The sequence below is a fragment of the Streptomyces malaysiensis subsp. samsunensis genome, assembly GCF_024519315.1.
Lineage (GTDB): Bacteria > Actinomycetota > Actinomycetes > Streptomycetales > Streptomycetaceae > Streptomyces > Streptomyces malaysiensis.
Genome location: NZ_JANIIC010000036.1, coordinates 1 through 54566 on the forward strand (window position 1 = coordinate 1; position 54566 = coordinate 54566).

Sequence of the window (54566 nt, forward strand, 5' to 3'; positions counted from 1 at the left end):
GGTGCGGTGTTCGCGACGGGCGGGGGGGGGCGGGGCGGGGACAGCGGCGCGGCGGGGGGCGCCATACGACTGACACACTGCGTTCATGGCGGCCGGGTGAGTCCGCCCGGGACGGGCCGGGCCCGGTTCGCGGCGCGGGGCGGGGCTTCCGGTTACGCCGTGGGGCGGGGCCCGGCTCACGGCGCGGCGGCAGGGGCTTGGTTCACGCCGTGGGGCGCTGGGTCAGGAAGTCCTCGATCACCTGGCGGAAGAGATCCGGCTCGTCGACCCACGGATAGTGGCCCACCCCGGGCAGCGGCCGCACCTGGCCGTCCGGGAAGGACTCGGCGACCAGCTCCCCGGCGCGCATCCCGGTCACCGCGTCCCGGTCGCCGGTGACCGCCAGCACCGGGCACGGCACCTCGCGCAGCCGGGCCAGCACCGCGCGCCGTCCCGCCTCGTCGACGCCCTGCCAGAAGCCGGCCCGCGCCACCGGCCCCAGCTGCTCGCCCTCGCTCTCGGCGTGGGCCCGCTGGGGCTCCTCCCAGCGGCCGTACGCCATGGGGGCGGCCTGGAGCAGCAGTCCGCGCACCTCGGCGAGGTCGGTGGTGTCGGGCAGCAGCTGGACGGCCGTGTACGCCTCCTGCCACCACGGCTCGTCGGCGCGGGACTCGAAGATCTCCCGGGCGTCCTCGGGGAGTTCGCCCTGGAGCCGCGCGCCCGGGCAGACCAGGATCAGCCGGCTGAGCGGCTCGGGGCGGGCGGCCGCGTACGCCTGGGCCGTGGCGGCCGCCGCGTCATGGGCGAGCAGCGGGAAGCGGGCGAGGTCCAGATGGCGGCGGAGCGCCTCGAGGTCCTCGGCGAGCCCGGGGAAGGCGTAGCCGCTGGGGTCGACGGCCGGTGGGGAGTCCCCGGTGCCGCGGCTGTCGGGGATGACGAGGGTGTGATGGGCGTTCAGGCCGCCGAGGTCGCCCAGATACGCGGCGTCCCGCCCCGGTCCGCCCGCCAGGCAGATCAGCGGTGGCCCGGCCGAGCCGTCCCGGGCCTCCAGGACGCGGTAGGCCAGCTCGGTTCCGTCGTACGAGGTGTAGTGCGGCATGGGGTCAGCTTGCCCCGGCATCGCCCTCTTGACCGTGCTCGACCCGGTGAGCTCGGGCACCGGTGTGGCGCCGCGACGTGGCACGGCGGCCCGGGTGACGGAAAAGCGCCGGTAGGGGTGATCTTGTACGGCCCCAAATCGCGCTTATGGTTTCCGTCCCCCTCTCCGTCTCTCCGTATGATGCGAACGTGTTCGATTCCCGGCACATCAAGACGTTCCACGAGGTGGTCCGCTCCGGCTCCTACTCCGGGGCCGCCCGCGCACTCGGCTACACCCAGCCGGCCATCACCCAGCAGATGAAGGCGCTCGAACGGGCCGTCGGCAGTCCGCTGTTCATCCGGGTCGGCCGGGGGATGCGGCTCACCGAGGCGGGGGAGACCCTCGCCCGTCATGCCGACACCATTCTGACCAGCATCTCCACCGCCCAGCAGCAGATGAACGCCATCACCCGGCTGCGCTCGGGCCGGGTGCGCGTCTGCGCCTTCCCCAGCGCCAACGCGACCCTCATCCCCGAGGCCATGGCCCGGCTCGCCGCCGCCCATCCGGGGGTGCGGGTGGAGCTGCTGGAGGGCGAGCCGCCGGAGTCGCTGGGGCGGGTGGTGCGCGGGGAGTGCGACATCACCCTCGCCTTCACCTATCCCGGGCTGCGCGAGGAGACCCCCGCCGAGCTGGTGGAGATCCCGCTGCTGGAGGACCAGCTGACGGTGCTGCTGCCGACCGGGCATCCGCTGGCCAGGCGGCGGGCGGTCAAGCTGGCGGAGCTGAGCGAGGAGCGCTGGATCGCCGGATGTCTGCGGTGCCGTGCCAACTTCCTGCACGAATGCGCCGAGCAGGGCTTCGCCCCCGACATAGCCTTCACCACCGACGACAATCTGGTGGTGCAGAGCATGGTCGCGGCGGGGCTCGGCGTGGCGATGATGCCGGGTCTGGTGCTGTCGTTCCTGTGCCATCAGAAGGTCACCGGGCGCGCCCTGGACCCCGCCTCGCGCCGCCGGGTCTCGGCGTATGTGCTGCGCGAACATCTGGGGATACCGGCCACCGCGCGGGTGCTGGAGGAGCTGAAGACGGTGGCCGCGAACCGGGTCGGATGCTGAGCGGCGGTGCGCCGACCGTTCGTGGCCGGACCGCCTATGCGCTGACCGTTCGTGCCTTGACCTCCCATGCCCTGACCACCTATCCATAAGCGGAGCTTGGGGACGGCTCAACAACCTGTCGTTGGACGTGATGGAGCGGGCGGCAGGACGCTGCCACCATGACCACCCCGACCGCGTATCCGTCCTCCCGCCTTCTCACGGCACGCCTCGGCGCGTTCGTCGGCGACGTCCGCGAGGTGGTCGGACGGGGCCTGGCACCCGATGTGACCGCCTATCTGGTGGGCGAGCGGCTCGCGCCCCACCTCGGCGCGGCCGATCTGCTCACCCCCGAACAGCGCGAGGGCGACCCCGACCGCTACCGCCAGCACATCCTGCATGCCGAGCCCGACGGCAGCTTCTCGATCGTCGCGCTGGTATGGCTGTCCGGCCAGCGCACGGCGATCCATGACCATGTGTCCTGGTGTGTCACCGGCGTCCACGAGGGCGAGGAGCACGAGCGGCGCTACCGCCTCGTCCCCGACGGTCCGGGCTCACGGCTGATCGCGGTCGAGGACGTGGTCAACCCGCGGGGCGCGGTGTGCGGTTTCGCGCCGCCCGGAGATATCCACAGGGTGTGGAACGCCTGCGGGACCAAGGCGATCTCGATCCATGTCTACGGGGCGGACATCGCCCGCCTGGGCAGCAGCGTCCGGCGGGTCTACGAGCTGCCGACGGCGGACGGCCAGTGACGCTGACCGCCGCGCCCGGCCGGGCGCGGCAGGCCGCCGGATGGCGGCCGCCCGCCACGTCGTACGGGCTCGGGCTCGCCGTGGCCGGGGTCGCGGCCGCCTGGGGCGTCCACCGGCTGCTCCCCGCCATACCCCTGCTGACCGCGGCCGTGGTGCTGGGCATCGTCGCCGCGCATCTGCCGGGGGCCCGCGGACTCGTCCGGGGTGTCTGCCGCGCCGGGCTCTCCCTCGCCGGGAAGCGGCTGATGCGCCTGGGCATCGTGCTGCTCGGGCTCAAGCTCAGCCTGAACGATGTGCTGGGCCTCGGCTGGGCCACCGTGGCGATGGTCCTGGGCGTGGTCGCCGCCACCTTCTGCGGCACCTGGTGGCTCGGCCGCCGGATGGGGCTGCGCGGCGATCAGCCGCTGCTGATCGCGACCGGCTACTCGATCTGCGGGGCGTCCGCGATCGGCGCGGTGAGCGAGGTGTCGGACAGCGATGAGCGCGATGTGGCCACCTCCGTGGCGCTGGTGACGCTGTGCGGCACGCTCGCCATCGCCGTCCTGCCGCTGCTCCAGCACCCCTTGGGGCTCGGCGACGCGGCGTTCGGCCGGTGGGTGGGGGCCAGCGTGCACGACGTGGGCCAGGTCGTGGCGACCGCGCAGACCGCGGGGCCGGCGGCGCTGGGCGACGCGGTGCTGGTCAAGCTGGTACGGGTGGCCCTGCTCGCCCCGTTGGTCGCGGTGCTCGCGACATCCGTACGGGCGCGGGGGCGCGTCAAGAGGACCGAGGGCGGCGGGGGCCAGGAGATCGGCGGCCAGGAGGCCGGGGGCCAGGAGGCCGGGGGCCAGGAGGCGAAGCGGCGGCCGCCGCTGGTGCCGCTGTTCGTCCTCGGCTTCCTCGCGATGACCGCCCTGCGCAGTACGGACGTCCTGTCCACCGCCGTGCTGGACACCGCCGCCACCGCCCAGGAACTCCTCCTCGCCGCCGCCCTCTTCGGCCTCGGCAGCGCCGTCCACCTCCCCTCGCTCACCCGCACCGGCGCCCGGGTCGCCGCGCTGGGGCTGTGTGCGTGGGTGGTGATCGCGGGGGCCTCGTACGGGGGCGTCCTGCTCACCACGTAGGGCTGCGCAAGGACTCACCGCGCAGGGCCATGGACGGACTCACCGCGTATAGCCACGGCCGGAGGAGACGCCGTCGATCGTCCGCGGCGCCGTCGTGGCGGCCGCGCCCACGCGGCGGAGCCGCATATCGACACAGCCGCATATCGACCGAGCCCGGCGCCCTTCGGGGCGCCCCTCGAACCGCGGTCGACTTCCGCCGATCTGCTTAGGGCCAACGGCCGAGCGCGGCTCCGTCCCGCGACAGGTGTGACATCCGGGAACGCCACTTACCCTGACGCCATGACCCCTCGTGACCCCCATGACGCCGACGCCGCCGTCGCGGACGGCGCCCCGCCGCCCCAGGCGTCCGCCGTCCCCGCCGTCCGTCCCGAGCCGGACGGCGGAGACCTGGGTCTGGAAGGCGGCGGCGACACCGTATGGGGGAAGCGCTACCGCGCCCTCACCCTCGGCATCGTCACCGTCGTCTCCCTCATCGCCTTCGAGGCGAGCGCGGTCAACACCGCGATGCCGGTCGCGGCCCGCGCGCTGGACGGGGTCGAGCTCTACGCGTACGCCTTCTCCGCCTACTTCACCGCGAGCCTGTTCGCGATGGCGCTGTCGGGGGAGTGGTGCGACCGCAAGGGGCCGCTGACGCCGCTGTTCACCGGGATCGCGGCGTTCGCCGCCGGGCTGCTGGTGGCCGGTTCGGCACAGCGGATGTGGATGTTCGTGGGCGGGCGCGCGATACAGGGCATAGGCGGCGGGCTGGTGATCGTCGCGCTGTACGTGGTGGTCGGCCGCGCCTATCCGCAGCGGCTTCAGCCCGCCGTGCTGGCGTCCTTCTCCGCCGCCTGGGTGCTGCCCGTCATCGTCGGCCCGCTCGCCGCCGGGACCGTCACCGAGCAGGCCGGCTGGCGCTGGGTCTTCCTCGCCATCCCGGTGCTGGTGGTGCCGCCGCTCGCGGTGATGCTCCCCGCGCTGCGCGCCCTGCCGCCGAGCGAGCGCTCCGCGGGCATGAACCGCCGCCGCATCCTGCTCGCGCTCGCCGTCGCGGTCGGCGCCGGGCTGCTCCAGTACGCGGGCCAGGACCTCAGCCGGCTCTCCCTCGTCCCGGCCGCCGCCGGTCTCGCCCTGCTCGTCCCCTGCGTACTGCGGCTGCTGCCCAAGGGCACCTTCCGCGCCGCCCGCGGACTGCCGTCGGTGATCCTGCTGCGCGGGGTGGCGGCGGGGTCCTTCCTGGGCGCGGAGAGCTTCGTCCCGCTGATGCTGGTGACCCAGCGCGACCTGTCCGCGACCGCCGCCGGGCTCTCCCTCACCGGCGGCGGACTCACCTGGGCCCTGGGCTCCTACACCCAGAGCCGCCCCCGTCTGGAGCCGCACCGCGAACGGCTGATGGGCCTCGGCATGCTGCTCATCGCCGTGTCCATCGCCACGGTGCTCCTGGCCCTCACCGACTCCGTCCCGGCCTGGATCGTGGCGGTGGCCTGGGTGATCGGCGGTTACGGGATGGGGCTGGCCATCTCCAGCGGGAGCGTGCTGCTGCTGAAGCTCTCCCGGCCGGAGGACGCGGGCAGCAACTCCGCCTCCCTCCAGGTCTCCGACGCCCTCGGCAACATCACGCTGGTCGGCCTCAGCGGCGTCCTCTTCGTCACCTTCGGTGGCGGCGACATCGCCGCCACCGGCCCCACGGCCTCCCACCAGCCGGCCGCCTTCGGGGCGGTCTACGTGGCGATGGCGGCGGTGGCGCTGGTGGGGGCGTGGGTGACGACGCGACTGCGGGCCGAAATCCGTTAGCACCGCTTGGTACCACGCGGTACCATCGGGTCATGGCGGCACTGAATCTACGCTTTACGGACGAAGAGCTCGACGCACTGCGCAAACGCGCGGAGGCGGAGGGCCGGAGTATGCAGTCGTTCGCCCACGACGCGGTGATCGCTGCGATCAATGAGCACTCCCGGCTGTTCAACGAGGCCGCCGCCCATGTGTTGCGGGCGAGCGAAGAGCTCAACCGGAGGCTCGCCTGATGCACTACCTCACCCTGCCCGAGTTGCTGAACCTCGCGGAGCGGCTCGGGGCCGACGAGGTGCGCGACTACGGGCTGCTGGAGTCCGCTCTGGCCCGTCCGCAGGCGAGTGTGTTCGGCCAGGACGCCTACCCGGACGTGTGGCAGAAGGCGGCGGCGCTGATGGAGTCGCTGGCCCGAAACCACGCCTTGGTGGACGGCAACAAGCGGCTCTCCTGGTACGCGACCTGGGTCTTCCTCCACATCAACGGGCATCCACTGCACGCGGACTTCGACGTCGACGAGGCCGAGCGTTTCGTGCTGAGCGTCTGCCAGGGCGAGCTGGACGTGCCGAAGATCGCGGAGGGGCTGACCCGGTTCACCAACGGAATGTGAGTCTGATCCCACCCTCGGGTGGGATCCCCGCGTACCCCGAAGCGTGAAGGACGGCACCGGTAGGCTGACGCGGTTCCCGATCGACCTCGCCGAGCCAGCCCGACGGAGACCGTGAGTACTACTGCCGCCTCCACCAGCCATCACCTCTCGCCCGCCTTTCCCGGCCGGGCTCCCTGGGGTACCGCGAGCAAGCTGCGCGCCTGGCAGCAGGGCGCGTTGGACAAGTACATCCAGGAGCAGCCGCGGGACTTCCTCGCGGTGGCGACCCCCGGCGCCGGTAAGACCACCTTCGCGCTGACCCTCGCCTCCTGGCTGCTGCACCACCATGTCGTCCAGCAGGTGACGGTCGTCGCGCCGACCGAGCACTTGAAGAAGCAGTGGGCGGAGGCCGCCGCGCGGGTCGGCATCAAGCTGGACCCGGAGTACAGCGCGGGCCCGCTGGGCCGCGAGTACCACGGGGTCGCCGTGACCTACGCGGGCGTCGGCGTCCGGCCCATGTTGCACCGCAACCGGATCGAGCAGCGCAAGACGCTCGTCATCCTCGACGAGATCCACCACGCCGGCGACTCCCGCTCCTGGGGCGAGGCGTGTCTGGAGGCGTTCGAGCCGGCCACGCGGCGGCTCGCGCTCACCGGCACCCCGTTCCGGTCCGACACCAACCCCATCCCCTTCGTCACCTACGAAGAGGGCAACGACGGCATCCGGCGCTCCTCCGCCGACTACACCTACGGCTATGGCAACGCGCTCTCCGACGGTGTGGTGCGGCCCGTCATCTTCCTCTCCTACAGCGGCAACATGCGCTGGCGCACCAAGGCGGGCGACGAGATCGCGGCGCGGCTCGGCGAGCCGATGACCAAGGACGCCGTCTCCCAGGCGTGGCGCACCGCGCTCGATCCGCGCGGCGACTGGATGCCGAATGTGCTGCGCGCCGCGGACCAGCGGCTGACCGAGGTCCGCAAGGGCATCCCGGACGCGGGGGCGCTGGTCATCGCCGCCGACCAGGACTCGGCCCGTGCGTACGCCAAGCTGATCCGCGAGATCACCGGCACCAAGGCGACGGTCGTGCTGTCCGACGAGGCGGCGGCCTCCCAGCGGATCGAGGACTTCAGCGGCTCCGACGACCGCTGGATGGTGGCCGTCCGCATGGTGTCGGAAGGGGTGGACGTGCCCCGGCTGGCGGTCGGGGTGTACGCGACCACCATCTCCACCCCGCTCTTCTTCGCCCAGGCCGTCGGCCGTTTCGTACGGTCGCGGCGGCGCGGCGAGACCGCGTCCGTCTTCCTCCCCACCATCCCGATGCTGCTCGGCTTCGCCAACGAGATGGAGGTCGAGCGCGACCACGTCCTGGACAAGCCGAAGAAGGACGGCGAGGAGGAGAACCCGTACGCGGAGGAGGAGAAGCTCCTCGAGGAGGCCGAGAAGCAGCAGGACGAGGACACCGGCGACCAGGACCAACTGCCCTTCGAGGCGCTGGAGTCGGACGCGGTCTTCGACCGGGTGCTGTACGACGGCGCCGAGTTCGGTATGCAGGCGCATCCGGGCAGCGACGAGGAGCAGGACTACCTCGGCATCCCGGGGCTCCTCGAACCCGACCAGGTGCAGATGCTGCTCCAGAAGCGGCAGGCCAAGCAGATCGCGCACAGCCGCAAGAAGCCGGACACGGAGGCGGATCTGCTGGAGCTTCCGGCGGAGCGGCGGCCGGTGGTCACCCACAAGGAGCTGCTGGAGCTGCGCAAGCAGCTCAACTCGCTGGTCGGCGCGTATGTCCACCAGAGCGGTAAGCCGCACGGCGTGATCCACACCGAGCTGCGCCGGGTCTGCGGTGGTCCGCCGAGCGCGGAGGCGACGGCGGGGCAGATCCGCGAGCGGATCAAGAAGGTCCAGGAGTGGGCGACGCGGATGCGGTGACGCGGGCGCGCTGAGGCGCGGGTCTTTCCCCTCCCCGCCCCTTCCCGAAACTGGGGCTTCGCCCCAGACCCCGGGCCCGGGGGTGGAGCCCTCGGATACTCCTTGGTGGGTTGGCGCGTCAGGGTGGTGGGTCTTGGTGGCTGGGGCGGCACGTCGGGTGGCTTTCTCCCCTCGCCGCGCCTTCCCGATCCCAGGGGCTTCGCCTCTGGGGCCCGGGGGGCTGGGCAAAGCCCGCCCGCGGGCCTCTTCCCGCTCCTTCCTGTGGCGTCTCCGCGTGGTGCCAGGGTCTGGGGCGGGGCCCCGGGTTTCGGGAAGGGGCGGGGAGGGGAGCGGCCCGCCGCAGGCGGCTCGTACTGCGCAACCCCCTTTCGAAAAATTTCATGAACCGGTCGCAGACCCTCCTCGCAAATCCGGGCGAACCGGGGTGATCTGGGGTGCGCAGATGTCGCACACTTTGGCAGGTCCGCTCGGATTCTGGACAAACCCTTCCGCAAAACGGACCGGCTCGCTAGCGTTCGGGCACGCACACGCCCCGTGGCAGCGCCGCCGCGGAGCGCAGCCGGTGCGTGACCACCGCGACCGGCGGCCTCTTCGCGCGCCGTCGTCGGGACCGGCGGGGCACCTCACGAAGGGCCGCCACTCATCACCGAGGAGGGGGCGTCGTGACCGCGGAGACCTCTCAGACGCTCGACCGGGGACTGCGCGTCCTCAAACTGCTCGCCGACACCGACCACGGGCTGACCGTGACCGAGCTGTCCAACAAGCTCGGCGTCAACCGCACCGTGGTCTACCGGCTGCTGGCCACCCTCGAGCAGCACTCCCTCGTCCGCCGGGACATCGGCGGGCGGGCGCGCGTCGGGCTCGGCGTGCTCCAGCTGGGCCGCCAGGTGCATCCGCTCGTACGGGAGGCCGCGCTGCCCGCGCTGCGCTCCCTCGCCGAGGACGTCGGCGCGACCGCCCATCTCACCCTGGTCGACGGCACCGAGGCGCTCGCCGTCGCGGTCGTCGAGCCGACCTGGACCGACTACCACGTCGCCTACCGGGCCGGATTCCGGCATCCGCTCGACCGGGGCGCCGCCGGGCGCGCGATCCTCGCCGCCCGCGCCGGCCGCCCCGACGACCCCGGGTACGCCCTCACCCACGGCGAACTGGAGGCGGGCGCGAGCGGCGCGGCCGCCCCACTCATCGGGGTGACGGGGATAGAGGGCAGCGTCGGGGTCGTGATGCTCTGCGACTCGGTGCCCGAGCGGGTCGGCCCACGCGTGGTGGACGCGGCCCGGGAGGTCTCGGACGCCCTGAGCTGAGCATGCGCCGTTGGTGCGTGAGGCCCAGGGCACGGCGGTGTCCAGGGCATGGCGGCGCGCCGGGCGACGAGGTACCCCGCGCCTGACGACCCGCGCGCCGGCGCTGGTCGGCGCCGCCGCGCGGGTACGGGCTCCCGCCGCGCGGCGACGGCGACGCCGGGCCTGCCTCGCCGGGCCTGCCTCGGGCGCGATCGGTGGTGGGTCCGCTGGGCCTGCCCCGCCCCGTGGGTCGGTGGGGCCACGGGGCAGGGGGCCGGTGGCCGGGTCCCCTGCGTCTGACGTCATGCGCTCCGGTGCCGGGTGCGACCTGCGCCGGTCTCCGCGGACCTCTGCCAGGTCTCTCCGGACCGCTGGGTCTGATCCGGAGCCGCCTCGCCCGTGCGGGTCGGCGGGGCCGCCGCCCGGCGCCCGAGAAGCGGGCGTCTGGCGCCCGGCGCACGCACGCGCCCGCGGTGGCCGGCCGGGCGCCGCGATCGGGTTTCGGGCGCCGTCCGGCGGTCCCGTGGGGCCGGGGCGGCGCCTCATGCGTCCCGGCGGTCAACTAGATTCGCACCATGCCTGCCGTCTCCCCCCGCGCCCGCGTCCTCGCGCTCTGCTCCGCGCCCGTGCTCGCCCTGCTCGCGGTGGCCGTGTTCGCGCCGCTGCCGTTCACCGTGGCCCAGCCCGGTTCGACCGTGAATGTCCTGGGTGCCAACCGCGGCAAGCAGGTGATCAGCCTCTCGGGGGCCGGCACTCGTAAGACCACCGGGCAACTGCGGATGACGACGATCCTGGCGACCGGCCCGGACGCCACCGTCCGGCTGAAGGACGTGATCAGCGGCTGGTTCGCCACCGACCGCGCGGTGATGCCGCACGACTCGGTCTACGTCGGCGGCACCACCAAGGAGATCGAGCGGCACAACGCCGAGGAGATGGAGAAGTCCCAGTCCTCGGCCACCACCGCCGCGCTCGGCTATCTCCACCGCTCCCCGCGCGAGGTCAAGGTCACCCTGCGCCTCGCCGACGTCGGCGGTCCGAGCGCCGGGCTGCTCTTCTCCCTCGGCATCGTCGACAAGCTGGACGGCGACGGCCGCGGCGGCGATCTCACCGGCGGCCGGACGATCGCGGGCACCGGCACCATCGACGCCAAGGGCAGGGTCGGGGCCGTGGGCGGGGTCCCGCTGAAGACGCAGGCCGCCAAGCGCGACGGCGCCACGGTCTTCCTGGTGCCGAAGGCCGAATGCGCCGACGCCACGGCCGAGCTGCCCAAGGGGCTGCGGCTGATCCCCGTCACCACCCTCAAGGGTGCCGTGACGGCTCTGCGGACGCTGCGGTCGGGCGGAGCCGTCCCGCACTGCTGAGCGATACCGCGGCCTCCTTGTTCACCGCAGCCTCCCTGCCCGTCGCCGTCCCCTTGTCCGCGGCCGCGCCTTCGTCCGCCGCAGCCCCCACGTCCATCCCGCGCCAGGCCGGGAAGACCAGCGGGCTGAGCGTGGCCAGGAAGTAGACGCCGCCCGTCACCAGGAAGGCGGCGGTCAGCCCCACCCCCTCCACCAGACAGCCGGCCGCGAGCCCGCCGAGCGGCATCACCACCCACACCCCCGCGGTGAGCGCTCCCGAGACCCGGCTGCGCAGCTCATCGGGTACGGCCTCGTACGTCACCGTGGTCAGGATCGGGTTGAGCATCCCCGCCGCGACCCCGCTGGCCGCCATCGTCACGGCGAGCGGCGACACACCGGGGACGAACGCGGCGACGAGGAAGCGCGGCATCCCGCACACCAGGAAGCTCACGGCGAAGACGGTCCGGCGCGGAAAGCGGTCGCCCACCGCCCCGTAGAGCAGCGCCCCCACCAGCGCACCGCCGCCGAACAGCGCGGTGAGCAGCCCCAGTTCCACCGAACCGCCCAGGTGCCGCTCGGCGTGGACGGGCAGCAGCACGGAGGACAGGCCCTGGTCGAGACCGTTGGTGACCATGACCATCAGCACAATGGCCAGCAGCAGCCGATGCCGCAGCAGGAAGCGGTACCCCTCGGCCAGCTCCGCGCGGTAGGCGCGGGCGGACACCGGTACGAGGGGCTTCCGTGGCGCGGCGGCGGGCAGCCCACGCAGCCCCGCCATGATCAGCAGCGCGGATGCCGCGAACGTCGCCGCGTCCAGCAGCAGCACGGCGGGCGGGCCGAGCAGCGCGATCAGCAGCCCGCCGAGCGCCGCGCCCATCATCCGGGCCCCGCGCGAGGCCCCGTCGTAGAAGCTGGCCGCACGGCTGAGGGTGGTGCCCGCCCGTTCGGCCAGCGCGGGGACGAGCACCTGGCGGGCGGTCTCGCCCGGTGCGTGGAGCAGCCCGGAGAACGCCATCAGCGCGCACAGCTGCCAGAACCGCAGCAGACCGGCGAAGTGCAGCACCGGAATCGCGGCGACGGCCACTCCGCACAGCGAGTCGGAGGCGATGGACACCCGTCGGCGGCCGATCCGGTCGATGACCGGCCCGCCGATGACGGCGGAGACGACCACCGGCAGGGTCGCGCAGAAGGACACCAGCCCGGCCTTGGCGGCGCTGCCCGTGGTTTCCAGGACGAACCACGGGACGGCGATCAGGGTGAGGGAATTGCCCGCGATGGAGACGGTGTTGGCGGCGAGGACGAGTAAGAGAGGTCTTCGGTCCCCGCTGTTCCGGCCCCCGCTGTTCCCCCGGCGCGATCTGTCTCCTCTGTCGTCGGAGTCCATGTCAGTGGTCGAACCGGGCGGTCAGACCGGATTGCGGCAGCCGTGGGGTGGCCAGCCGCAGCCCGACCTCCACCAGCGTCCAGCCGACCCGGGCGCGCAACACCCCGGCGCGGGCGGGGCGGGAGCGGGGCGCCTTGCGGGCCTCGCGGTGGAGTTCCTCGGCGCGTATGTGGTGCAGCCACAGATGGATGTCGTCGCCGTACATATGTGGTTCCCCCCAGGGATCGGTCAGTCCTCGTCGCGCGGGAAGGCGTGCAGATGGACGCGGTACGGGGCGGAGCCCTCGGTGTCCCGGTCCACTTCCTTCTCGCGGTAGCTCTCGATCACTTCGTGCACCCTGTCGCGCATTTCGCGGGCGAGTTCAGGGGTGAGGCGGATAGCGAAGTCGCTCATGTCCGAAGCGCTGCGCCAGGCCGAGGGCCAGTCGTGCATGGTGCTGAACCAGGTGGACAGGTCCTGGCCGTGGATGGTGGCCCACTCATGGAGCAGGGTGTTCATCGCTCCGCGTACGGCCGGGTCGGGGCTGGTCAGGAACCGGTCGGTACCCACCTGCACGCCCCGCTGTGCCGCCTTCCACCATCGCTCCCGCCCCTTGCCCCGCTCCGGGTCGTCCTTGACGAAGCCATGGGTGGCCAGCTGTCGCAGATGGTAGCTGGTGGCGCCGCTGGACTCGCCCAATCTGTCGGCCAGTTGGGACGCGGTGGCCGGTCCGTACTCGCGCAACGCACCGAGCAGACGCATTCGCAGCGGATGCGCGAGGCCGCGCAGGGAGCGTGGGTCGAGTACTCGGACTTCGTCGGACACAGGCTGTTCGTTCTCTGCCATGCGCGGCAGCCTAAGCATGCAAAGACTCAGTTGCAACATCTTCTTTGCAACGGAGTCTTTGGATCCGCTTCAAGGGTTCCCCGGACCTCGATGCTCAGTCCCGCGCCGCCTGCCGCACCAGGGGGATGATCCGCAGTGGAACCGGGTTCTCCATCACGATCGCCGTCGAGGCCCGGACGATCCCCTCGAACCCCACCACCAGGTCGATCACCCGCTGGAGGTCGGCGTTGGAGCGGGCCACCAGGCGGCAGAGCATGTCGCCGTGGCCCGTGGTGGTGTGCAGCTCCAGCACCTCCGGGACGGTCGCCAGATGGGCCCGTACGTCAGGCCCCTGCCCCTGTTTGATCTCCAGCGTCGCGAACGCGGTGACCGGATAGCCGAGCGCCGCCGGGTCCACATCGGGCCCGAAGCCCCGGATCACCCCCTGCGTCCGCAGCCGGTCCAGCCGCGCCTGCGCCGTACCACGGGCGACACCGAGGCGGCGCGACGCCTCCAGCACTCCTATCCGCGGTTCCTCGGCGAGCAGCTCGATCAGCCGGGCGTCGAGCGCGTCGATTCCCATGCGGTCCCCCCTTGGGCTCCGGGTTCTCCTGAGGCGTTCTCTGTGACGGTAGTCACCCTGTACAGGATGCGCTGTCGCGGCAGGCTCTACCTATACATACTGACCAGCGTTTTCGCGAAGTGTTGCGCACCTTGAGTCATAGGGGGACGCTGCGAAGTATGACTGAGACGACAGAGATGATGCAGCAGGGAGACGCACGGCACGCCGACCCGTTCCCTGTGAAGGGGATGGACGCGGTCGTCTTCGCCGTCGGAAACGCCAAGCAGGCCGCGCACTACTACGCCACCGCCTTCGGTATGAAGCTCGTCGCCTACTCCGGCCCGGAGAACGGCAGCCGGGAGACGGCCAGTTACGTCCTGGTCTCCGGCAGCGCCCGCTTCGTGTTCACCTCCGTCATCAAACCGGTGAGCGCCTGGGGCCGCTTCCTGTCCGAGCATGTCGCCGAGCACGGCGACGGCGTGATCGACCTGGCGGTCGAGGTGCCGGACGCGCGCGCCGCGTACGCGTACGCCGTCGAGCACGGCGCCGCCGGGATCGAGGAGCCGCATGAGCTCAAGGACGAGCACGGCACGGTGGTCGTGGCCTCGATCCGCACCTACGGCGACACCCGTCACACCCTCGTCGAGCGCACCGGCTACGACGGCCCGTACCTCCCCGGCTACGAGGAGGCCGAGCCGATCGTCGAACCGGTGGCGCGCAGGAACTTCCAGGCGATCGACCACTGCGTCGGCAATGTGGAGCTCGGCCGGATGGACCGGTGGGTCCGCTTCTACAACGACGTCATGGGCTTCACCAACATGAAGGAGTTCGTGGGCGACGACATCGCCACCGAGTACTCCGCGCTGATGTCGAAGGTCGTGGCGGACGGCACCCGCAAGGTGAAGTTCCCGCTCAACGAGCCCGCGGTCGGCAAGAAGAAGTCCCAGATCGACGAGTACCTGGAGTTCTACGGCGGCCCCGGCGTCCAGCACATCGCGCTCGCCACCAACGACATCGTCGCCACGGTGCGGGCGATGCGCGCGGCCGGGGTGCGGTTCCTGGACACCCCGGACTCGTACTACGAGACCCTGGGGGAGTGGGTCGGCGACACCCGCGTCCCGCTGGAGACCCTCCGTGAGCTGAAGATCCTCGCCGACCGGGACGAGGACGGCTATCTGCTCCAGATCTTCACCAAGCCGGTCCAGGACCGGCCGACCGTCTTCTTCGAGCTGATCGAGCGGCATGGCTCGATGGGCTTCGGCAAGGGCAACTTCAAGGCGCTGTTCGAGGCGATCGAGCGCGAACAGGCCAAGCGCGGCAACCTCTGACCGCCACGCGACCGCCACGCGGGCAGGCGGGCCACGGCCCGCCCGTCTGCCCGCGTCGGCACGGCGGCCTGTCAGCGTCGGCACGGCCGCCCGCCCCGTATCGGCACGGCCCCGCCCATCCCCTCCCTCAATTCCGGTCAAATCCCGTCGACTCCCGTGCACCTGCGCCGCTGATGCCAGAAAAAGCGAACACCTGAATGGGAGCGCTTTCCCAAGGTCTACACTCACGGCGATCTGTTCACTCCAACACGGCGTGTTCACACGGGAGTTGTTGAGTATCAATGCACACGGAAAAGTACACTGCGGGGCGTTTGACCAGGCGTAGGTTCACCCTCGGTGGGGGAGTCGCCGCCGCCGGCGCGCTCGGCGCCTTCGCCGCCCGCGCCGGGGCCGCCACCGTGGCGGGGGGCCGGTTCGAGCTGTCGGTGCCCTCCACCCAGCTGATCCGCGAGAAGACCCCGCACAACTCCACCGTGGTGCAGTCCTTCGCGTTCGACGACATCAACGGGCATCTCTACACCGTCCAGCTGATGGAGGGCGGTATCCAGCTCAGCGGGGAGTCCGCCCCCGTCTCCGGCGCCGACCGCGCCGCCCACGGCGATCTGTGCGTCACCAAGCTCTCCCTCGCCGGCGCGAAGCTGGGCTCGATGTACCTCAAGGGATTCGGGCACGGTGTCGCCATGGGCTGTGAGCCGGTCGGCTCCACCGCCTATCTGTGGACCGAGACGGACGCCAACCCCGACTCCGGCTATGGGCGCGCGATCAGCCGCTTCAAGTTCGCCGACGGCACCGTGCTGTCGTCCGGTTCGTCCTCGCTGGTCAAGCACCGCCCGGTGGCGGGCTCCACCAGCAACCAGCCCGCCGTCGACATGCTCAACCGCCGGCTGCTGCTGCGCTACCGCCTCGACGGCGAGGCCCGCTACCGGCTGATGAGCCTCTCCGGGGTCAGCGCGGGCGACTACACCGCCGTGTACGACGACATACCCCAGACCGGCGTCGAGGACGGCGAGGTCTTCCAGGGCTTCACGGTCCTCGGCGACTACGCGTACCAGATGACCGGCACCGCCTACACCGACGAGGGCGGCGCCAACCCGCCCTCCGGCCACGGCAACACCTATGTCTCGTGCATCGATCTGCGCACCGGTGAGCTCGTCCAGCGCGCCCGTACCGAGGCCGCCTACTCGCTGGGCTACCGCGAGCCCGAGGGCATGGCCGTCCAGCTGTCCAGCCCCCGTCGGCTGTGCATGGGCTTCGCCTCGGGCGCCGCCGGGGACCGTAAGGTCAGCGTCTACTTCAAGGCGCAGTAGCGCCCACGACGCCCGCCGCTCCACGGCCCTCCCGGCGGTTCCTCGAGGTAATCCGTACGCTCCCGCGATCTTCCCCGGGCGCTTCCCGGGTGCGAGTCTGGAGATATGACGGACCTCATCGAGCTGCTGCGGGAGGGCCTCCCCGAGGAGGCGGTGCTGACCGACCCCGATGTGACCGGGGCCTACGCCAACGACATGGCCAGCTTCTGCGAGGCGGGCGCGCCCGCCGTGGTCGTCCTCCCGCGCACGGTCGAGCAGGTGCGGCACGTCTGCCGCACCGCCACCGCGCTGCGCGTCCCGGTCGTGCCCCAGGGCGCGCGCACCGGTCTGTCGGGCGCGGCCAACGCGTCCGACGGCTGCATCGTGCTGTCCCTGGTCAAGATGGACCGCATTCTGGAGATCAACCCGGTGGACCGGATCGCGGTCGTCGAGCCGGGCGTGATCAACGCGACCCTGTCCCGCGCGGTCATGGACAAGGGCCTCTACTATCCGCCGGACCCCTCCAGCTGGGAGCAGTGCACCATCGGGGGCAACATCGGCACCGCGTCCGGCGGGCTGTGCTGTGTGAAGTACGGCGTCACCGCCGAATACGTCCTCGGGCTCGATGTCGTCCTCGCCGACGGCCGGCTGCTGACGACCGGCCGCCGCACCGCCAAGGGGGTCGCGGGCTACGACCTGACCCGGCTCTTCGTCGGCTCCGAGGGCAGCCTCGGCATCGTCGTCCGCGCGGTGCTCGCCCTCAAGCCCGCCCCGCTCGAACAGCTGGTACTCGCCGCCGAGTTCCCCTCCACGGCGTCCGCCTGCGACGCCATCTGCCGGATCATGGAGCGCGGCCACGCGCCCTCGCTGCTGGAGCTGATGGACCGTACGAGCGTCCGCGCGGTCAACGCGATGGGGAACATGGGCCTGCCGGAGTCCACCGAGGCGCTGCTGATGGCGGCGTTCGACACCCCGGACCCGGCCCCCGACCTCGCCGCCGTCGCCGAGCTGTGCACGGCGGCCGGGGCGACGGAGGTGGTCCCGGCCGAGAGCGCCGCCGAGTCCGACATGCTGCTCCAGGCCCGCCGGATGACGCTTCCGGCGCTGGAGGCGGTCAAGGGCGTCACCATGATCGACGACGTCTGTGTGCCCCGCTCCCGGCTGGCCGAGATGATCGACGGCACGGCCGCCATCGCCGAGCGGTACGACCTGACCATCGGCGTCGTCGCCCACGCCGGGGACGGCAACACCCATCCCACGGTGTGCTTCGACGCGGCCGACCCCGATGAGTCCCGGCGCGCCCGTGAGTCCTTCGACGCCATCATGGCGCTGGGCCTGGAGCTGGGCGGCACCATCACCGGTGAGCACGGCGTCGGCGTCCTCAAACGGGAGTGGCTGGCGCGTGAACTGGGGCCGGTGGGGGTGGAGTTGCAGCGCGGTATCAAGCAGGTCTTCGATCCGCTGGGCCTGCTCAACCCCGGCAAGATCTTTTAACGGCAGCCCTGGCAGGGCCCCGCCTCGGGGCAAGCCCTATGCGATGGAGTGGCCCGAGGCGGGATGATCAAGGAACTGCCCGTTGGCAGTCGTTCCGAACCTTGAATTCGTTAGGTGTTCCCTTGTGGATTTGCCCATGCTCGGGGGTGGACTGCGGGGTGCGGGGGCCATGAGGCCGCCCGCGGAGCCGTGGAAGCGCGGCGGGCGGGAAAGGCGTGGGCGGTCAGTGACTCCGTAGAGCCTCGGCAAGTTGGATGAGCTGCCGGCTTGGGAAGTGGATCAGTGCGGCGTCAGCGAGGCCGCTCGGTTCGAGGGGGACGTTCATGCGCCAGGAACCAGGGCGCCACGGGTGGCGGACGTGGTCGGCGAACAGCGGTGTCTCGGCGAGCAACGCCACCATGCGCAGAGCGTCGGCGGTCGGGAGTTTCAGCAGGGCCCATCCGCGGTGGTAGTCGATGAAGGCGTCGCCCCCGTAGCCGAGTGGGACGTCGCGCTGTTCCCGTACACCGGCGGTCGCCTCGCCTACGTCTTGGCAACAGGCGGTAGTCGTGAAACCGAGGCGCCACAGTTCACTGATGACAGGGACCATGCCGATGTCTATGTCTACGTGCTCCCCCGGGGGAGTGATGAGCGTGTGGTGCGGGTGGATGAGCGGGTCGGCTGGCATGCCATTCCCCTCGTTTCAGGGTCGGCGGTAGGTGGCCCATTGGTTCGCGGCTGTGGCGAGGGACTGCTTCCATACGATGTCGGGAGCGTCCGCAGCGATGCCGGCCCATAGCCGGTCTTGGGCAGTCGCGAAGACGTCGACCGCGCGGGCCGACGCGGTGGACCATGCGGGAGTTGCGGCGGCCCATTGTTCGGCGTCTGCGGGGGTGTGGCCGGCGGAGATCAGCCAGACGACCCAACAGGCGGCGTCGATCCATGCGGCGCCGGCAGTCGGCCACGCCCAGTCGACGACGCGGGCGACGTTATGGATGATGAGGACGTTGTCGGGGGTCCAGTCGGTGTGCAGCAGCGTGTTGCCGCGTAGCAACTCGGCGTCGTTGGGGTGATCGAAGTAGTCAGCGAGGCGCTGCTCGATCCGTTTCAGCTCGACGTCTGAGGGGGCGCGCACTCTGGACAGCGTGGTGATCGCCTCGGCGATGACCGGCAGGTCGTTGGAACCAGGGCTGTAGTCGGCGGGGCGGCCGTCGAGGTGTTCGAATCCGAGCAGGTTCCACTCGCCATCGTCGATAGCCCACAGCAGGCGAGGCGCGAGGGGGGCGACGTAGCGATTGATGGTGGCCTCGCGCTTCTGTGTCCACACGCGAGGGTGATCGCAGCGCAGGCCCTTGACGAAGATGCGGCCGGCGTGACTGCTTCGCGTAGTTCCAAGTAGTGATGCGTCTTGATCTTTGCGCCGCTGCTGTTTCCCGGGCGCAAGAGTAAGTGGTCGTTGAGGAATGGAGCGGCGATCAGTTCGTGCATGGCTCCCCTTGTTGGGTGAGGTGTCGGTCAGCTCGTCCGATAGCCCGTCCCCTTGCAGTCGCGGCAGCGAATGACGACGACCTTTCCGCGCCGCATGATCTTGATGGGCTTCTTTCCATCGCAGGTGATGCAGGCTCGGACATGAGCCGTCCCGGGATGGGGGCGTCAGCGGATGCGTCCGGCAACGTCGAGCGGCCTTGGGGTGTTCTGTGCGGAAGTGCTGGGGATACGGGACGCGGTGGCCGATCGTCGTATCTGCGTGGCGACGTGATGTGGTGTGAAAATGCGTGTGACCTCGATGGTCAGGGAACGCGGCAAAAAGTACGCGTTGCCGTCCACGAATTGCAGCCTCTTGCGGTTTCCGGCGATCTCGCGTACGTCGGCGACGGCGTGAGGGATGCCGCCCACGCTGATTACATCGCCGGGGCGGATGCTGTCGCCGGTGATGGTGACGCTGTGCACGATCTCTCGCGCCATGCCGGACTCCATATCTGTGTGAGCTGAGATTGGGGGAGGTTGTGACCGCTTCTGCCGGGAGTCCTTGAGACTTGGGGGAACGGCGTTAGGCCAGCGGGTGATGACATCGGTGATCTCGCCCCGCGCAGCCATCTCACGAACGCGGTCGCCAGCCCCGGCGATGCCGGTGGTCCGGCTCCCCGAAGGGGTCGGCGATCGTCTCTACCAGGCGCAGGCCGCGCTCATCCGCGAACGCGCGGCTGCCCTCCGCGACGGCCCGCTCTTCGGGCAGCTTCGAGGCAGTTCGGCCCCGGTCGACGCATACGTGCAGCACGGCAGCGTGGATGTTCATCGGGCGGCCCTTCCTCGGTGGTGGGGGCACTGGCACGTGGGCCACGCTCCCTTGGAATCGGGCACCTTTGCCGGGGTGACCACTGACTTTTTCCGCACCGTTGTGCGGCTCCCGTCCGGCCTGAGCCGGTACACCTCCAACGTCATCCCGCTGGGCTGTTCCGCTGCGGCTGTCATCGTCACGCCTTGGTCCGGGGGCGGGGGAAAAGCCGCGCCGATCCTTCTCGGTGGTTGGGGGTGAAGAAACCGGTGCGACCGTCAACCGGCCGCCCGATCTCGATCACCGAACGGCCGGTAATCACTCAACTCCAGTGCGCGCATGGAGGTAAGGGAGCAGAGTGGAGGCACGGTTGAACTGGTTGAACACAGCTCGGGGGTTGGAATGGCACGACGACAGCGCACGCCGAATAGGGCTCTCGCGGGCCTGATGCAGACGGAGGGGATCGGAAACGCGCAGCTGGCGCGGCGCACGAACGCCGTCGGAAAAGAACTGCGGGTCACGCTGCATTACGACAAGTCGAGTGTGTCGCAGTGGCTCGCCGGTAGTACGCCGAAGCCGCAGGCACGGCCCGCGATCCTCGAAGCGCTCTCCCGACTCGCTGGGCGGCCGATAACGTCCGCCGAAGTGGGCTGGGGGGACGATCCGGTCGAAGAGCGCGATGTTGTTTCGGGAGTGATGGCGCTGAGCCGAGCAGACATGGACCCGTCCCGCCGTAGCGTGCTGACAGCGGCTATGTACGCGGCCACGCTGGTGGTCCCCACATACGACGAGTTGGCCGGAGAACCGGACCAGCGTGTGAAGGACACCAGCGTGAGGAGCCCTCTTCACATCGGCATGAGCGACGTTGAGACCGTGACCAGGATGACGGACAAGGTCGCCGAGATCCTGGACGAGATCGGCGCTGGTCACGCTCGGCCGATGGCAGCGGCCTTCATCACGAACACCATCGGCCACTATCTGCGCGCTGACGCCTCGGAGAAGGTGCGCAAGGCCATGCTCGCGGCTGTCTCGGACTTCGTGTACCTCACCGGCTGGATGGCGATGTACGAGACGAAGCAAGGGCTCGGGCAGAGGTACTACCTGCGTGCGCTCGATCTCGCGGCGAGGGGAGAAGACCACGTCACCTACTGCCGGACCCTGCGAGGCATGTCGTTGCAGGCGTCCCACCTCGGCTACGGGCGGAAGGCGTTGGAACTCGCGGACGCAGCAGCGGAGGCCGCGCCCGCATCTGGGCCGCGTCTGGTGGCGTTCCTGTGTGGGCAGCAGGCCGCCGCGGCGGCGATGACCGGCGACCGGAACACCGCCCTGACGCGTTTGCGTGAAACGGAGGCCGCGCTGGCTCAGGCCGACAACCGGCGGGACGCCGTAGGTGGGTACGACGAAGCCGCCTTCCACTTCCACGAGGCGCATGTCAGGTGGTCACTCAAGGATGGGCCGGGCAGCATCAAGGCCCTGCGCCGCTCCAACGCCGCCCGCAGCTTCCAGGAACGTCAAGGGCGAGTGCACTGCCTTGGGGTGATCGCTCAACGGCAGATGGCCATGCGCCACGTCGAGGCAGCCTGTGCCACCTGGAACGAGTTTCTCGACGAGCACCAGATGGTCAGCTCCGCGCGGGGGGATGAGCACCTGCGGAACCTGCGCACCGGCCTCAAGCCGTATGCGTCGCTGCCGGTTGTGCGCACCCTCGCCGAACGGGCGCGCGAGGTCGCCCATCTGAAGGCAGCTTGAAATAACACAATGCCCCGCACGCGGCCATGAACGGCCGTGTGCGGGCCATCGCTAACGGGCGAGAACAGGCGGCGCAGCAGGGCCGCCGGCTTGAGGAGGAACAGAAAGTCGGCAAGCTGTTCTGAGGCCGCCCGGACCCGGGGGTGGTCCGGACGGCCTCGGCCTGGTCACGCCGCCGGTGAGGCGGCGTCGATCACGCCTTCAGGGAAGCGATGTCGATCACGAAGCGGTACCGCACATCGCTGCTCACGACGCGGTCGTAGGCTTCGTTGATCTGCTCGCCGTCGATCAGCTCGATCTCCGCGCCGAGCCCGTGCTCGGCGCAGAAGTCCAGCATCTCCTGCGTCTGCCGGATACCGCCGATCTTCGAGCCGGCCATTGTCTTACGGGCCCCGATCAGCGAGAACTGGTTGAAGGCGCTGAGGTTCTCCGGCGCGCCCACGTGCACCAGCGTGCCGTCCCGCTTGAGCAGCGAGAGATAGCCGTCCAGCGGGAGGTTGGCCGAGGTGGTGTTGACGATCAGGTCGAAGGTGCCGGCCAGTTCGGTGAAGGTGGCCTCGTCGCCGGTGGCGTAGAAGTGGTCGGCGCCCAGCCGCAGCCCGTCGTCCTTCTTACGGAGCGTCTGGCTCAGCACGGTCACCTCGGCGCCCATCGCATGGGCGATCTTCACGCCCATGTGGCCCAGCCCACCGAGGCCGATGATGGCCACGTTCTTACCGGGCCCGGCGTTCCAGTGGGCCAGCGGGGAGTAGAGGGTGATCCCGGCGCACAGCAGCGGGGCGGCGATGTCCAGCGAAATCCCCTCGGGGATGCGCAGGACGTAGTTCTCGTCCACCACGATGTGGGTGCTGTAGCCGCCATAGGTGGGGGAGCCGTCGTACGCCGTGGCGTTGTACGTCTGCACCTCGCCCTTGAGGCAGAACTGCTCCTCGCCCGCGAGGCAGTTCTCGCACTCGCGGCAGGAGTCGACGAAGCAGCCCACGCCGACCCGGTCGCCCACGGCGTACGCGGTCACACCGGGGCCGACCTCGGCGACCACACCGGCGATCTCATGGCCGGGCACCATCGGGAAGAGGGCGGTGCCCCACTCCTCGCGGGCCTGGTGGATGTCGGAGTGGCAGATACCGGCGTAGGCGATCTCGATCAGTACATCGTGCTCGCGCAGTGCTCGGCGTTCGATGGTGGTCTTCTCCAGCGGGGCCTTCGGAGCGGGGGCTGCGTAGGCGGTGACGCTGGTGGTCATAGAGATGTCTCCCTGGAAGGAATGCGAAGAACGCGAGGAATGTGCTGGGTGAGAGGGCAGGCGGGGGTAGGGGTGGTCGGGCGAATGGCACTAATCGCGCGAATCGGGAGGTGGGGGTGAAGGGGTGATGGGTGGGATCAGGGGGAAACGTCGGAGGACGGTCCCCGCGAAGGACGCGCTTCGGAGCGGGACCCGTCGGAGCGGGACCCGTCGGAAGGGGCCCCTTCGGAACGGGGCGCGTAAGGATCGGTCGAGGGAGTCGCCGTCCAGCTCGCCAGCAGCCGCAGGGCCGCCTCGGAGGGGGAGCCGGGCTCGACCGTGTAGATGCACAGGGCCTGGTCGGGATCGCCGGGGACGATCACGTTCTCGTAGGCCAGCGTCATGTCCCCGACCACCGGATGGTGGTAGAGCTTGACGCCGTGGGTCTTCTCACGGACGTTGTGGTCCGCCCACCATGTGCGGAACTCCGGGCTCTTGATGGTGAGCTCGCCCACGAGCTCGGTCAGCCGGGGGTCCTCGGGATGGTGCCCGGCCTCCAGCCGGAGGGAGGCCACCATCTCCGCCGCGACCGTCTCCCACTCCGGCCACAGCGAACGGGCCGCCTCGTCGAGGAACATGAAGCGGGCCATGTTCCGCTCGTGGTACGGGAGCGCCTCGAAGTCGATGATCAGCGCCCTGGCCAGCCGGTTGGAGGCCAGGACATCGCCCCTGCGCCCGAGGACGAAGGCCGGTGAGACCCCGTCCAGCGTGCGCAGCAGCGCATGCACCCCGGGCCGCACCCGCTGGGCGCGGGGCGGCCGGCGGCGCACTGTGCGCCGGGGGCGCGGCCGGGTCAGCTCGAAGAGGTACGCGCGTTCGGTGTCGTTCAGCTGGAGCGCACGGGCCACGGCGTCCAGCACCGCCTCCGACACATTGAGATGGCGGCCCTGCTCCAGACGCGTGTAGTAGTCCGTGCTCACCCCGGCCAGCTGCGCCAGCTCCTCCCGGCGCAGCCCCGGGACCCGACGGGGGCTGTCGTTGCTCACGTGCACGCCCGCGTCCCCGGGGCCCAGACGGGCCCTGCGGCTCCGCAGGAACTCACTGAGCTCGGTATTGCGGTCCATGGGTTCCAGTATTGGCAATGGAAAAGGCACCTGAGCGTGCCAAAGTAGGTCTGCTGAACCTAGGCCGGGCGGGGCCAGGTGGGCCGTGGCCGCTCGTACGGCTTCGTGGGGCTCGCACGGGAGAGTGGTGGCGGGAAGCTGTGGGCTTGAGGCGTTGGACCGGTCTGATAGACCTTGACAGCGCGCTCCGGGTTGCACTGCGGCTCTTGTACGGCAAACTGCTTACCGCCCACCCTCACCGCGAGGCACCGCAAAGGCGCAGCGCAGTACAGCACGGCCGAGCAGATACGGGACATCGGAGATCATGAGCGCCCCTACCTCAGGATCCGCGGACGGCAGCTCCATCCCTGGCTTTTATCCTGATCCGTCCATCCCCGGCTACATCCGGTACTGGAACGGCGCCGCCTGGGTGCCCGGCACCAGCCGTCCTGCCCCGGCCGAGGGCGAGGCCATGCCCGCGCCGCCGCCCGGTGTCACCCATACCCAGGTGATCAGCCCGCCGCCGGACGAGACGGGCCCGATGTTCCTGGACGAGGACCCGGCGCCGTCGGCCGCCGAGGAGACCGGCAGCGCACTGCCCGAGCTGCGCCGGAGCGCCGAGATGGACGTCCGGGGCGCGGGCGGGGCGCCCGAGGCGGCGGCCGGTGGTATCGGGGCCCAGCCGGTGCCGCCCGGCGGCGTCCCGGCGTCCGTGGACTGGAACGATCCGCAGCGGCTGTACGGCACCCGCCCCGAGGCCGGGTCGGCCTGGCAGGCGGACGCCTCCCGGCAGGGCGGGTTCGGCGGGGAGCGGGACCGCCGGATCTCCTGGGGCTCGGAGACGGATGCCCCCGGCGACCCACGGGCCGGTGGCGGGCAGCCCGGTGGCGGCCCGCGGCCCGGGGTGCCCGATCCGCGGCGCGCGGGCCCGGATGAGGGCGGCGGTCGCGACGACGGCACGCTGACGATGCGCGCGGGCGGGAGCGGACGGACGGCGGACCGCTCGACGCAGGCCCTGCCGCCGGTGCGCCGGGCCCCGGAACTGCCCCCGGCGGACGAGGGGGAGACGCCCCCCGCGGCGGGCGACGGGACGATGACGATCCGCGCGGTGGGGCAGGGCGGCGGAGCGGCGCCCACGACGGGTCAGGGGCAGGGCCAGGGCCGGAACCAGGCGCCCGGCCGCGACGACGGGACGATGGCGATCCGGGCGATCGGCCGCGGCGGCTCGCGCAAGGGCGCCGGAGCGGCACCCCCGGCCCAGCCCCCGCACCAGCCCCACCAGCCTCCTCAGCCGCACCAGCCCCACCAGCCTCCCCAGCCGCACCAGGCCCAGCAGCCCCCGCAGCCGCACCAGCCCCCGCAGCCCTTCGGCGGGATCCCCGCCCAGGGCGGTGGCGGCCCGGCCTGGCCGCAGCAGGGGCCCCAGCACCAGTTCGCCCAGCAGCCCGGCCCGCCGCAGGACGCGCCCGAAGGCGTCATCCCCTGGAAGCCGCCCGTCGACAACCCCTTCCTGCTGGCCGCCCAGGCCGAGGGGCGGCCCGCCCCGCTCGGCCGCCGCCTCGCCGCCCGGCTGGTCGACACGGCCGTGCTGCTCGGCATCGTCGGCGCCGTCGCGTTCCCGCTGTGGGGCAGGGCCAGCGACCACATCGACGAGAAGGTCGAGACGGCCAAGCAGAGCGGCGAGACCGTCACGGTCTACTTCCTGGACGGCACGACCAGCGGCTATCTGGCCATCGTCCTCGGTCTGCTGCTCGTCTTCGGCGTCGTCCTGGAGGCGCTGCCGACCGCCAAGTGGGGCCGCACCCTGGGCAAGCGGCTGTGCGGGGTGCGGGTCCTGGACATCGAGGGGCACGACAAGCCGTCGTTCGGCGCCGCGCTGCGCCGCTGGCTGGTCTACTCGGTGCTGGGGGTGCTCGTCATCGGCGTGCTGAACGTGCTGTGGTGCCTGTTCGACCGCCCCTGGCGGCAGTGCTGGCACGACAAGGCGGCCCGTACCTTCGTCGCGTCCGCCACCTGAGCCGCCCCTTCTGCCCCGGCCGCCCGTGCGGTCCTTCCCCGGACTGAACATCCGCCTCGACTGAGGCGGATGGACGATCCCGGTCGCCCGAACGGGGCGCGCCGGATGCGACAGCCCCGGCTCCGGGGTCGACTCGGGCCATGAGCACCGACCAGCCGCCCCCCGGGCCCGATGAGCCCCGGGACGGGGACAGCCGCGACCCGTTCGCGAAATATCCGCGGGCGAACGGCTCCCCGTACGAGGACCACACCGCCGGAGCCGAGCCGTACGCCGGGATGCCGCCGCTCGCGCACCTCGGCCGCCGTCTGATCGCCCGGATCATCGACGCGCTGCTCATCGGCATCCCGGTCGGGCTGGTGGTGACCGCGGTCGCGGGCGGCTACGACCCGATCGACGGCAGCGCCCGTTCGACCACCGTCACGCTGGTCTATGTCCTGGTCTACTTCCTCTACGAGGGGCTGATGCTGACCCGGGACGGCCAGACCGTCGGCAAGAAGGCGATGAAGATCCGGGTCGCCATGCTGGAGAACGGTCAGCCCCCGGTCGGTCAGGCGGGCTGGGTGCGGGCCGCGGTGTACGCCCTGCCGGAGATCGTGCCCTGCTGCGGCTTCTTCTTCTGGCTGATCAATGTGTTGTGGTGCACCTGGGACCGGCCCTACCGGCAGTGTCTGCACGACAAGGCGGCCAAGACCCTCGTGGTCTCGACCGTTCCCTGAGCCTGAGCACCCCCCCTCAGCCCCCGGGAAGCCACCCTGAGCTTCCGGTCCACCGGGGGCGCTGATGTAATCGGGGCATGGCCCCCGATCCGCTGCCCTCGCCCCCACAGATGTTCCCCCCAGGGATGCCCCCGCTGGCCACCCCTGGTCAGCGCTTCGCCGCCCGGCTCGTCGACATCGTCATCCTCGGCGCGATCTGGACGGTGGCGCTCATATCGACCGGCGCGCTCCAGTACACGATGGACCACCCGGGCGAGCAGCACATGGGGAAGGTCACCGCCGCACTGGTGATCACCATGGCGCTCTACTTCGTCTACGAGGGCGTCATGCTGGCCCTCAGCGGACAGACGCTCGGCAAGAAGGCGCTGCGCATCCGGGTGGCGATGCTGTCCGACGGGAATGTGCCGGCCGGTCAGGGCTGGGTCCGCGCGGCGGTCTACGTACTGCCCGGGATGCTGATCCCGCTGCTGATCGGCACGGTCTTCTGGCTGGTGAACTCGGCATCGCTGCTGTGGGACAAGCCGTTCCAGCGCTGTCTGCACGACAAGGCCGCACGGACCGTCGTGGTGTCAGCCGTGCAGTGAGCCGCTGTGCAGTGAGCCGCTGTGCGGTGAGCCGCTGTGCCACCGGCCGTGGTGGTCGCTGTCAGCCGTGGATCGAGTCGGCGTGCGCCCGGGTGTGGGCGCGCTCCGACCCCGTCATGGGGCGGCTGGTGCGGACGGTGCGGCTGGTGCGGCTGGTGCGGCTGGTGCGGGACACCCGAGCCACCGGCACGGTGAGTGCGACGAGGAGCCCGGACGCGAGCCCGACCACGGTGACCACCCCCACGCCGAGCCCCGATCGGGTCTGGGACAGCAGCAGCATGGCGAAGGTCGAGAGAACGACGGTGGCCGAACCATAGACGAGCTGTGCAGGAGTCGGACGCGGCATGGCGGGATCCGTCCTCGGGGGCGATATGCAGGGGGCATGAGTCAGGCTGATGTGCACCGTCAGCGCTGACTCTACGGTGGTGAATGCCCTGGGGGAACGGAAGTAAGCGTGACCTCACCCACGACGCCGTTGCACAGGGGGCGCACGGAATCACCGGGTGTTCCAACCGGCGTGCGGGGCGCGCCCGTTGCCGTCCGTTAAACGGAACGCCGGGATCGCAGAACGTACTTGTCTCATCAGTCCAAGTCAAGGTCTGTCTTTTCTCCTGCCACTCCGGTCAAATGTCCGGCACTGGCGTGGAAAGGGGAGGACTGAGCGAGTGAACAGCCAACGGAGGACGGTCAGATCGGCCGCCATAGCCACAGTGGTGGCCGCGCTCGGAGCGGCGGCACTCTCAACCGGAATGGCTCAGGCGGACGCACCGTCTACGCGTGTCGAGCGCCATGACCCGGCGCCCGCGAAGACGGATGTCGAGCACGATCTCGAGGGCCCGTACAGCAAGCGGCAGGAAGCGCAGCGCCAGGAGGCGCTGCGTCAGGTCATCTCCGGCGACACCCGGGCCACCACGCGCGGGGCGTCCAAGGTGGTGAAGCTGGGCAAGGGCAAGTACGTCGAGCTGGCCCGGGAGAAGACCGACAAGATCTTCACCATCCTGGTCGAGTTCGGCGACAAGGTGGACGACACCACCATGTACGACCCGGACGGGGACGGCCCCGAGCCGCCGGTGAAGAAGTACGGCGGCGACCCGGGCCCGGCGCACAACACCATCGCCGAGCCGGACCGCGCCAACGACAACAGCACGGACTGGCAGAAGGACTTCGACCGCGAGCACTTCCAGGACCTCTACTTCTCCTCGGACAAGAAGAAGCAGTCCCTGAAGAAGTACTACGAGAAGCAGTCCTCGGGCCGCTACTCCGTGGACGGCGAGGTCTCCGACTGGGTCAAGGTCGACTGGAACGAGGCCCGCTACGGCTCCAACTACTGCGGCGACACCAACTGCGCCAACGCCTGGGACCTGATCCGCGACGGTGTCAACCAGTGGGCCGAGGACCAGAAGGCGGCCGGCCGCACCGACGCGCAGATCAAGGCGGACCTGTCCCAGTACGACCAGTGGGACCGCTACGACTACGACGGCGACGGCAACTTCAACGAGCCCGACGGCTACATCGACCACTTCCAGATCGTCCACGCCGGTGAGGACGAGTCCGCGGGCGGCGGCGTCCAGGGCGAGAACGCGATCTGGGCGCACCGCTGGTACGCGTACGGCACCGACGCGGGCAAGACCGGCCCGGCCGACAACAAGTCGGGCGGCGCGCAGATCGGCGACACGGGCGTCTGGGTCGGCGACTACACCATGCAGCCGGAGAACGGCGGCCTCGGCGTCTTCGCCCATGAGTACGGCCACGACCTGGGCCTGCCGGACGAGTACGACACCACCGGCAAGGGCGAGTCGTCCGTCGCCTACTGGTCGCTGATGTCCTCGGGTTCCTGGCTCGGCACCGGTAAGGACGCCATCGGCGATCTGCCCGGCGACATGGGCGCCTGGGACAAGCTCCAGCTGGGGTGGCTGAACTACGCCACGGCCAAGGCCGGTAAGAAGTCCACCCACACCCTCGGGGTCGCCGAGTACAACACCAAGGACAAGCAGGCGCTGGTCGTCGAGTTGCCCGCCAAGCCTGTCACCACCGAGGTGGTCGCCCCCGCCGAGGGCACCAAGCAGTGGTGGAGCGGGATGGGTGACGACCTGAAGAACACCCTTACCCGGTCCGTGGACCTCACCGGCAAGTCCAAGGCGAGCCTGGACCTCCAGGGCTGGTGGGACATCGAGGACAGCTACGACTACCTCTACACCGAGGTCTCCACGGACGGCGGCGCCAACTGGACGCCCGTCGACGGCACCGCCGACGGCAAGACCATCCCGCGCGACGCCGGTGACAAGCCCGCACTGACCGGCACCTCGGGGGCGTACCAGAAGCTCTCCTTCCCGCTGGACGCCTACGCGGGCAAGAAGATCGACCTGCGCTTCCGCTACCAGACCGACGGCGGTGTGGCGCAGAAGGGCTTCGCGGCCGACGCGATCACCCTGACCGCGGACGGCGCCCCGGTCTTCAGCGACGGCGCCGAGGGCGATGACAACGGCTGGACCGCGAACGGCTTCTCGCGCATCGGCAAGTCCTTCAGCAAGGACTACCCGCAGTACTACATCGCCGAGAACCGGCAGTACGTGTCGTACGACACCACCCTGAAGACCGGTCCGTACAACTTCGGCTGGCCCTCCACCCGGCCCAACTGGGTCGAGCACTTCCCGTACCAGAACGGGCTGCTGATCTGGCAGTGGGACACCTCGCAGCCGGATAACAACGTCGGCGTCCACCCGGGCAGCGGTCAGATCCTGCCGATCGACGCGCACCCCGGCGTCGAGAAGTGGGCGGACGGCACGCTGATGCGCAACCGGATCCAGGCGTACGACTCGCCCTTCAGCCGGCTCCCCTCGGACGGCTTCACGCTGCACAAGGACGGCAAGGCCGCCAAGGTGAAGCCGAAGACCGGTATCTCGGTCTTCGACGACCGTAAGGGGACGTACTGGGACGAGAGCAACCCGACCGGCAGTGTGAAGGTTGCTGACACCAACACCCGGATCAAGATCCTCAAGGAGCTCCCGGGCGGCTCGACGATGACCGTCCAGGTGGGACCGTCCGCCTCCTAGATCCACACCAGTCTGCGTCTTCGCAGGTCAGAGCGGTAGCGGCCGTCGCCCCCTAGCGGGCGGCGGCCGTTAGCGTTTAGATGCCCCTACGACCTTCTTGTTGACACGACGTCTCACGGGGGACATGACCCGCAATGGCCGATGGAGGATTCACCAAGCTGCCCGGCGGCAGCGTGGTGGTCGCACTGACGCTGCCGCGCCCGCTGGGCGACGGCGGCGTCCGCGTACTCGTACACGCCGCGAATCGCCAGCGCGCCCTGACCAGGCTGCGCAATCTCGGGCTTCGCGCCGTCTATCTGCGCGGTAACAGCGCGCCGCCGACACCCGACGAGGTGACGGCGGTGCTGCACCATCCCGAGGGGCTGGTCTGGCGCACCGCGCCGGACCACGGAGGGGAGCTCTGGCATCCGATCGCCGCCCTTCTCAGACCGCCGGCCCCGGCCTCGTAGCGCCGGGGTCAGGGCCGGGGGTCCAGGGGGAGGCTGGGAGGCGCCCAGAGCGCCTCCAGCGCCCTCGGACGGGGCCGCCGGACCCGCGGCCAGGTTGCCTCGGGCGACGACCGGCCGGTGCCCTCAGACCACCGGCTTGCCGCTGAGCTCGACCCCGGCCGCCCGCAGCTCCTCCAGGGCGCGCTCGGTCGTGCCGGGGGAGACGCCCGCGGTCAGGTCCAGCAGGACGCGCGCCGCGAACCCCTCGCGGCGCGCGTCCAGCGCGGTGGCCCGCACGCAGTGGTCGGTGGCGATGCCCACCACGTCCACCTCGGTCACCTCGCGTCGGCGCAGCCACTCGGCGAGCGGGGTGCCGTGCTCGTCGCTGCCCTCGAAACCGCTGTACGCCGCCTGGTAGGCGCCCTTGTCGAAGACCGCCTCGATCGCGCCGGAGGCGACGGCGGGCGCGAAGTTCGGGTGGAAGCCGACGCCCTCGGTGCCCGCGACACAGTGCACCGGCCAGCTGTGCTCGTAGTCCGGGTTGTCCGAGAAGTGATCGCCCGGGTCGATGTGGTGATCACGGGTGGCGACGATATGGCGGTAACCGGGCGTGGCCTCCCCGATCAGATCGGTGATCGTGGCGGCGACGTCCGCGCCCCCCGTCACCGCGAGGCTTCCGCCCTCGCAGAAGTCGTTCTGGACGTCGACGACGATCAGTGCCCGGTGCATGTCACCGAGGGTAGACACTTCACGTCGATTGCGGCAGTGGGCGTGCCCCGCGTTCCCGCTCATGACCCGCCCCGGGCCCGCAGGTACTCGGTGGGGAGGACCGGCTCCCCGCGCGAGAGCTGGGTGGCCGAGAGCGGCAGCCCGGCCCGGGCCGCCTTGTGCCGGTCCCGTGCCGCGTCCAGCGGCTCCCGGGCCACGATCTCACCGCCGCGCACCAGCTCCACCAGCAGCTGATGGTCCGCCAGCTCCCCGGGGACCTCCCCGGTGCCGATCACCTCGGCCTCGGCCACACCGTGCTCGTCCACCCGCCGCGCGGCCCATTTGCAGCCGCCCACCGAGCTCTTGGCGCCCATGGACTTCTTGGCCACCGGCAGCAGCGGCGCCCCCGGATCGTCCGAACCGGCCCGCGCCACCAGCTTGTAGACCATCGAGCAGGTGGGGTGGCCGCTGCCGGTGACCAGCTGGGTGCCGACCCCGTAGGCGTCCACGGGGGCCGCGGCCAGCGAGGCGATCGCGTACTCGTCGAGATCGCTGGTCACCACGATCCTGGTGTTCTTGGCGCCCAGCTCGTCGAGCTGCTGGCGCACCCGGTGGGCGAGCAGCAGCAGATCGCCGGAGTCGATCCTCACGGCGCCCAGGTCCTTCCCGGCCACCTCCACGGCGGTGCGCACCGCCTCGACGACGTCATAGGTGTCCACGAGCAGGGTGGTGTCGCTGCCGTGCGCCTGGACCTGCGCGATGAAGGCGTCCCGCTCGCTGTCGTGCAGCAGGGTGAAGGCGTGGGCGCTGGTGCCCACGGTGGGGATGTTGTAGCGGAATCCGGCGGCGAGGTCGGAGGTGGTGGTGAAGCCGCCCACGTAGGCGGCGCGGGCGGCGGCGACGGCGGCCAGCTCATGGGTGCGGCGGGCGCCCATCTCGATGAGCGGCCGGTCGCCGGCGGCGGTGGACATCCGGGACGCGGCGGCGGCCACCGCGGAGTCGTGGTTGAGGATGGAGAGGATGACGGTCTCCAGCAGCACCGCCTCGGCGAAGGTGCCCTCCACCCGCATGATCGGCGAGCCGGGGAAGTAGACCTCGCCCTCGGGGTAGCCCCAGATGTCGCCGCGGAAGCGGTAGTCGGCGAGCCAGTCGACGGTCTGCTCGTCCACGATCCGCTGCTGGGCGAGGAAGTCCAGCACGTCGCGGTCGAAGCGGAAGTTCTCGACGGCGTCCAGCACCCGCCCGGTGCCCGCGACGACACCGTAGCGGCGGCCCTCGGGGAGGCGCCTGGTGAAGACCTCGAAGACCGAGCGGCGGTCGGCGGTGCCCGCCCGCAGCGCGGCCTGCAACATGGTGAGTTCGTACCGGTCGGTGAAGAGTGCGGTCGACGGCACGTCCACCGGCAGTCCCAAGTCCGCAGTGTCCATGGTTGACGATGCTACCTCCCGTACTCGTCAGAGTGACGAGATGTGGTGCCGGTTTATGCGACGGCCCGTACCGGGTGGCAGCATGGGACGTGTGAGTGTCACGCCCGTGGAGATCGAACGTCCCGAATCCCGTGAGGCACCGATGTCGGTGCCCGAGCCCGACGTTCCCTGGGTGACGGTGGTCCATAACGACCCCGTCAATCTCATGAGCTATGTGACCTACGTCTTCCAGAGCTACTTCGGCTACCCCAAGGACAAGGCGCACCGTTTGATGCTCGACGTCCACCACAAGGGTCGCGCGATCGTCTCCAGCGGCACCCGCGAGGAGATGGAGCGCGACGTACAGGCGATGCACGGATACGGCCTGTGGGCGACCCTCCAGCAGGAGCGCTGATGTCGGGACGTTTCGAACCGCTGCCCGACGGCGGCGCCGCCATCACGCTGGACGAGGTCGAGATCTCCATCCTGCGCAGCCTGGCCATGCAGCTCGCCGAGCTGATCGGCCCGGGTGACCAGCCCGCCGGGGGCGGCGACCCGCTGGACGCGCTCTTCGCCGACGGCCCCAGCAAGCCGCCCGCCGATCCGGCGCTCGCCCGGCTGTTCCCGGACGCCTACAGCCCCCCGGACCAGGAGCTGGGGCCGCGGGAGGAGAAGGCGGCGCGCGAGGCGTCCGCGGAGTTCCGCCGCTTCACCGAGAACGACCTGCGGGCGCGCAAGCGCGAGGACGTCCTGACGGTGGTGCGCGACCTGGACGCGCTGACCCCCGGACCGTCCGCGGGCGGCCCGGCCGTGCTGGAGCTGGCGCCGGACAAGTCCCGGCAGTGGCTGGGCGCCCTCAACGACCTGCGGCTGGCCATCGGGACCCGGCTGGAGGTCAGCGACGAGGACGACGGCGGTGAGCTGCTGCGGCTGCCGGACTCCGATCCGCGCAAGCCGATGGTCATGGCGTACTTCTGGCTCGGGGGGCTCCAGGAGACCCTCGTCGAGACGCTGATGCCGGAATGATCTCCTCCGGCAATTACTGAGTGTTCGTTTAGAGGATGCTCAACTCCGGATAACGATCGCATCACCGCGCTCATGAACTTTATTGAGCGCGGTAACTTTTGTCCGCTTCTTCCTGTGGCGTGTGCCACACGTGGCCCGCTCGATCGGTGGGGCGGCCGTGGTAAATCTTCACGATCGCCAGACCAGCCGCCACAGGGAGAAAGGCGCAGCAAAATGACCTCAGCGGCTCCTGAAGAGGACTATGAGCGGGGCCTTGGCAGTCGCCAGGTCCAGATGATCGCTATCGGCGGCGCTATCGGCGTCGGCCTGTTCATGGGCGCCGGGGCGAATATCGCCAAGGCCGGCCCGAGCATCATCCTGATGTACGCCCTCGCGGGTGTGGTCGTCTTCTTCATCATGAGAGCGCTCGGTGAGCTGCTCCTCTACCGGCGGTCCTCGGGCTCCTTCGCGGAGTACATCCGGGAGTTCCTGGGCCCGTTCTTCGGCTATGTGACCGGCTGGACCTACTGGCTGCTGTGGGTGGTGACCGGCATGGCCGAGCTCACGGCCGCCGCCATCTACATCAACTTCTGGTTCCCCTCGATCCCGCAGTGGATCAGCGCCCTGGTCTTCCTGGTGGTGCTCTTCGGGGTCAACCTGATCTCGGTCAAGGTCTTCGGTGAGATCGAGTTCTGGTTCTCGATGGTCAAGGTCACCGCGATCATCGGCATGATCGTGATCGGCCTCGGTGTGCTCACCCTCGGTTTCTCCGACGCCGGTGACACCGCCGCCGCCTCGAACCTCTGGTCCCACGGAGGGTTCTTCCCCAACGGCATCGGCGACAGCCTGATGACCCTCCAGGGTGTGATGTTCGCCTACCTCGCCGTCGAACTGGTCGGCGTCACCGCGAGCGAGTCCGAGGACCCCGAGAGGACCCTGCCCAAGGCGATCAACACCCTGCCGTGGCGCATCATCATCTTCTACGTCGGCTCCCTGACGGTGCTGCTGGCGGTCGTCAAGTGGACCGAGTTCTCGGCCGGCGAGAGCCCCTTCGTGCACGGCTTCTCCAAGATCGGCATCCCCCTCGCCGCCGGTATCGTCAACTTCGTCGTCCTGACCGCGGCCCTGTCCGCCTGCAACTCCGGTATGTACTCCACCGGCCGGATGCTGCGCGACCTGGCGACCAGCGGTGAGGGGCCGGGGATCTTCGCCCGGCTCAACGCCCGCAAGTCCCCGGCCCTCGGTATCGCCTTCTCCGTCCTCTTCATGGGTATCGGCGTGCTCCTCAACTACGTCGTCCCCGAGAAGGCGTTCACCTACGTCACCTCGGTGTCCACGGCCTGCGGTATCTTCACCTGGCTGATGATCCTGTTCGCCCACATCCGGTACCGCCGCGCGTTCCGCGCCGGCCGGCTGCCCGCCTCGAGTTTCCCGGCCCCGGGCGGCTCGTTCTTCAGCTGGGTGGCGGTGGTCTTCCTGCTGTTCGTGACCTGCTTGGTCGCCTACGACAAGGACGCCCGGGTCTCCCTGTACATCGGTGCCGGTTGGGCCGTCTGCCTGGTGATCGGCTGGTACGTCCTCAAGGCCCGCGGCGGTGCGCAGCCGCTCGGCCAGTCGGACGCGGTGGAGCCGGAGTACGCGCGCAAGTAGTCCGCGGCGCATCAGTATCGCCTTTTGGGCGCAGCATCTCAGCAGGCGGGCTCCGGACCACTGTCCGGAGCCCGCCTCCTATTCTTCTGTCATGCTGACCATCACCCAGGCGCTCCACGACAAGATCGTCGCGCACGCCCGCGCCGACCACCCCGACGAGGCATGCGGTGTGATCGCGGGCCCCGCCGGAAGCGGCCGCCCGTCGCGGTTCATCCCGATGCTGAACGCGGCCCGTTCCCCCACCTTCTACGAGTTCGACTCGGGTGACCTGCTCAAGCTCTACCGTGAGATGGACGACCGGGACGAGGAACCGGTGGTCATCTACCACTCGCACACCGCCACCGAGGCGTACCCCTCCCGCACCGACATCTCCTACGCCAATGAGCCCGGCGCCCACTACGTCCTGATCTCCACGGCGGAGTGCGGCAATGACGAGGGCCCCTTCCAGTTCCGGTCCTTCCGGATCGTGGACGGTGAGGTCACCGAGGAAGAGGTAGAGATCGTCCCGGGCGGCTGAACCAGTGCCTGGTCTCGTATCGCGGTCGCTACCTGTCCGTATCCCGGGATTGCCTACCGGAGCCCGGTTCGGGAATCGATACGATGAGTCCATGGTTTTCGATGACGTGAGCGAGAAGACGCCGGGCATGCTGCTCGTGGCGCGGCTCCACGTCGACCTGTGCCGGCTCGCCAGCGCGATGTGTCCGCGCCGCGCCGTGGGCGCCTGAGCGCGCGCCCCAGACGCCCGACGCCCTTCGACGACGTCCTCCCGGCCGCTTCGGTCCGGGAGCCCATCCCGCCCTCCGACAGGAGCTCAGACATGGCCATCGAGGTCCGCATCCCGACCATCCTCCGCACCTACACCGACGGCCAGAAGGCGGTCGAGGGCAGCGGGACCACGCTCGCCGAACTCTTCGCCGACCTCGAGTCCCGGCACTCCGGGATCCAGGACCGCCTGGTCGACGGCGGTGAGCTGCGCCGTTTCGTCAACGTCTACCTGAACGACGAGGACGTCCGCTTCCTCGACGGCATCTCCACCAAGCTCTCGGACGGCGACAATGTGACGATTCTCCCCGCCGTCGCAGGTGGGGCTCTCGGGGCGGAGCCCCGTCCTGCTGGGGTGGTGGCCGGGCGACGGGCGGGCAGGCTCTGATGCTGTACGACAGCCCTCTGGCCGCGGTCGGCAATACGCCGCTCGTCCGGCTGCCGCGGCTCTCGCCCTCCTCCGAGGTACGGGTCTGGGCCAAGCTGGAGGACCGCAACCCGACCGGTTCGATCAAGGACCGCCCCGCGCTCCATATGATCGAACAGGCCGAGAAGGACGGCCGGTTGACCGTCGGCTGCACCATCCTCGAGCCCACCTCCGGCAACACCGGTATCTCGCTCGCGATGGCGGCCAAGCTCAAGGGCTACCGCATCGTCTGCGTGATGCCGGAGAACACCAGCGAGGAGCGGCGTCAGCTGCTCGCCATGTGGGGCGCGGAGATCATCTCCTCGCCCGCCGCCGGCGGCTCCAACACCGCCGTCCGGGTGGCCAAGGAGCTGGCGGGGCAGCACCCGGACTGGGTGATGCTGTACCAGTACGGAAACCCGGACAACGCCGGCGCCCACTACGCCACCACCGGCCCGGAGATCCTGGCCGACCTGCCCTCCATCACCCACTTCGTCGCCGGTCTGGGCACCACCGGCACCCTGATGGGCGTCGGCCGCTATCTGCGCGAGAACAAGCCGGACGTCCAGATCGTCGCCGCCGAGCCGCGCTACGACGACGTCGTCTACGGACTCCGTAACCTCGACGAGGGCTTCGTCCCCGAGCTGTATGACGAGTCCGTCCTGACCACCCGCTTCTCCGTCGGCTCCGAGGACGCGGTGGCCCGCACCCGGGAACTCCTCGCCCAGGAGGGCATCTTCGCGGGCGTCTCCACCGGGGCCGCGCTGCACGCCGCCCTCGGTGTCGCCCGTAAGGCGGTCAAGGCCGGGCAGAGCGCCGATGTGGTCTTCATCGTCGCCGACGGTGGCTGGAAGTACCTCTCCACCGGTGTCTACACGGCGGCCACCACCGAGGAGGCGATCGAGACGCTGCACGGCCAGCTCTGGGCGTAGCCCGGGCCGATCGGCCGGCGGGGGGCATGGCCGGGCGCCACCCGGCTCCGTCCTGGTGATTCCGCCCACAACGCGGGCCTGTGGAGGAGCTGCCTGGGCTTTTGCGCCTTACGCTCGTGGGCACCGCATGACCCCCCGCACCTGCCCATGGCCCTCGGCATGGGGACCCCTCAAGGAGGTTCCTGCTTCATGAAGCTCACCGTCGTCGGATGCTCAGGGTCGTTCCCGTCCGCGGAATCGGCCTGCTCGAGCTACCTCGTAGAGGCCGACGGCTTCCGGCTGCTCCTCGACATGGGCAATGGCGCCCTTGGCGAGTTGCAGCGCCACTGCGGTCTCTACGACCTCGACGCCGTGCTGCTCTCCCATCTCCACCCCGATCACTTCATCGACATGTGCGGATACTTCGTCGCGCGCTACTACCGGCACGACGGGGGCCGCGCCGAAGCGATCCCCGTCTACGGCCCCGAGGACACCGAGCGGCGGCTGGTCCAGGCGTACGACGACGTGCCCGACGAGAAGTCGATGCGCGAGGTCTTCGACTTCCGCACCCTGACGCCCGGCGGCTTCGAGATCGGCCCCTTCACCATCCACGCCGAGCGGGTCTGCCACCCGGTGGAGGCGTTCGGGTTCCGGATCGAGTGCGGCGGCCGCACGCTGGTCTACTCGGGCGACACGGGCCCCTGTGAGGCCCTGGTGGACCTGGCCCGGGGCGGTGACCTCTTCCTGTGCGAGGCGGCCTTCACGCACGGCAAGGAGGACATCCCGGAGCTGCACCTCAACGGCCGCCAGGCGGGTGAGCACGCGCTGCGCGCAGGGGTGGGGACCCTGGTGCTCACCCATATCCCGCCGTGGACGGACCCCGAGATCAACCAGCGCGACGCACAGGCGGTTTTCGGCGGCCCGGTGGAGCTGGCCGCCCCGGGGATCACGTACGAGATCTGAGCCCAGCCCCAGCCCTCCCGGAACGGACCGTCCTGGAACGGTCCGTCATGGGAGCCGGCGGGCGGGCACCATGCCGGGTCAGGCGGCCCCGTCCGGCAGCTGTGCCAGTACCCGGGCGAGCATCCCGAAGTCCTCGGTCACATTGTGACCGGCGCCTCGCTCGACCGACTTCTGGTACGCGGGCAGGACCGTCTCGTAGCGGCCGCTGGCGAGGGCCAGCGTCGACTGTAGTTCGAACAGACGGGCCATGAGATGGCGATTGGCCGGTTCCTCGGCGCCCTGTACCGACCCGATCTCGTCGACGAGGGCCGAGAGCCGGCCGAGGAGCCGGCTCGACTCCAGCAGCGTGCGATAGTACGTGGCCTCCACGGTCCGTCCCGCCTCGCCGAGCAGGGCCGCGTACGTCCGCAGTGCGTCGGACTCGCCGAGCCCGAGGGCCAACTCGCACAGCAGACTCCAGGAGTCGACGATCCGCTCGGAGCGGTAGCCGGGCGGACCGGCGGGCAGGGTCTCGCCCGCATGCGCGGCCAGCAGCACGAACGCCGCGCGCAGCTCCTCCTCGGACGCCGACCGGTGGTCGAGCCCGTCTCGGACCTCGTAATACACCCACTTCGGATTGTCCGGCTCCTCGGTCCGCGCCAGCCGGTCCAGCCTGACGTACCGCTCGCGCTTGCCCCGCTGGTCGACCACTTCCGGCAGATACCCGGAGTGGTCGAAGCGGACGTCGACCTGCACCCGGGCCGGGGCGCGGCCGTCGGGGTCGTACGGGTGCTCGTGGACCCGTCCCCGGAATCGGAACGGGCCGTCCGCCCGTAGCACCCGCTGGGTATTGGTGTACACCGGGCCGCCCACGTCGGCGATGACGGGGGAGACGACGAAATTGGAGTCGGGCAGTAGGTAGTCGAGCACCGATAGTGCACGGCGGAGCCGGCCCGCGTGCGACATCGCGAGGACCTCGTCGGCGTCCACATGGCACAGCCAGCCGTCGGTGACCTCGCCGAAGGCGAGATTGCGCTGCCGGGAGAAGTCGTCGGCCCAGGGCGCGGACAGGATCCGCGCGTCGCCTCGGGCGCGCAGCGCCTGCTCGGCGGTGCCGTCGACGGACCCGGAATCGACCAGTAGACAGTGGTCGACGTCGTCGGCGAGCGCGCTCAGACAGCCGGCGATGCGCTCCTCCTCGTTGTAGGTGAGCACGACGGCGGTCACCGGGCGGGGACGGTACGAGGCGTAGCCGGCTGCCAGGTCCGCGGGGTCGGCGGAGGACAGCGGGGTGTCCGCGAGGTCCAGTGACACGGAGGTGACCAGGGCCAGGTCGGACGCCAGGCGGGAGGCGGGGATGCCTCCGGGCACGTGGACGAGATCGAGCAGGTGCGAGAACTTCATCGCGGCAGAGGGCTTTCCTGGCAGAGGTCGGACGAGGGGGAGAGGGAGTGCTCCAGGACGAACGCGCAGTCCCCGACGTGCCCATGCGAGACCATGATCTTGGTCCCCTCGACCGTCTGGAGCGCGTCCCAGATCCGGGTGAGGGTGTTCCGGTCGATGCCGCTGAACGTCTCGTCGAAGAGGTAGATCCGGGGGCCGTGCAGGACGGCGCGGGCGATCGCCAGACGCTGGATCTGGCCGCGCGAGAACCCCGCGCCGGTCTCCCGTACCGGCTCGTCCAGCCCTTCAGGAAGGCTGTCGACGACGTCCAGGAAACAGGCGACGCGGCAGGCATCCAGAACGTCGGCCGTGCTGTGCGGTACGCCCAGGGTCAGGTTCTCGCGCAGGGAGGCGGTGAGCAGGACCGGGGTCTCCGGGACGTACAGGACGTGCCGCGGCAACTCGGCCGATGGGATATGGCTGATCTCGGCGCCACCGAGGGTGATGCTGCCCTCGTATCCGGGGTGCGCGCCCGCGAGCAGGGTGAGGAGCGTGCTCTTGCCCGAGCCGTTCGCGCCGCGCAGGAGCATGCTTGCGCCCTACGGGACATCGAGGTCGAGTCCGCGGATCGTGTCCTGCCGGGCGCCGGGATGGCGGAAGTGCAGGGACCTGATCGAGAGGTCGGCGGGCTCCCGTGGCGTCTCCGCCTGCTCCGCCGGCAGCGAGAGCCGGGCGTCGTCGCGCTGCATCACCACGTCCCGGTACCGGCCCAGGGCGGCAGAGGTGCGCTGAACGGTCACCTGGAAGGACGCGACAGAGTCCATGGCGCCGAGGAAGTAGCCGGCCATGGTCAGGAATCCGAAGACCTGGCCGACGGTGAGCGCCCCGGACATCATTCGGCTCAGCCCCGCCCAGGCCGCCACCACCGTGAAGACGGTCTGACTGGCCGTCTTGATCACGGAGTTGACGTTCTCCAGACGGCCGAGCCGCGTCTCCGACTCGATTCTGCGCCGCAACGCCCTGCTCATGCGGCCGAAGGCGTAGTCGCCCCTGCCGTAACCGGTCAACTCCATGTGGCCCCGCAGGGAGTTGAGTGTCTCGGATTTGAGTGTGGCGTCCCGCTGGAGAGCTTCCGCCGCGGCGTTCCTGATGTGCGGGTAGAGGAGGACGGAGCTGAGCACGTTGACCGCGGCGGGCGGGATCAGGAACAGGAAGAGTGAGGGCCCGGTCACGAGCAGATAGCCGCCGACCGAGAGGACGACACAGATGTCGATGGCCGCCCTGACGGAGGCCGCGGTGACGAGCCCCTGAATTTCCTGCACATCGTCGATCCGGCTCACCAGGTCACCGGCTCTGCGGCTTTTGAAGTAACCGGCCGGAAGCCGCAGGAGTTTATGCAGGTAGCGTTCCGACAACTGCCGTTGGAGCGACTGGCTCAGGGCCACGATGGCGCGGCCCCGCAGATACTGGACGCCCGCTGCCGCCAGGGCGATCCCGATGAACTCGGCCGACATGACAGCCAGCGCCCGCCGCGAGCCGTCCCGCATGACGCGATCCACGGCCATCTGGACGAACAGGCTGTTCAGCAGGGCCACCAGGGCCACGACGACGGTCGCCGCCAGGATCAGCAGGAGCCGCCCCCGATGGGCGCGGACGGCCTGCCACACCAGACCCTGCGCACGGGAGGCGCGGATCCGCGCCCCCGGCGGCAGCCGCGCCATCGGCCTGTCGGTGACCAGAGCCTCCCCGTGGAAGACCTCGGCGAGGACCTCGGGCGCGACGCGCATCGGACGATGGAGCAGTGGGTCGCCGACGATGAAGTGGCCGCTGTCGGTGGCCTCGTGGACGACAACGAAGTGCCGGTCACCGTCCTCGTCCAGCAGGATGATCGTCGGTCCCGTCAGCTGTACGTCCTGCCGCAGCTGGTCGGTGTCCAGCCGGAGGAGTTCGCTGTCGACGCCGTAGCCCCGCAGGACCTCGCGCAGCCGGAGCAGATTGGAGCCGCGTTCACCGAGCCCCGTGGACTCGCGCAGGAGTGCCGCGTCGACCACGGCCCCGTGCCGCATGAGCACGGCGCGCAGAGACGCCGGGCCGCAGCCGGTGTCCCCCGACTGATGGGTGTGGTATCTCTGCCACTTCACCGAAGAACTCCTGGCGGGGGGAAGAGCGCGCCCGCCGCCGGACGGGGCGGGCGCGGATCCGTACTACAGCTTGTCGCAGCCCAGCGACTTCCAGAGCTTGTAGTAGTCGCCGTAGCTGCACCCCATAGGATTGCCGATCTGAGCGAAAATCCACTCGCACTGGGCACGGCTCGGCTTCTTGCCCTCGCCAGAGGCGGCGGCCGCCTCCTCGTCGCTGAGTGCGGCGAACTTCAGCTCACGCAGAGCTTGCAGGCTCATAGTTTCCCCAGTTTGTCGTTGGTCTAGGCCATCATTGACCTGGTCGACTGTAGGTTGAAGATTTCGGCGTGATCAAGGAGGGGATCCATGATTATGATCACTGGATCTTCCGGGTCGGAAATTGCATCTGGCAAACAGAGGACTTTCTGCGGGATTCACGGAACGGGCGCGCCGAATTCCCCGATCCGCAGTGCGGCCGGGGAATTCGGCGTGATCGAGTTTCGGGAAAGTCCTACTTGGTCTCGGCCTTCAGAATTTCTTTCAGCTCCTCGTCCGACTCGCGGCCCGGGGTTGGCAGGTTGAACTTGGTGATGGCGAAGCGGAAGATCGCGTAGTAGACGGCGCCAAAGCACAGGCCAACCAGCATCAGTCCCCATGGATTGCTTGCGATGCCCAGGTTCAGAGCCCAGTCGATCACGCCGGCCGAGAAGCCGAAGCCGTCCCGCATGCCCAGCGCCCAGGTCAGAGCCATGGAGATACCGGTGAGGACCGCGTGGATCGCGTACAGGACCGGCGCGATGAACATGAAGGTGAACTCGATCGGCTCGGTGACGCCGGTGACGAAGGACGTCAGCGCGAGCGAGAGCATCATGCCGCCGATCACCTTGCGGCGCTCCGGGCGGGCGCAGTGCACGATGGCGAGGCAGGCGGCCGGGAGGCCGAACATCATGACCGGGAAGAAGCCGGTCAGGAACTGGCCCGCGGTCGGGTCGCCGGCCAGGAAGCGCGCGATGTCGCCGCTCTTGCCGTGGTAGTCGCCCGCCTGTAGCCAGGGGAACGAGTTCAGCAGGTGGTGCATGCCGATCGGGATCAGCGCACGGTTGGCGACACCGAAGATGCCGGCGCCTATGGAGCCCGAACCCACCAACCACTCACCGAAGTTGTGCAGACCGGTACCGAGGACCGGCCAGATGTAGCCGAAGACGATGCCGAGTATCAGACCGGCGAGGGCCGCCAGGATCGGGACCAGTCGACGGCCGCCGAAGAAGCCCGCCCAGTCCGGCAGCTTGGTGCGGTAGAAGCGCTGGTAGATCAGCGCGACGGCGAGACCCATCACCACACCGCCGAGCACCTTGGCGTCGGCCGGGGCGTCCACCATGACGACCTTGCCGTCGACGGCCGTCGCCACCTTTGGCAGGCTCTTGTCGGTGAAGGTGCCGAGCACGTTCTTGAAGACCAAGTAGCCGACGACCGCGGCGAGCGCGGTCGAGCCGTCCGACTTCTTCGCGAAGCCGATCGCGATGCCCACGGCGAACAACAGCGGCATGTTGTCCAGGATCGCGTTACCGCCGGCGGCCATGAATGAGGCGATCTTCGTCAGGAAGGCGGGGAATTCCGGGCGCCCGAGCATGTCGGTGTTTCCGAGGCGCACCAGGAGGGCGGCGGCGGGCAGCACCGCCACCGGCAGCATCAGGCTGCGGCCGATGCGCTGGAGCGCGGCCATCACGCTGGCGCCCTTCTTCTTCTCCGCCGCGGGGGCGGCGCTGGCCGTCGTCACGAGTTCCTCCTGGTGAGGCGGGCTCTCAGGGGATGGGGGCGGCCCGCGCTATGGTCTAAACCACATGTGGTGTAGACCTGTTGTAGCACGTAGGGCTCCGCTACACGTAGGGGTCCGATAAAGGAATCTATCCTTCCATGTGACGGCCGACCCCCCATCCCGCATAATGGTGTAGACCATTCTCGGTTGGTTGTAACGCGGACAGCAGGACGACAGGGAGCGAACATGGCCAGCAAGGCTGAGAAGATCGTCGAGGGGCTCGGCGGCATCGACAACATCGTCGAGGTCGAGGGCTGCATCACCCGGCTCCGTACCGAGGTCAAGGACGTCTCCCTGGTCGACGAGGCGCTCCTGAAGGCCGCGGGCGCCCATGGCGTGGTGAAGATGGGCAGCGCGATCCAGGTGGTCATCGGCACCGACGCGGACCCCGTCGCCGCCGAGATCGAAGACCTGATGTGACCTGCTGAGCCTCCAGCGCCGTCCCCCGGGGCGGCGCCCGCGCCCGACGCGGACCGGGGGTCCTCGTGATGCCGATAGGCTCATCCCATGTCTCGTATCGACGGCCGCACCCCCGACCAGCTCCGCCCCGTGACCATCGAGCGCGGTTGGAGCAAGCATGCCGAGGGCTCGGTCCTCGTCTCCTTCGGCGATACGCGGGTCCTGTGCACCGCGAGCTTCACCGAGGGCGTGCCGCGCTGGCGCAAGGGCAGCGGCGAGGGCTGGGTCACCGCGGAGTACGCGATGCTGCCGCGCTCCACCAACACCCGGGGCGACCGCGAGTCCGTCCGCGGCAAGATCGGCGGCCGTACGCATGAGATCTCCCGGCTCATCGGCCGCTCGCTGCGTGCCGTCATCGACTACAAGGCGCTCGGCGAGAACACCGTCGTCCTGGACTGCGATGTCCTCCAGGCCGACGGCGGCACCCGCACCGCCGCCATCACCGGCGCCTATGTGGCTCTGGCCGACGCCATCGGCTGGGCCCGGGGGAAGAAGCTCATCAAGGCCACCCGGCAGCCGCTGACCGGCACCGTCTCCGCCGTCAGCGTCGGCATCGTCGGCGGCGTCCCCCTGCTCGACCTCTGCTACGAGGAGGACGTGCGCGCCGAGACCGATATGAACGTGGTCTGCACCGGTGACGGTCGCTTCGTCGAGGTGCAGGGCACGGCGGAGGGCGAGCCCTTCGCCCGCGAGGAGCTGAACGGGCTGCTGGACCTCGCCGTGGCGGGCTGTGACGCCCTGTCCGGAATCCAGCGCGCGGCGCTGGCCGAGGAGAGCTGACGGCGGCACCGGGCAACCGTCGGGCGGTGTTTGGCGTTTAGTCAGGTACCAGCACCGCTCCCGGGGAAGGACCCATTCCATGGCACCGCGCCACCGTCACCGCCGCACCACCGCCGTCACCGCTCTCGCCGCCGTCGCGCTCGTCGTGCCGGTCACCGTCGGCTGTGGCGCGGTGGAGAAGGCCCTGGACTGCGCCCAGCTCGCGGTCGACATATCCAACGACGTGGACAACCTCCAGGACGCCCTGACCGGTGCCGGGGTCGACCCGCAGGAGGCCGACAAGGTCCTGGACGCCCTCGGCAAGGACATCGACACGATGGACGACCGCACCGACAACGCGGACGTCGACAAGGCCGTGGACGACCTCCAGAAGGCCGTGGACAACGTCCAGAAGGCCGTGGACAACGTCCAGAAGTCCGTCGACAGCGGCGACCGCCCCGATCTGACCCCGGTCAGGGACGCGGCGGGCGAGCTGACCAAAGTCTGCACCCCCTGACCTGCCGTCGACAGCCCGGACCTCCCCTCGATAATCGAGAGCTATGCAGCACAGCACCGAGGGACACCTCTCGCACCCCCGCCGCCTGGTCCTCGCGACCCGCAACGTCTACAAGATCACCGAACTGCGCTCGATCCTGGGCGAGACCGGCCTCGATGTCGAACTCGTCGGCGCCGACGCCTATCCGGAGATCCCGGACGTCAAGGAGACCGGCGTGACCTTCGCGGAGAACGCCCTCCTCAAGGCCCACGCCCTGGCACGGGCCACCGGCCACCCCGCCATCGCCGACGACTCCGGCCTCTGCGTGGACGTCCTCGGCGGCGCCCCCGGCATCTTCTCGGCCCGCTGGTCGGGCCGGCACGGCGACGACCGCGCCAACCTCGACCTGCTGCTCGCCCAGCTGGCCGACGTCCCCGGCGAACACCGCGGCGCCCACTTCGAATGCGCCGCGGCCCTCGCCCTCCCCGACGGCACCGAGCGCGTGGTGTCCGGCCGGCTCACCGGCACGCTGCGCCGTGAGCCCGTGGGCGGCGGCGGTTTCGGCTACGACCCCATCCTCGAGCCCCACGGCGAGACCCGCACCTGCGCCGAACTGACCCCCGACGAGAAGAACGCCATCAGCCACCGCGGCAAGGCGTTCCGCGCCATCGCCCCGATCGTCCGCGAACTCCTGGGGTGAGCGCCCCCGTAGGACGCCGCGAGCCCGGCCCGCGACGAGGCGGGCCGGGCTCGCGTATGCGTGGCGTGCGGCCGGAGGGACTCGAACCCTCACGGGAGTTACCCCACTGGGACCTAAACCCAGCATGACTGCCAATTCCATCACGGCCGCTCGGCACGGTCATGGTACTGCCTGGTGACGGGGCGCCGGGGCCGGAGCCCCGGGTCCGTCACAGCCCCAGGTCTTTGATGATCTTGGCTACGTGGCCGGTGGCCTTCACGTTGTACAGGGCGCGCTCGACCTTGCCCTGTTCATCGACGATGACGGTGGAGCGGATCACGCCCGTGACCGTCTTGCCGTAGAGCTTCTTCTCGCCGAAGGCGCCGTACGCCTCCAGGGTCTCCTTGGAGGGGTCGGCGAGGAGGGTGACCTTCAGGTCCTCCTGGGCGCGGAACTTGGCCAGCTTCTCCGGCTTGTCGGGGGAGATGCCGATGACGTCGTAGCCGTGGCCGGAGAGGAATTCGAGGTTGTCGGTGAAGTCGCACGCCTGCTTGGTGCAGCCGGGGGTGAGGGCCGCGGGGTAGAAGTAGACGATCACCCTGCGGCCGGCGTGCTCGGCGAGCGAGACCTGCTTGCCGTCCGCGTCGGGAAGGGTGAAGGCGGGGGCGGTGTCGCCGGGCTTCAGTCGCTCGCTCATGGTCTGGTGCTCCTCGTGGCATCGGGCGGTACCCACCCGACATTAGCCAGCTTCTCGTCCGGGGGTGCCGTGGGGCGGGGAGCGGGGCGAGCTGACAGACTGTCCACTACGAATCATCGAGACTGACGGAGGCAGCGCGGTGTCGGATGCCAGGACCCCTGCGCAGATCGAGGCGGACATCGCCCGCAGGCGGCAGGAGCTCGCCGTGACGCTCGACGAGATCGGGGTGCGGGTGCACCCGAAGACGATCATCGGGGATGCGAAGGCCAAGGCGGCGTCCGCCGTGGACCGTACCGCCGGGCGGGCCTATGTGTCCGTCAACCGAGTGGTGACGGGCGTGCGGGGCCAGCTGGTGTCGGAGGAGGGTGAGCCCCGCCTGGAGCGGATCGTGCCGGCCGCGCTCCTCGTGGCCGGGCTGGTCGGGCTGCTCGCGCTCTCGGCGAGGTCCTCCAGGTCCGCCAAGGCGTCCCGCTCCTCGCGGTGCACCAAGCGGCACCGGTGAGGTAGGGACGCCTGCGAGGTGAGGGCGGCCGGCTCCCGCCCTGAGGCGTCATCCCGCCGTCCGGCCAGGTACGGTCATGGCGTGAGTGCGAACACGACCCATGACAAGCTGCCCATCCGAATGCTGCACGACCGCGTGCTGGTCCGCACCGACATTCCGGAGGGCGAGCGCCGGTCGTCCGGCGGAATCGTCATTCCCGCCACCGCGGCGGTCGGCAGGCGGCTGGCCTGGGCCGAGGTGGTCGCGGTCGGGCAGAACGTACGGACCGTGGAGCCCGGTGACCGGGTGCTCTACGACCCGGAGGACCGGGCCGAGGTCGAGGTCCGCGGGGTCGCCTACGTCCTGATGCGGGAGCGCGATCTGCACGCCGTGGCCGCCGAGCGGCTGGAGGGCGCGGAGGACTCCACGGGGCTGTATCTGTAGGGCTGCCCAGGGGTGCCTGCCGGGTCTTGACGCCCGCGGCGCGCTGTTCCCCTCCCCGCCCCTTCCCTCAACTGGGGCTCTGCCCCGGACCCCGGACTCCGGACCGGGGCTTCGTCCCTTCCCGCAACATCGAGATGCGGCTCCGCCGCGTGGTGGGGCTCCGCCCCAGACCCCGGGGTCCAGGGGCGGAGCCCCCTGGTAGCGGGAAGGGGCGGGGAGGGGAAAGATCCGCCGGATGCGTTCGATCGTCCGCGGCGCCGTCGTGGCCGGTCGCGCCCGCGCGGCGAAGCCGCATATCGACACCTGCCCCGCGCCCCTTCAGGGGCGCGGCCCTCAGCCGCCCACCGGGCCCCCTGGGCCGCCCGGATCCCCTGGCCCACCCGGGTCGCCGGGCCCGCCCGGACCGGGCTCGGTCGTCGGCCCGCCGGTGGGGAAGTCCGTCGGCGGGGTGGGGATCGTCGGCTCGTCCGTCGGCAGGGTCGGCGGGGTGTCGGTCGGCGCCGTGGGGACCGAGGTGTCCGGCGGGGCGTCGGTCGGGGGAGTGGTGACCACCGGCGGCTGCGAGCCCGGGGGCTGGGGGCCGGTCTGGGAGCCGTCGGGGTTGTCCGCACCGTCCTCCAGCCGAAGATCGAACTCGGCCGGTTCCTTGCCCTCCAGCGCCCCCGACGTGTATTGCGCCCAGATCTCCGCGGGGTAGCCGCCGCCGTTGATCCGCTCCAGGCCCGTCGCCCCGTACAGCGGCTTCTGCACGCCCGTATTGGAGTCCTGGCCCATCACCGCGACCACGGTCGCCAGATCCGGGGTGTAGCCCGCGAACCAGGCGGCCTTGTCCTCCTCCGCGGTGCCGGTCTTGCCCGCGGCGGGGCGCTCGGCGGCCTGGGCGGCGGTGCCGGTGCCGCCGTCGACCACGCTCTGGAGTATCGAGGTGGTGGTGTCGGCGGCGCCGCGCGGGATGGCCTGGCGGCTCTCCCGCTCCGGGAGCTTGATCCGCGCACCGTCCTTGGTGACCTCCTCGACCAGGCTGTACCGGCCGTGCTCGCCGTGGTTGGCGAGGGTCGCGTACGCCTCGGTCATGTCCAGCACGCTCGCGGTGGCGGGGCCGAGCGCGATGGAGGGGGAGGCGTGCAGATCGGGGGTGTTCCTGGGGATGCCCAGGTCGAGGGCGGTCTGCCTGACCTTGGACGGGCCCACGTCCTCGGCCATCTGCGCGTACACCGAGTTCACGGAGTTGTCGGTGGCCGTGGTGACGTCGATGTCGCCGTAGTCGACGTCGTCCTCGTTGGCCGGGGCGTAGCCGGTGGGCCCGTCCGAGCCGATGACCTCGCGCTTGTTGTCGCCGTTGTAGAGGGTGTCCGGGGTGATCGTCTGGCCGTCCTGGGTGGTGGCCCCGTAGCGCACCGCCGAGGTGAAGACAAATGGCTTGAAGGTGGACCCCACCTGGTAGTCACGGCGGGTCGCGTTGTTGACGAACTGCTTGGTGTAGTCGATCCCGCCGTAGAGGGCGACCACCTTCCCGGTCTTGGGGTCGATCGAGGCGCCGCCCGCGCGGACGTAGCGGTCCACCTTGCGGTCCGGGCTGAGCTTGCTCATCAGCCGGTCGCGCACGGCCTCCACGAAGGCGTCCTGCTTCTTCTTGTCGATCGTGGTGGTGATGCGGTAGCCGCCGCGCGCCAGGGTCTGCTCGTCGATGATCCCGTTGCTGGTGAAGTAGTCCTCGACGGCCTCGATGAGATAGCCGCGCTGGCCGGACATGCCCGAGGGGGCCTTGGCCTCGGAGGGCCCGGGGAAGGTCATCTCCTTCCGGTCGGCCCTGCTCAGCCAGCCCTTCTTGACCATGCCGTCCAGGACGTAGTTCCAGCGGGCCATGGCCCGCCCCTTGTTCTGGGGGTGGGCGACGATGTCGTAGGAGCTGGGGGCGTTCAGCAGGGTCGCCAGATACGCGCCCTGGGCGGTGCTCAGCTCGCCGATGTCCTTGCCGTAGTACGCCTGGGCGGCGGCCTGGATCCCGTAGGCGTTGCGCCCGAAGTAGCTGGTGTTGAGGTAGCCCTCGAGGATCTTGTCCTTGCTCACCTCCCGGTCCAGCTTGATCGCGATGAAGAACTCCTTGGCCTTGCGGGTGACCGTCTGCTCCTGGTCCAGGTAGTAGTTCTTCACATACTGCTGGGTGATGGTGGAGCCGGACTGCTTGCCCTTGCCGGTGGCGGTGTTCCAGGCGGCCCGGACCATCGCCTGGGGGTCGATGGCCGACTCCGAGTAGAAGTCCCGGTCCTCGGCCGCGAGCACCGCGCGCTGGATCCGCTTGGGCACCTGGCTGAGCTGCACGCTCTCCCGGTTGACGGTGCCCTCGCGGGCCAGCTGGGAACCGTCGGAGTAGAGGAAGACATTGCTCTGGGCGATGGCGGCCTTGTTGGCCGGGGGGATGTCGACGAGCAGATAGCCGGTGACGAGCCCGCCCGCGACCAGCAGGACGATCAGCAGGAAGCCCCCGAGGACCATGCGCCAGGTGGGCAGCAGACGGCGCCATCCGGTGCGCTGGGGACGCCCCTTTCTGCCCTTGGCCGGTTTGCCCTCGGGGAAGCCGTCCGAACGGTGCGGCGTGTCGTGGTTGCCATCGTCGATGCCGGGCCGGTCACCCGTTCCGGCCGCGCCGCCATCGATCAACTGGGGCTCGTCGCTCATGTCTCCTGAGACTCCTCGGCCGCCGTCGAGGGTTGTGCGGCGGCAGGATCGTGCACGGTCGGGCGATTCGCGTCGTACGCCCGATAAAACACTGTCGCATCATCCGTTCCGGGCCGAGGACGTGGCGCGCACCTGTGACTGGTCTGTGACCGGTCGAATGGATGATTCCGCTCACACCATCCGGTGAATAATGCCTGGCCGTCCCTCCCGCCACCCCACTAGGCTCCGGATTTTGGCGCCGGTCGGGCGGTGTGGTCGGGGAGGGAGGCACGGGCGGATGCGGCTGTACACGGCCGTCGCGGTCAGCGGCTTCAAACGCTACGCGACGTATAGGGTCGCCACGGTTGCCGGGGTGTTCACCAACACCATTTTCGGCTTCATCCTCGCCTACACCTACACCGCCCTGTGGGACGAGCGGCCGCACCTCGGCGGCTATGACCTCGCCCAAGCGCTGACCTTCGTCTGGCTCGGCCAGGCGCTGCTGGCGGCCGTCGCGCTGATGGGCGGGGGCTTCCAGGAGGAGCTTCAGGACCGCATCCGGTCCGGTGACATCGCCGTGGACCTCTACCGCCCCGTCGACCTCCAGCTGTGGTGGCTGGCCACCGAGCTCGGCCGGGCGCTGTTCCAGCTGCTGGGGCGGGGTGTGGTGCCGATGGCCATCGGGGCGCTGGTCTTCGAACTCCGCCTGCCCGCCTCGCCGTTGACCTGGCTGTGGTTCCTGCTGTCGGTGGTGCTCGCGGTGTGCGTCGGCTTCGCGGTGCGCTATCTGGTGTCGCTCGCCTCCTTCTGGCTGCTGGACGGGACGGGGCTGTCGATGCTGAGCGGGCTGCTGTGCCTGTTCTTCTCCGGGATGATCCTGCCGCTCAACGTCTTCCCCGGACGGCTGGGCGAGATCGCCCGCGCGCTGCCCTGGGCGGCGATGCTCCAGGTGCCCGCGGATGTCTTCCTGGAGGAGCGCCGGGGGCCGGGGCTGCTGGGGGCCTTCGCCTTCCAGGTGGGATGGGCGGTGGCGCTGCTGGCGGCAGGGCGGGCGCTCCAGTCGGCGGCGACGCGGAAGGTGGTGGTCCAAGGTGGCTGAGTCCGCCGTGGCCTCTGGGCTCCGGGCCTACGCCATGATCGTCGGGATGTGGGTGCGCTCCACCATGGCGTACCGCACCTCGTTCCTGATCATGACGGTGGGGAACCTCCTCGCGACCGGGCTGGACTTTGTCGCGATCGCGCTGATGTTCACCCACATCGGGGAGCTGGGCGGCTTCACCCTTGACGAGGTCGCCTTCCTCTACGGCACCACCAGCGTCGCCTTCGGCCTCGCCGACCTCGCGCTGGGCACCATGGGCCGGCTGGGCCAGCGGGTGCGCGACGGCACGATGGACACCCTGCTGGTGCGGCCGGTGCCGATACTCGCCCAGGTGGCCGCCGACCGCTTCGCGCTGCGCCGGCTGGGCCGGATCACCCAGGGGGCGCTGCTGCTCGGCTGGTCGCTGGCCCGGCTGGACATCGACTGGACGCTGGACCGGGTGCTGCTGATGCCGGTGATGCTGCTGAGCGGGGGTGCCATCTTCGGGGCGCTGTTCGTGCTCGGCGGCGCCTTCCAGTTCTGGGCCAAGGACGCCTCCGAGGTGCAGAACGCCTTCACCTTCGGCGGGACCACGCTGCTGGAGTACCCGCCGACGGTCTTCGGCAAGGAGCTGCTGCGGGGCGTCACCTTCGTCATCCCGCTGGCCTTCGTCAACTGGCTGCCCGCGCTGCACATCCTGGGCCGCCCCGATCCGCTGGGGCTCCCGGCCCGGATCGGCTTCGCGGCGCCGCTGGTCGCGGGCGCCTGCTGTGCGGTGGCGGGGCTGGCCTGGCGGGCGGGGCTGCGGGCGTATCAGAGCACGGGGAGCTGAACGGGGAGTGGAGGGGAGCATTGGCGTGGATGATCTGATCGAGCTCGACGGTGTCGAGAAGGTGTTCCAGGTGCGGCGCAAAGCCGGGCTGATGCGCCGTGAGCGCCGCGAGGTGCGCGCCGTGGACGGCATCAGCTTCCGGGTGCCGCGCGGCGAGATGGTGGGCTACATCGGCCCGAACGGCGCCGGGAAGTCCACCACCATCAAGATGCTGACCGGGATCCTGGTGCCCAGCGGCGGGCGGCTGAGGGTCGCCGGAATCGACCCCTCCAAGGAGCGGACGAGGCTCGCCCGCCGGATCGGGGTGGTCTTCGGGCAGCGGACCACCCTGTGGTGGGATCTGCCGCTGCGCGATTCGTACGCGCTGGTGCGGCGGATGTACCGGATCCCCGACGACCGCTACCGGCAGAACCTGGACCGGTGTGTGGAACTGCTCAACCTCAGTGCGCTGTTGGACGTGCCGGTACGTCAGCTCTCGCTCGGCCAGCGGATGCGCGGCGATATCGCGGCCGCCCTGCTGCACGACCCCGAGGTGCTCTACCTCGACGAGCCGACCATCGGGCTCGATGTGGTCAGCAAGGCCAAGGTGCGGGAGTTCCTGCGCGATGTGAACGCCGAGCAGGGCACCACCGTGCTGCTCACCACCCATGATCTGACCGATATCGAGCTGCTGTGCAAGCGGGTGATGGTCATCGACCACGGCCGGCTGGTCTACGACGGCGGGCTCGACGGGCTGCACGCGGTGGGGGAGAGCGAACGCACGCTCGTGGTCGACCTGGAGCGCGAGCTGCCGCCCATCGAGATCCCCGGCGCCCGGACGGTGCGGGTCGAGGGGCCCCGGCAGTGGCTGGCCTTCCCGGCCACCAGCAGCGCGGCCCCGATCGTCGCGGCGGTCGCCGACGGCTATCCGCTGGTGGACCTCTCGGTGCGCGAGCCCGAGATCGAGGACGTCATCGCGAGGATGCTGCACGGGGCGTAGGGCGGGGCGCGGCCAGGGCGGGGGCGCGGCGCGGACCGGGCGGGGCGCGGTGTGTGCGAGACCGGCCAGGGACGCGGTGTGGGAGAGGGGCCAGGGGCGGTGCCCGCCATTAGTCTGTCCGTATGACGAGCGCTGGTTCTTCCCAGGGGTCCAGTCCCGACCTCCCGGACCCGGCCGGGATGCGGGCCTCCGACGCCGAGCGTGAGCGGATCGCCGAGGTGCTCCGCGAAGCCGTCGCCGAGGGCCGCCTGGACATGGAGGAGTTCGAGGAGCGGCTGGGCGCGGCCTACGCGGCGCGCACCCATGGCCAGTTGGAGCCGCTGGTACGGGACCTCCCGGTGCCCGGCAGCGCCGTTCCCGCCCCGCCGTCCCCCGGTGACCACACGGGCTGGCGGGAGCGGATCGGCGGCCCCCCGACCTCGAAGTGGGCCGTGGCGATCATGGGCGGCTTCCAGCGCAAGGGGACCTGGACCGTCCCGCGTGCCTTCACCGCCTTCGCCCTGATGGGCGGCGGTGAGATCGATCTGCGCGAGGCCCGGTTCGAGGACCGCGATGTGGTGATCCGCTGCTTCGCCCTCATGAGCGGGGTGCAGATCATCGTCCCGCCGGACCTGGAGACGCATGTCGGTGGCATCGGTCTCATGGGTGGTTTCGACCACACCGGGTCCGCCGACGGGGATCCCGCCGGTCCCCGGGTGACCGTCACCGGCCTTGCGCTGTTCGGCGGGGTCGGCGTCGAGCGCAAGCTCCGTAAGGAGGAGCACAAGCGGCTCAAGGAGGAGCGCCGGCAGGTGAAGGCGGAGCGACGGGAGCAGTTGCGCGCCGAGCGCCGGGAGCTGCGGGACGCGCGCCGCGAGCGGCGGGACGAGCGTCGGCTCTCCCTGGAGAAGGACCGCCGCCGCGACGACTACTGAGCCCTTACGGGGCCCTCTCGGAGCCCGCGTGAGCCCGATTCAGAGCCCTTTCAGAGCTCGGCCGCCGTGCGGCCCCGCAGGTGGTC

Annotated in this window: 58 protein-coding genes and 1 tRNA gene (1 of these 59 running past the window's edge); 36 read left to right on the forward strand and 23 right to left on the reverse strand. The window is 70.3% G+C overall.

Annotated features, from left to right (window positions below):
* Positions 1–202 precede the first annotated feature (202 nt).
* A complete protein-coding gene (locus NQU54_RS27655) occupies positions 203–1078 on the reverse strand; it encodes an alpha/beta fold hydrolase (RefSeq protein WP_257633462.1) in 876 nt (291 codons plus the stop codon).
* A 188-nt stretch (positions 1079–1266) separates the two neighbouring features.
* On the opposite strand from NQU54_RS27655, the gene NQU54_RS27660 reads away from it, so the two are divergent.
* From NQU54_RS27660 to NQU54_RS27700, 9 genes are all read left to right on the forward strand, one after another.
* A complete protein-coding gene (locus NQU54_RS27660; RefSeq protein ID WP_069863657.1) occupies positions 1267–2172 on the forward strand; it encodes a LysR family transcriptional regulator in 906 nt (301 codons plus the stop codon).
* Between the two features lie 158 nt (positions 2173–2330).
* Entirely contained in the window at positions 2331–2900 is a 570-nt protein-coding gene (locus tag NQU54_RS27665) for a cysteine dioxygenase family protein (RefSeq protein WP_257633463.1), read from the forward strand.
* Positions 2897–4003, forward strand: coding sequence for a YeiH family protein (locus NQU54_RS27670; protein WP_257633464.1), 1107 nt, complete (start codon positions 2897–2899; stop codon positions 4001–4003). The genes NQU54_RS27665 and NQU54_RS27670 overlap by 4 nt, the downstream gene beginning before the upstream one ends.
* 279 nt (positions 4004–4282) lie before the next feature.
* On the forward strand, positions 4283–5776 hold the full coding sequence (locus NQU54_RS27675) for an MFS transporter (RefSeq protein WP_257633465.1): 1494 nt from the start codon (positions 4283–4285) through the stop codon (positions 5774–5776).
* A 32-nt stretch (positions 5777–5808) separates the two neighbouring features.
* Entirely contained in the window at positions 5809–6006 is a 198-nt protein-coding gene (locus NQU54_RS27680) for an Arc family DNA-binding protein (RefSeq protein WP_020870939.1), read from the forward strand.
* Complete coding sequence (locus NQU54_RS27685) at positions 6006–6380, forward strand: type II toxin-antitoxin system death-on-curing family toxin (protein ID WP_037962087.1); 375 nt, start codon at positions 6006–6008, stop codon at positions 6378–6380. The genes NQU54_RS27680 and NQU54_RS27685 overlap by 1 nt, the downstream gene beginning before the upstream one ends.
* Before the next feature lie 111 nt (positions 6381–6491).
* Entirely contained in the window at positions 6492–8288 is a 1797-nt protein-coding gene (locus tag NQU54_RS27690; RefSeq protein ID WP_257633466.1) for a DEAD/DEAH box helicase, read from the forward strand.
* Positions 8289–8950: 662 nt separating this feature from the next.
* The gene (locus tag NQU54_RS27695; protein ID WP_069863676.1) at positions 8951–9592 is read left to right on the forward strand and encodes an IclR family transcriptional regulator; all 642 of its coding nucleotides are present in this window, start codon (positions 8951–8953) and stop codon (positions 9590–9592) included.
* Positions 9593–10146: 554 nt separating this feature from the next.
* Positions 10147–10932 (forward strand): S16 family serine protease, encoded by a 786-nt coding sequence (locus tag NQU54_RS27700; protein ID WP_257633467.1) that lies wholly within the window; start codon positions 10147–10149, stop codon positions 10930–10932.
* Here the strand turns inward: NQU54_RS27700 and NQU54_RS27705 are convergent.
* From NQU54_RS27705 to NQU54_RS27720, 4 genes are all read right to left on the reverse strand, one after another.
* The gene (locus NQU54_RS27705) at positions 10871–12295 is read right to left on the reverse strand and encodes an MFS transporter (RefSeq protein WP_147968424.1); all 1425 of its coding nucleotides are present in this window, start codon (positions 12293–12295) and stop codon (positions 10871–10873) included. The two genes, NQU54_RS27700 and NQU54_RS27705, sit on opposite strands and share 62 nt — an antisense overlap.
* 1 nt (position 12296) lies before the next feature.
* The gene (locus NQU54_RS27710; RefSeq protein ID WP_099013912.1) at positions 12297–12500 is read right to left on the reverse strand and encodes a hypothetical protein; all 204 of its coding nucleotides are present in this window, start codon (positions 12498–12500) and stop codon (positions 12297–12299) included.
* 23 nt (positions 12501–12523) lie between these two features.
* Positions 12524–13120 carry an ArsR/SmtB family transcription factor gene (locus NQU54_RS27715; RefSeq protein ID WP_237287701.1) on the reverse strand — a complete coding sequence of 199 codons (597 nt, stop codon included), beginning with the start codon at positions 13118–13120 and terminating at the stop codon, positions 12524–12526.
* Positions 13121–13214: 94 nt separating this feature from the next.
* Positions 13215–13682 (reverse strand): Lrp/AsnC family transcriptional regulator, encoded by a 468-nt coding sequence (locus NQU54_RS27720; RefSeq protein ID WP_069863687.1) that lies wholly within the window; start codon positions 13680–13682, stop codon positions 13215–13217.
* A gap of 158 nt (positions 13683–13840) precedes the next feature.
* Here NQU54_RS27720 and hppD point away from each other — a divergent pair, with 158 nt between their 5' ends.
* From hppD to NQU54_RS27735, 3 genes are all read left to right on the forward strand, one after another.
* On the forward strand, positions 13841–14989 hold the full coding sequence (hppD, locus tag NQU54_RS27725) for a 4-hydroxyphenylpyruvate dioxygenase (RefSeq protein WP_257633468.1): 1149 nt from the start codon (positions 13841–13843) through the stop codon (positions 14987–14989).
* A gap of 311 nt (positions 14990–15300) precedes the next feature.
* Entirely contained in the window at positions 15301–16296 is a 996-nt protein-coding gene (locus NQU54_RS27730; RefSeq protein WP_232564529.1) for a phage baseplate protein, read from the forward strand.
* Positions 16297–16401: 105 nt separating this feature from the next.
* On the forward strand, positions 16402–17769 hold the full coding sequence (locus tag NQU54_RS27735) for an FAD-binding oxidoreductase (protein ID WP_257633469.1): 1368 nt from the start codon (positions 16402–16404) through the stop codon (positions 17767–17769).
* Positions 17770–17992: 223 nt separating this feature from the next.
* On the opposite strand, the gene NQU54_RS27740 is transcribed toward NQU54_RS27735, so the two are convergent.
* From NQU54_RS27740 to NQU54_RS27755, 4 genes are all read right to left on the reverse strand, one after another.
* On the reverse strand, positions 17993–18436 hold the full coding sequence (locus NQU54_RS27740; RefSeq protein ID WP_257633470.1) for a hypothetical protein: 444 nt from the start codon (positions 18434–18436) through the stop codon (positions 17993–17995).
* 15 nt (positions 18437–18451) lie between these two features.
* A complete protein-coding gene (locus NQU54_RS27745) occupies positions 18452–19075 on the reverse strand; it encodes an aminoglycoside phosphotransferase (RefSeq protein ID WP_257633471.1) in 624 nt (207 codons plus the stop codon).
* Positions 19076–19401: 326 nt separating this feature from the next.
* Positions 19402–19713, reverse strand: a complete 312-nt coding sequence (locus NQU54_RS27750; RefSeq protein ID WP_257633472.1) for a hypothetical protein — start codon at positions 19711–19713, stop codon at positions 19402–19404.
* Positions 19714–19846: 133 nt separating this feature from the next.
* On the reverse strand, positions 19847–20044 hold the full coding sequence (locus tag NQU54_RS27755) for a hypothetical protein (RefSeq protein ID WP_257633473.1): 198 nt from the start codon (positions 20042–20044) through the stop codon (positions 19847–19849).
* Positions 20045–20425: 381 nt separating this feature from the next.
* On the opposite strand from NQU54_RS27755, the gene NQU54_RS27760 reads away from it, so the two are divergent.
* Positions 20426–21772 (forward strand): NsdA family TPR-like regulatory protein, encoded by a 1347-nt coding sequence (locus NQU54_RS27760; RefSeq protein ID WP_257633474.1) that lies wholly within the window; start codon positions 20426–20428, stop codon positions 21770–21772.
* A 193-nt stretch (positions 21773–21965) separates the two neighbouring features.
* Here the strand turns inward: NQU54_RS27760 and NQU54_RS27765 are convergent, their stop codons facing one another.
* Both NQU54_RS27765 and NQU54_RS27770 read right to left on the reverse strand, forming a co-directional pair.
* Positions 21966–23015 carry an NAD(P)-dependent alcohol dehydrogenase gene (locus NQU54_RS27765; protein ID WP_257633475.1) on the reverse strand — a complete coding sequence of 350 codons (1050 nt, stop codon included), beginning with the start codon at positions 23013–23015 and terminating at the stop codon, positions 21966–21968.
* 137 nt (positions 23016–23152) lie between these two features.
* The gene (locus NQU54_RS27770; RefSeq protein WP_257633476.1) at positions 23153–24118 is read right to left on the reverse strand and encodes a helix-turn-helix transcriptional regulator; all 966 of its coding nucleotides are present in this window, start codon (positions 24116–24118) and stop codon (positions 23153–23155) included.
* Between the two features lie 304 nt (positions 24119–24422).
* Between NQU54_RS27770 and NQU54_RS27775 the strand changes: the two genes are divergently transcribed.
* From NQU54_RS27775 to NQU54_RS27785, 3 genes are all read left to right on the forward strand, one after another.
* Positions 24423–26114 (forward strand): RDD family protein, encoded by a 1692-nt coding sequence (locus NQU54_RS27775; protein ID WP_257633477.1) that lies wholly within the window; start codon positions 24423–24425, stop codon positions 26112–26114.
* Between the two features lie 140 nt (positions 26115–26254).
* Positions 26255–26830, forward strand: a complete 576-nt coding sequence (locus NQU54_RS27780; protein WP_257633478.1) for an RDD family protein — start codon at positions 26255–26257, stop codon at positions 26828–26830.
* 77 nt (positions 26831–26907) lie between these two features.
* A complete protein-coding gene (locus tag NQU54_RS27785) occupies positions 26908–27414 on the forward strand; it encodes an RDD family protein (RefSeq protein WP_069863703.1) in 507 nt (168 codons plus the stop codon).
* 61 nt (positions 27415–27475) lie between these two features.
* Here the strand turns inward: NQU54_RS27785 and NQU54_RS27790 are convergent, their stop codons facing one another.
* A complete protein-coding gene (locus NQU54_RS27790; RefSeq protein WP_257633479.1) occupies positions 27476–27760 on the reverse strand; it encodes a hypothetical protein in 285 nt (94 codons plus the stop codon).
* Between the two features lie 319 nt (positions 27761–28079).
* Here NQU54_RS27790 and NQU54_RS27795 point away from each other — a divergent pair, with 319 nt between their 5' ends.
* The gene (locus NQU54_RS27795) at positions 28080–30467 is read left to right on the forward strand and encodes an immune inhibitor A domain-containing protein (RefSeq protein ID WP_257633480.1); all 2388 of its coding nucleotides are present in this window, start codon (positions 28080–28082) and stop codon (positions 30465–30467) included.
* A gap of 134 nt (positions 30468–30601) precedes the next feature.
* Positions 30602–30916, forward strand: coding sequence for a hypothetical protein (locus NQU54_RS27800; RefSeq protein WP_069863709.1), 315 nt, complete (start codon positions 30602–30604; stop codon positions 30914–30916).
* A gap of 123 nt (positions 30917–31039) precedes the next feature.
* Here NQU54_RS27800 and NQU54_RS27805 read toward each other — a convergent pair whose 3' ends face one another.
* Both NQU54_RS27805 and NQU54_RS27810 read right to left on the reverse strand, forming a co-directional pair.
* Positions 31040–31624: a nicotinamidase gene (locus NQU54_RS27805; RefSeq protein WP_257633481.1), complete on the reverse strand. Its 585-nt coding sequence runs from the start codon at positions 31622–31624 to the stop codon at positions 31040–31042.
* 59 nt (positions 31625–31683) lie between these two features.
* Positions 31684–33030 (reverse strand): nicotinate phosphoribosyltransferase, encoded by a 1347-nt coding sequence (locus tag NQU54_RS27810; protein WP_257633482.1) that lies wholly within the window; start codon positions 33028–33030, stop codon positions 31684–31686.
* Positions 33031–33112: 82 nt separating this feature from the next.
* On the opposite strand from NQU54_RS27810, the gene clpS reads away from it, so the two are divergent.
* From clpS to NQU54_RS27845, 8 genes are all read left to right on the forward strand, one after another.
* Entirely contained in the window at positions 33113–33424 is a 312-nt protein-coding gene (gene clpS, locus NQU54_RS27815; RefSeq protein WP_069863715.1) for an ATP-dependent Clp protease adapter ClpS, read from the forward strand.
* Positions 33424–34035: a DUF2017 domain-containing protein gene (locus NQU54_RS27820; protein ID WP_257633483.1), complete on the forward strand. Its 612-nt coding sequence runs from the start codon at positions 33424–33426 to the stop codon at positions 34033–34035. The genes clpS and NQU54_RS27820 overlap by 1 nt, the downstream gene beginning before the upstream one ends.
* A 213-nt stretch (positions 34036–34248) precedes the next feature.
* The gene (locus NQU54_RS27825; RefSeq protein WP_257633484.1) at positions 34249–35664 is read left to right on the forward strand and encodes an amino acid permease; all 1416 of its coding nucleotides are present in this window, start codon (positions 34249–34251) and stop codon (positions 35662–35664) included.
* Between the two features lie 91 nt (positions 35665–35755).
* The gene (locus NQU54_RS27830) at positions 35756–36181 is read left to right on the forward strand and encodes a M67 family metallopeptidase (protein ID WP_257633485.1); all 426 of its coding nucleotides are present in this window, start codon (positions 35756–35758) and stop codon (positions 36179–36181) included.
* 91 nt (positions 36182–36272) lie between these two features.
* A complete protein-coding gene (locus NQU54_RS50215) occupies positions 36273–36389 on the forward strand; it encodes a putative leader peptide (RefSeq protein WP_372506059.1) in 117 nt (38 codons plus the stop codon).
* Between the two features lie 92 nt (positions 36390–36481).
* Positions 36482–36814 (forward strand): MoaD/ThiS family protein, encoded by a 333-nt coding sequence (locus NQU54_RS27835; protein WP_257633486.1) that lies wholly within the window; start codon positions 36482–36484, stop codon positions 36812–36814.
* Positions 36814–37764 (forward strand): PLP-dependent cysteine synthase family protein, encoded by a 951-nt coding sequence (locus NQU54_RS27840; RefSeq protein WP_257633487.1) that lies wholly within the window; start codon positions 36814–36816, stop codon positions 37762–37764. Before NQU54_RS27835 ends, NQU54_RS27840 begins: the two co-directional genes overlap by 1 nt.
* Positions 37765–37953: 189 nt before the next feature.
* A complete protein-coding gene (locus NQU54_RS27845; RefSeq protein ID WP_257633488.1) occupies positions 37954–38706 on the forward strand; it encodes an MBL fold metallo-hydrolase in 753 nt (250 codons plus the stop codon).
* A 78-nt stretch (positions 38707–38784) separates the two neighbouring features.
* Here NQU54_RS27845 and NQU54_RS27850 read toward each other — a convergent pair whose 3' ends face one another.
* The 5 genes from NQU54_RS27850 to NQU54_RS27870 all read right to left on the reverse strand — a co-directional run bounded on the left by NQU54_RS27850 (position 38785) and on the right by NQU54_RS27870 (position 43965).
* On the reverse strand, positions 38785–40089 hold the full coding sequence (locus NQU54_RS27850) for a glycosyltransferase (protein WP_257633489.1): 1305 nt from the start codon (positions 40087–40089) through the stop codon (positions 38785–38787).
* The gene (locus NQU54_RS27855) at positions 40086–40658 is read right to left on the reverse strand and encodes an ATP-binding cassette domain-containing protein (protein WP_257633490.1); all 573 of its coding nucleotides are present in this window, start codon (positions 40656–40658) and stop codon (positions 40086–40088) included. Before NQU54_RS27855 ends, NQU54_RS27850 begins: the two co-directional genes overlap by 4 nt.
* Before the next feature lie 9 nt (positions 40659–40667).
* Positions 40668–42209: an ABC transporter transmembrane domain-containing protein gene (locus NQU54_RS27860; protein WP_257633491.1), complete on the reverse strand. Its 1542-nt coding sequence runs from the start codon at positions 42207–42209 to the stop codon at positions 40668–40670.
* Between the two features lie 63 nt (positions 42210–42272).
* Entirely contained in the window at positions 42273–42467 is a 195-nt protein-coding gene (locus NQU54_RS27865; RefSeq protein WP_069863733.1) for a hypothetical protein, read from the reverse strand.
* A 232-nt stretch (positions 42468–42699) separates the two neighbouring features.
* Positions 42700–43965, reverse strand: coding sequence for a PTS transporter subunit EIIC (locus tag NQU54_RS27870; protein WP_257633492.1), 1266 nt, complete (start codon positions 43963–43965; stop codon positions 42700–42702).
* A gap of 225 nt (positions 43966–44190) precedes the next feature.
* On the opposite strand from NQU54_RS27870, the gene NQU54_RS27875 reads away from it, so the two are divergent.
* From NQU54_RS27875 to rdgB, 4 genes are all read left to right on the forward strand, one after another.
* Positions 44191–44424, forward strand: a complete 234-nt coding sequence (locus tag NQU54_RS27875; protein ID WP_069863737.1) for a PTS sugar transporter subunit IIB — start codon at positions 44191–44193, stop codon at positions 44422–44424.
* An 87-nt stretch (positions 44425–44511) separates the two neighbouring features.
* Positions 44512–45243 carry a ribonuclease PH gene (rph, locus tag NQU54_RS27880; protein WP_257633493.1) on the forward strand — a complete coding sequence of 244 codons (732 nt, stop codon included), beginning with the start codon at positions 44512–44514 and terminating at the stop codon, positions 45241–45243.
* 79 nt (positions 45244–45322) lie between these two features.
* Positions 45323–45739 (forward strand): hypothetical protein, encoded by a 417-nt coding sequence (locus tag NQU54_RS27885; RefSeq protein WP_257633494.1) that lies wholly within the window; start codon positions 45323–45325, stop codon positions 45737–45739.
* Between the two features lie 43 nt (positions 45740–45782).
* Positions 45783–46418: an RdgB/HAM1 family non-canonical purine NTP pyrophosphatase gene (gene rdgB / locus NQU54_RS27890; RefSeq protein ID WP_069863742.1), complete on the forward strand. Its 636-nt coding sequence runs from the start codon at positions 45783–45785 to the stop codon at positions 46416–46418.
* A 66-nt stretch (positions 46419–46484) separates the two neighbouring features.
* Here rdgB and NQU54_RS27895 read toward each other — a convergent pair.
* Together NQU54_RS27895 and bcp are read right to left on the reverse strand one after the other, a co-directional pair.
* Positions 46485–46568, reverse strand: a tRNA-Leu gene (locus NQU54_RS27895).
* Positions 46569–46626: 58 nt separating this feature from the next.
* Positions 46627–47094, reverse strand: coding sequence for a thioredoxin-dependent thiol peroxidase (bcp, locus tag NQU54_RS27900; protein WP_069863744.1), 468 nt, complete (start codon positions 47092–47094; stop codon positions 46627–46629).
* Positions 47095–47233: 139 nt separating this feature from the next.
* On the opposite strand from bcp, the gene NQU54_RS27905 reads away from it, so the two are divergent.
* Both NQU54_RS27905 and NQU54_RS27910 read left to right on the forward strand, forming a co-directional pair.
* Entirely contained in the window at positions 47234–47596 is a 363-nt protein-coding gene (locus tag NQU54_RS27905) for a DUF3618 domain-containing protein (protein ID WP_257633495.1), read from the forward strand.
* Between the two features lie 120 nt (positions 47597–47716).
* Complete coding sequence (locus NQU54_RS27910) at positions 47717–48019, forward strand: GroES family chaperonin (RefSeq protein WP_051886695.1); 303 nt, start codon at positions 47717–47719, stop codon at positions 48017–48019.
* A 333-nt stretch (positions 48020–48352) separates the two neighbouring features.
* Here the strand turns inward: NQU54_RS27910 and NQU54_RS27915 are convergent, their stop codons facing one another.
* Complete coding sequence (locus tag NQU54_RS27915) at positions 48353–50698, reverse strand: transglycosylase domain-containing protein (RefSeq protein WP_257633496.1); 2346 nt, start codon at positions 50696–50698, stop codon at positions 48353–48355.
* Positions 50699–50975: 277 nt separating this feature from the next.
* Between NQU54_RS27915 and NQU54_RS27920 the strand changes: the two genes are divergently transcribed.
* The 4 genes from NQU54_RS27920 (at position 50976) to NQU54_RS27935 (ending at position 54480) form a co-directional block, all read left to right on the forward strand.
* Positions 50976–51776: an ABC transporter permease gene (locus tag NQU54_RS27920; RefSeq protein WP_102934810.1), complete on the forward strand. Its 801-nt coding sequence runs from the start codon at positions 50976–50978 to the stop codon at positions 51774–51776.
* A 34-nt stretch (positions 51777–51810) separates the two neighbouring features.
* Complete coding sequence (locus NQU54_RS27925) at positions 51811–52587, forward strand: ABC transporter permease (RefSeq protein WP_167504376.1); 777 nt, start codon at positions 51811–51813, stop codon at positions 52585–52587.
* 25 nt (positions 52588–52612) lie between these two features.
* The gene (locus tag NQU54_RS27930) at positions 52613–53566 is read left to right on the forward strand and encodes an ABC transporter ATP-binding protein (protein WP_069863753.1); all 954 of its coding nucleotides are present in this window, start codon (positions 52613–52615) and stop codon (positions 53564–53566) included.
* 122 nt (positions 53567–53688) lie between these two features.
* On the forward strand, positions 53689–54480 hold the full coding sequence (locus NQU54_RS27935) for a DUF1707 SHOCT-like domain-containing protein (protein WP_257633497.1): 792 nt from the start codon (positions 53689–53691) through the stop codon (positions 54478–54480).
* Between the two features lie 50 nt (positions 54481–54530).
* On the opposite strand, the gene NQU54_RS27940 is transcribed toward NQU54_RS27935, so the two are convergent.
* Positions 54531–54566: the 3' end of a GDSL-type esterase/lipase family protein gene (locus NQU54_RS27940; RefSeq protein ID WP_234701195.1), read on the reverse strand. 1287 nt of this gene lie beyond the right edge of the window; the window shows 36 of its 1323 coding nt (coding positions 1288–1323); its start codon lies beyond the right edge, outside the window — the gene reads right to left on this strand; the stop codon is at positions 54531–54533.

Excerpts from the sequence above, each read along its gene's own strand:
- NQU54_RS27845 (WP_257633488.1), top strand. The coding sequence starts at position 37,954 with ATGAAGCTCACCGTCGTCGGATGCTCAGGGTCGTTCCCGTCCGCGGAA.
- NQU54_RS27805 (WP_257633481.1), bottom strand. The coding sequence starts at position 31,624 with ATGCACCGGGCACTGATCGTCGTCGACGTCCAGAACGACTTCTGCGAG.
- NQU54_RS27655 (WP_257633462.1), bottom strand. The coding sequence starts at position 1,078 with ATGCCGCACTACACCTCGTACGACGGAACCGAGCTGGCCTACCGCGTC.
- NQU54_RS50215 (WP_372506059.1), top strand. The coding sequence starts at position 36,273 with ATGGTTTTCGATGACGTGAGCGAGAAGACGCCGGGCATGCTGCTCGTG.
- NQU54_RS27835 (WP_257633486.1), top strand. The coding sequence starts at position 36,482 with ATGGCCATCGAGGTCCGCATCCCGACCATCCTCCGCACCTACACCGAC.
- NQU54_RS27755 (WP_257633473.1), bottom strand. The coding sequence starts at position 20,044 with ATGAACATCCACGCTGCCGTGCTGCACGTATGCGTCGACCGGGGCCGA.
- NQU54_RS27875 (WP_069863737.1), top strand. The coding sequence starts at position 44,191 with ATGGCCAGCAAGGCTGAGAAGATCGTCGAGGGGCTCGGCGGCATCGAC.
- NQU54_RS27780 (WP_257633478.1), top strand. The coding sequence starts at position 26,255 with ATGAGCACCGACCAGCCGCCCCCCGGGCCCGATGAGCCCCGGGACGGG.
- NQU54_RS27770 (WP_257633476.1), bottom strand. The coding sequence starts at position 24,118 with ATGGACCGCAATACCGAGCTCAGTGAGTTCCTGCGGAGCCGCAGGGCC.
- NQU54_RS27925 (WP_167504376.1), top strand. The coding sequence starts at position 51,811 with ATGATCGTCGGGATGTGGGTGCGCTCCACCATGGCGTACCGCACCTCG.
- NQU54_RS27830 (WP_257633485.1), top strand. The coding sequence starts at position 35,756 with ATGCTGACCATCACCCAGGCGCTCCACGACAAGATCGTCGCGCACGCC.
- NQU54_RS27790 (WP_257633479.1), bottom strand. The coding sequence starts at position 27,760 with ATGCCGCGTCCGACTCCTGCACAGCTCGTCTATGGTTCGGCCACCGTC.
- NQU54_RS27935 (WP_257633497.1), top strand. The coding sequence starts at position 53,689 with ATGACGAGCGCTGGTTCTTCCCAGGGGTCCAGTCCCGACCTCCCGGAC.
- NQU54_RS27675 (WP_257633465.1), top strand. The coding sequence starts at position 4,283 with ATGACCCCTCGTGACCCCCATGACGCCGACGCCGCCGTCGCGGACGGC.
- NQU54_RS27750 (WP_257633472.1), bottom strand. The coding sequence starts at position 19,713 with ATGGCGCGAGAGATCGTGCACAGCGTCACCATCACCGGCGACAGCATC.
- NQU54_RS27720 (WP_069863687.1), bottom strand. The coding sequence starts at position 13,682 with ATGGGAATCGACGCGCTCGACGCCCGGCTGATCGAGCTGCTCGCCGAG.
- NQU54_RS27800 (WP_069863709.1), top strand. The coding sequence starts at position 30,602 with ATGGCCGATGGAGGATTCACCAAGCTGCCCGGCGGCAGCGTGGTGGTC.
- NQU54_RS27885 (WP_257633494.1), top strand. The coding sequence starts at position 45,323 with ATGGCACCGCGCCACCGTCACCGCCGCACCACCGCCGTCACCGCTCTC.
- NQU54_RS27760 (WP_257633474.1), top strand. The coding sequence starts at position 20,426 with ATGGCACGACGACAGCGCACGCCGAATAGGGCTCTCGCGGGCCTGATG.
- NQU54_RS27865 (WP_069863733.1), bottom strand. The coding sequence starts at position 42,467 with ATGAGCCTGCAAGCTCTGCGTGAGCTGAAGTTCGCCGCACTCAGCGAC.
- NQU54_RS27920 (WP_102934810.1), top strand. The coding sequence starts at position 50,976 with ATGCGGCTGTACACGGCCGTCGCGGTCAGCGGCTTCAAACGCTACGCG.
- NQU54_RS27825 (WP_257633484.1), top strand. The coding sequence starts at position 34,249 with ATGACCTCAGCGGCTCCTGAAGAGGACTATGAGCGGGGCCTTGGCAGT.
- NQU54_RS27705 (WP_147968424.1), bottom strand. The coding sequence starts at position 12,295 with ATGGACTCCGACGACAGAGGAGACAGATCGCGCCGGGGGAACAGCGGG.
- NQU54_RS27840 (WP_257633487.1), top strand. The coding sequence starts at position 36,814 with ATGCTGTACGACAGCCCTCTGGCCGCGGTCGGCAATACGCCGCTCGTC.
- NQU54_RS27775 (WP_257633477.1), top strand. The coding sequence starts at position 24,423 with ATGAGCGCCCCTACCTCAGGATCCGCGGACGGCAGCTCCATCCCTGGC.
- NQU54_RS27715 (WP_237287701.1), bottom strand. The coding sequence starts at position 13,120 with ATGGCAGAGAACGAACAGCCTGTGTCCGACGAAGTCCGAGTACTCGAC.
- NQU54_RS27680 (WP_020870939.1), top strand. The coding sequence starts at position 5,809 with ATGGCGGCACTGAATCTACGCTTTACGGACGAAGAGCTCGACGCACTG.
- NQU54_RS27915 (WP_257633496.1), bottom strand. The coding sequence starts at position 50,698 with ATGAGCGACGAGCCCCAGTTGATCGATGGCGGCGCGGCCGGAACGGGT.
- NQU54_RS27685 (WP_037962087.1), top strand. The coding sequence starts at position 6,006 with ATGCACTACCTCACCCTGCCCGAGTTGCTGAACCTCGCGGAGCGGCTC.
- rph (WP_257633493.1), top strand. The coding sequence starts at position 44,512 with ATGTCTCGTATCGACGGCCGCACCCCCGACCAGCTCCGCCCCGTGACC.
- NQU54_RS27710 (WP_099013912.1), bottom strand. The coding sequence starts at position 12,500 with ATGTACGGCGACGACATCCATCTGTGGCTGCACCACATACGCGCCGAG.
- NQU54_RS27820 (WP_257633483.1), top strand. The coding sequence starts at position 33,424 with ATGTCGGGACGTTTCGAACCGCTGCCCGACGGCGGCGCCGCCATCACG.
- clpS (WP_069863715.1), top strand. The coding sequence starts at position 33,113 with ATGGGACGTGTGAGTGTCACGCCCGTGGAGATCGAACGTCCCGAATCC.
- NQU54_RS27665 (WP_257633463.1), top strand. The coding sequence starts at position 2,331 with ATGACCACCCCGACCGCGTATCCGTCCTCCCGCCTTCTCACGGCACGC.
- NQU54_RS27700 (WP_257633467.1), top strand. The coding sequence starts at position 10,147 with ATGCCTGCCGTCTCCCCCCGCGCCCGCGTCCTCGCGCTCTGCTCCGCG.
- NQU54_RS27855 (WP_257633490.1), bottom strand. The coding sequence starts at position 40,658 with ATGCTCCTGCGCGGCGCGAACGGCTCGGGCAAGAGCACGCTCCTCACC.
- hppD (WP_257633468.1), top strand. The coding sequence starts at position 13,841 with ATGACTGAGACGACAGAGATGATGCAGCAGGGAGACGCACGGCACGCC.
- NQU54_RS27740 (WP_257633470.1), bottom strand. The coding sequence starts at position 18,436 with ATGCCAGCCGACCCGCTCATCCACCCGCACCACACGCTCATCACTCCC.
- NQU54_RS27850 (WP_257633489.1), bottom strand. The coding sequence starts at position 40,089 with ATGAAGTTCTCGCACCTGCTCGATCTCGTCCACGTGCCCGGAGGCATC.
- NQU54_RS27810 (WP_257633482.1), bottom strand. The coding sequence starts at position 33,030 with ATGGACACTGCGGACTTGGGACTGCCGGTGGACGTGCCGTCGACCGCA.
- NQU54_RS27785 (WP_069863703.1), top strand. The coding sequence starts at position 26,908 with ATGGCCCCCGATCCGCTGCCCTCGCCCCCACAGATGTTCCCCCCAGGG.
- NQU54_RS27735 (WP_257633469.1), top strand. The coding sequence starts at position 16,402 with ATGACGGACCTCATCGAGCTGCTGCGGGAGGGCCTCCCCGAGGAGGCG.
- bcp (WP_069863744.1), bottom strand. The coding sequence starts at position 47,094 with ATGAGCGAGCGACTGAAGCCCGGCGACACCGCCCCCGCCTTCACCCTT.
- NQU54_RS27765 (WP_257633475.1), bottom strand. The coding sequence starts at position 23,015 with ATGACCACCAGCGTCACCGCCTACGCAGCCCCCGCTCCGAAGGCCCCG.
- rdgB (WP_069863742.1), top strand. The coding sequence starts at position 45,783 with ATGCAGCACAGCACCGAGGGACACCTCTCGCACCCCCGCCGCCTGGTC.
- NQU54_RS27910 (WP_051886695.1), top strand. The coding sequence starts at position 47,717 with ATGCTGCACGACCGCGTGCTGGTCCGCACCGACATTCCGGAGGGCGAG.